This window comes from Azospirillum picis (genome assembly GCF_017876115.1).
Lineage (GTDB): Bacteria > Pseudomonadota > Alphaproteobacteria > Azospirillales > Azospirillaceae > Azospirillum > Azospirillum picis.
Genome location: NZ_JAGINO010000037.1, coordinates 1 through 50,799 on the forward strand (window position 1 = coordinate 1; position 50,799 = coordinate 50,799).

Genomic DNA, 50,799 nt, shown 5'->3' on the forward strand with positions numbered 1-50,799 from the left:
GCTTTTTAACCGCATCTTCATCGACGGATCACGGTCGGTGACATATACGCACGTCCTGATCGGGTGGCGCCTGCCTGATGACAGGCAGGCGCTCCTTTCATGCGTGGATGTATTTTAGGCGGTCAGGCGCGCACGCTCCACCGTTACGCCGGCGTCCAGAAGCACCCCGGCGCGGCTGAAGCGCAGAAGGTGCAGCGGGCAGCGGGCGACGCCGGATTGCTGATAGAGGATGGTGGGGCGAGGCTCCAGCCGGCGGCGTCCCGCGCCGGCGGCGTTCCAGACAGGCACGGTTTCCTCTTCAACGAGGCCGGCCCACCAATGCACGTCCCATAAGGACAGGCACGCCAGCCGCATCAATGTGGCCATGGGGTGGAACAGCCCCCGCCCCCGCCAATGGGGCGCAACCCATCCGGAAGTTACGAACGCCGTTCGCCCCCGCGTGTCGAATGCGGCTTCCGATGCGCAGAAGCACCATTCGTCCGGGGGTGCAGTCCCAAGGTCATGGAAGGCGGACAGGTCCCCCAGGCGCTCGCCAAAGCTCTTGGCGGTGCAGTCCAGAAGGATGGCGCCCTGTGTCGCCACGATGTCGCCGGAGCTGTCGACGGCACCGATCCAATGGGCAGGTGCGGAGTGCGGGTGGGGCAGCAACGGGAACCACGCATTGACATTCCTGGCGTTCACACGCTCCAGGCCGCCCCAATCGCTCGACAGGAACAGGCGCACCCCCTTGCTTTCCAGCCGGTTTTGCAGGGCAGCGAAGGCGTGCGGCACGCAAGCCGGCAGTGTGCCGGCGTTGATCCCGGCGTCGTCGGACAGCGCACGGGTGATAACAACGGTCATGAGATGCCTCTCGTTTTGAGTGCAAAAAGCCAATCGGCGCGGAGCGAATGCCCCGCGCCGATTGGCGTCTCATGATCGTCTGCGCGCGGTCATACCCTGCACAATACGCAGGGTGCAATCCGTCAATTCGACGGATTTAAGCATTTTCAATGCTTTACAGTGATTTCGAAGTGCTTGGTCCAGGTCCGCATAGCCCAAAACCTCCGCCACGTCCTTGCCGACGAACCACGGATCTCCGTCGATTTGGAACGCGCGGATGCCCTGCCCTTCAAACAGTGGCTGCACTCTGGAAGGGCCGTCATTCCATGAGCGGGCGGGGCTAGCATTAGCATTCCCAAACGTAACGAATCGCTACGATTGAGCTTTTTCAATGCCTTGCAGATCAAGGCTTTGCAAGAAAGCCTCTCTCTTGAAGCCATTCGGTGAGGATCTTCTCGCACAGTGAGGAGACAGAACGCATGTCAGCCTTGGCGGCTTGTTCCAAGGCTTCCTTGACCTCGGGCTGAACACGAAAGCCGAGGGGGTGCGTCTTAGCCATGTAGGAAAACCTCATACAATGTTGTTGACGATCATCAACATCGTATGAGAACGTTGGAGAGTTGGCAACAACGAAGCGGCCCGGCGGGGAAGGTGGTGCTTTCCCGCCGGGCCTAACCTCAAGCGCCGGAGACACCCGATGCTCAAAGCTAAACGCTATCCTACCACATCCCTGCCTCGTCGCGCGCTGCTGACCGGCAGCGTCCAGGCCGCCGCTGGTGGCCTCCTCGCCGCTCTGGCCCTTTCAGTCAGCCGCTCGGGCGCCGCCAGCCCTGGCCCCATCGAGCGGTTGGAGGCTGTGCGCGAAGACTTGATGGCCCGTCTGAACCGAGAGCGCGACGAGGCCAGGTTCAACCGGCTGGTGGCCGACCTTGCCGCAACGAATGACCAGATCGCTGCCGAGCCGGCGACCGGCCCCGGCGACGTGGCGGCCAAGCTGCGGGTTCTGCGCGAAGAGATGCTGTCCGGCTCGGCCGACGGACTCGCGTTGCCGACGCTGGACACTTGCCTCGCCATCCTGGAAGGAGCCGCAGTATGACCGCCGCCACTCTGGAAACACGCCTCGCCGCTCTGGAGATTGATGCCGCTGTGGTCGCGTCGCAGGATGAGTACGACTCCGCATGCGTACTGGCGGTTGAGTTATCCGCCGGTCACAGATACATCATGCAGCCGATGGAAGCCGGAATGCAGATCGCCCGTTGGGCCTGAGAGGTAGGGTCATGACCGATATCATCCCCTTCGATTTTGATGGCTTGAACGTGCGCGTCCTCATGCGCGCCGAAGGCGAGGCATGGTTTGTTGCCGCCGATGTTGCAAAGGTTCTGGAAATCGGCCGCACTGACGATGCTGTGCGACGTTTGGACGAGGATGAGAGGGATGCGGATACTATCCGCACCCCCGGCGGCGACCAGAAAATGGTGATCATCAACGAGTCCGGCCTCTACAGCCTGATCCTGACCAGTCGGAAGCCGGCTGCGAAGCGCTTCAAGAAATGGGTCACTGCCGAAGTCCTGCCCTCTATCCGTCGCACCGGCCGGTACCAGATGCCGGCGGCGGATGAGGCGTTGGACGACGACGCGACGCCCGCCGTCGAAACCGACTATCCCGGCCGGGCCGAGCAGGAATACCGGATCTGGCTTGAAATGGTGCGTGAAGCCCGGCTGGTCGCCGGACGGGAAGCGGCTCGCCGCATGTGGGCACGGACGCCGCTGCCGCCGCTCGGCCTGGACGCGGTGGAGCCGGCAGCAACGGATGTTGAGGCGGCCGAGCGGGCGGCTGAGTGCCTGTCGCATCTGCTGCGGCGTTCTCCGGCCCCGCCGACGGGGTGGGACGGCCGGTGGCATGGCATGTTCCTGGCCACCCACGTGGCGACCGGCCGGCAGTGTCTGGTGATCGCCAACCAGCACTCGGCGTTGGAGCGGGTCTTTGCCGCCACGCCATGGGCCAATAGCGGGTGGCGGGCCGTGCTGGCGCGCTTGCCTGGGATCCTGCAAGACCAGCGGGTGGTGCGGTTCGGGCCGAGAAGCTCGCGGGCAAGCTGGGTGCCGGTCGAGCTTCTGCCCGACCAGCCGGCGGTGCCGTGATCCGTTGGAGGGTGGCGGCGCCGGCCCGCGCGTACGCCATCCTGCCGCCCGACCTGCCCAGCGGGTCGGGCGTCGTCTATGCGGTTCTGTTCTCGAACGATCTGGTGAAGGTGGGGTATTCGTCCAAGCCGCGGCGGCGCGTCGCTTCGGTCGTGTCCGAAATGGACCGTCACCACGGCGCCCGGCCACTGATGATCGGCTGCACCCCGCCCTTGCCCAACGCGGCGTCAGTCGAGGCGATCCTGCTCGCCCGTCTGGCGCCGCCTCTGCTTGGGCGGGAATGGTTCGGCGTGCCGGCCTTCGAACGCGTTCCCAAGCTCCTGGCGTCGGTCGAGGCGAACGCGCCGATCGGGCTCCCCATGCTGGACGCCGTCAGGCAGGTTGCCGCCGTGCGGCGGCAGAAGGGAAAGCGGGAGGCGCAGGCGGCGTGGCGGAGATTGGGTTTGCCTGCCCTTTAGGCAGGCAAACCGGCGATTGCGCTATCGGTGGCGGTACGGCCCGATCAGTAGCCACGTCGCCGGCGCGTCGTAATGGTAGTGCCGGCAGCTATCCGCCCCCGTCGGCCGGGGCGGCCGGCAGGTGGCCGGCGGATCGTCGAAGTTGGCGCGGTCGGGCGAGCGGCCGAGGTGGTGGAGACAGGACACTCGGGCCGGGCAGCCCCAATCGCCGCAGAGTGGGCGGGTCATGATCAGCCGGCGCCACAGCAGGGGCAGCATCCGTCGGTGTCGACCAGGAGGTGGGCGCCGCAGTCGCCGCAGCGATCTTCCGGGGCGAGCGACAGCATGTCAGGGGCAGGCGCGCGGCACCGGTCGCCGGCAGTGGCGGGATGATCACAGCCGGGGACGGCGCAGGGCATCGCGGCGATGGTCGTATCGGTCATGGAGGCGTCCTCAAAACGCAAAGCAGCCGCTGCCGGAAAGCTTGGCCAGCGATTCCCTGCAGCGGTTGCAGTGGCGATGGTGGGGGCCGTCGCTGGTGATGGTCTGATGGCACCGCATGCAGGGGCGCTGCCGCTTCGCCGGCGCTGTCGCATCCTCAACCCGGGGCAGGTCGAGGATGCGGGCGCCTGAGGTTGGATAGATGCGGTTGGCGCCCTTCTCGTGCCTGATCTCGACCAGGCCGCGGTCGGCAAGATGCCGGCTCCGGAGGCGGCCGCCCTCGGCCGACAGGTTCATGGCCTCGCCGAGCTGCACCGATGTCATCGGCCGGCCGGCGTCATGGTAGGCGATCACCAGGGCGAGGGCGCGCCGCAGGTCGCCCTCGGAGACGAAGGGGCCGGCCATTACGCCGCCTCCGCGCTGCAGGTGGTCAGGCTGGCGAGCCAATCCGTGATGATTTTTTCAACCTTGTCGGCCGGCATCGGCATCCCTTGGATGCTGGCCACGCCATCATGGAAATAGGTGATCCGATAGAGATCCGGATCACCATTCTCCTCATTGTCGACCGTGTCGCAGGTCAGGCCGAGGAGGGTGGGGCCGGCGCCGCGAATGGTAATCTTGGACTGGCCATAATCCGGGTGGCGGGGCAGGGCGTCGGCGAAGCTGTCAAGAAGCACGCCAGACAGGTCGGCATGCTCGGAGATCACGAAGGCGAAAGTCTGCAGCTTCACCGGCTCCTTCTCCTCCTCCTCCTCCTCGATCTGGCTGTCGTCGAACAGCTGGTCGATCGCCGCGTCGGCCTCGGCCGGCTGGTCGACAAGCGGCGCGGCCGGCGCCGGTGGGTGCCCGACGCTCTGCAGCCACCCGCGCATGACCGAGGCCATTTCGTCCGGAGTGGCATCGCCGTGCCGTCCCTCGATTCCGATGATCCAGTATTCGCCCGGGCAGGTCTTCGCCGCGTCGAGCAGCAGGCGGGCGCCATCGGCGGCGAGGTAAATCTCGGGCTTGCCGAAATCCGGATGCTGGGGCAGCTCCGCTGCTACGAAGTTCACCAGGTGCTGGAGCTCCAGAGTTTTCGCTTTGATCCACCGCACCGTTGCCGTTGTTGGCTTGCTCTTGGCGGCGTTGATCGCGTCGACGATGTCGAGCTGCTGCGGCTCCGCCGCCTTCGGCGCCAGGTGCGCGGCAGCGCGGAGGCTGGCCATGATCGTCTTTTCAGGCGCGAAGGTCATTTCCGCCGGCACAAGTCGCACATCCTGGTCGGCGACGTGGCGGGCGATGGTATCGCGCAAGTCGGCGACCTTGTAGCCGGCCATAGTCTCCTCGCCGATCGGCAGGCCATAGCGGCGGTTGGCCTTGCACCAGGCGTTGATCTGGCGGGCGAGGGCGAGGAGGTCCGCGCGCTGCAGCTTGGACAGATAGTCCGCGTCGATCCGCCAAGCTTCGGCCATGTCGACCTGATAGCGCCGGGCCGCCATGATCGCGAGGGGGCGGTCGCCCAGCGAGGGGCCGTCGGCCCCGTACTGCGCCCAAGATCCGCAGCGGGAAGCGACCAGGGCGTCGAACAGATTGGCGACCTCGACGTCGGATAGCTGGCCGATCGCCTCATAGATGCCGGCGCGCGGCTTAAGGTCGACCTCCTTGTATCCCGGCCTGAAAGACAAAAACTGTCCGTCTCTACGGTCCGGATCAAGCGTATCGAAGGCAGTGGGGCCGAGGCGGTCCCGCCAGGCTTGCAGGTGCATGGCCACTTCCGGAGCGACTGCGCGGCCTTCGGGCCCGGTGCTTTCCGTCCGGATCTTCGCGATCGTCCCATCGCCGAGCAAGGCGACGATGGCCATCTCAAGGGCGGCACGATGCCCGGTCCGCAGGATCGACGATTGCAGCGCCACCGTCTTGCACCGATGGGCATGCTCGCGCCAGCTGGTGCCGATCGCAGCGACGGCGTCGCCGGAGGCCTTCGCCTCGGCCTTCGTCGGCACCGGCGGCGCCTTGCCCCGGCACACGCCTTCGACGATTTCGACGGAGAGGTCGGCGCGGACGGCGATCACAGCCCCATGCACGGCAGGGTCGGCGCGGCCCCACATCCGGTCGAACCCGTAATCGGACGAGATGAAGTAATTGCCCTTCTGCTTGACCTGCTCGACGAAGGCCCATTGCCGGGCGAGCTCTTCCGCTTTCGCCCCGATCGCGGCGGTCTGCAGCTCGCGGAACTGCTCGACATCGGAAAAGCGCTTGGTCTGGCTGTGCTGGCCACCGACGGTGTATTCGCCCGTGTAGAGGTTGAGGTCGAAGATCGCCTTGGAGACCTCCGGCAGCCCTTCGGCGATGCGCCGCTTGATCTCCTCGCCGTTCTCATAGCCGACGTCGCCTTTCTCGATCGCCTTGACGATCCCCTTGCGCTCGGCCGGGGTCAGGCGCACCAGGATGCGGGCGGTCTCCATGTTGATCGTGCCGGCGGCGAACAGCGCGCGGGTCTCGTCGTCGAGGCCGGTGGCGATCTGGATGCGCAGCTCCACCCACCGCTTGGTTTTGCCGTAGGCGGCGGCGATCTCCTCGGTGCTTTTGTCGCGCTGCCGCAGCAGGGAAAAGGCGTCGCCTTCCTCGAGGGGATGCATGTCCTGGCGGTTGACGTTCTCGGCGACGGCGATCTGCAGCAGCTCCAAGTCGCCGACGTCGCGGCGGATCACCGGCACGCGATGGTCGGGCAGCCGGTCGAGCGGCCACCGGCCTTCGGCGAACAGCTTTTCCAGGGCGCGCAGGCGGCGGCCGCCGATGTAGACTTCGCGCGCCGACGGGATGTTCTCAAGGTAGTCGACGGCTTTGCGGGCGGTCAGAGGCTGCAGCAACCCGTTCACGGCGATGCTGTCGGCGAGCTCCGCGATCTCGTCCTCGGGGAAGCTCTTGCGAGGGTTAAGCGGGCTGGCGATCAGCGCTTTGATGTGGATGAGCTCGACCTCTCCGGCGGCCGGTGCCGGCGGGGCGACGGAGGGCTGCGCCGGGGCTGGCGGCGGTGCGTCGGGGAGGGGCGCGGATTTCCTGGCGCCGCGGGTGCGGGCAGCTGGCGCAGGGGTGCTTTCCGCCGTGAGGGCGGGCTCGGCATGCAGGGTCATGGCGGAGGCCTTTCGGATGCTCGCTTGCTGCGAACGGCGTTCGCGAGTAAACACAGTGTGAACTATCCGAAAGATTTGTCAACGCAGTGTTGACTTTTTACCGATGGGGTCGGTGGAAACTGACCCAACAGGGGATTGTCGGAAACGCACGGAATGCGTTTCCACGTATGCGGGTCTGGCGTAGATCGCCGGGAACACGAACGAATGTGAGCAGGATTTGCCGCCGCCAGTTGCCTTAGCTGACTGGATCGTCAGTCCGGCATAGCCGCGAGTTTCTCGGCGATCTGGTTGGTCAAAGTGTACGGCAGTTGCGCCGGGTTTCCCTTGTAAATCCAATCAAGGGAAATGTTGAAGCGATCGGAGAAAGCCAACATCGGCGTCAGGTCAGGGCGCCTGTTTCCGGCTTCGTACTGGGACCAAGCTTGCTTTGTTACACCAACCATCTCCGCCATTTCACCCTGTTTCGCGCCCAAAGCCTCTCGGGTCGCGCGCAAGCGGCGACCGATTTCTTGTCGGCTCTGGAGTGGGTGGCGGGGCTGGTAGTTCACGAACGCACTCTGCCCCAGCCCCTTTGGCGTGTCAGTCAACGCCGCGACCCTCTTGACGCAGTCAACGCAGTGTGAACTTTATTGAGCGAACGAGGTACCAACCCCGAGGCTCTATGTCGACGTCCCTCCTCAAAATCGCAAATCCGCAAGCCGTGAAGGGCGACCCTGCCGGCGGGGCGCTGGTCAAGGCCTTGGGTGTCAGCGTCGTCGCCGCCGGCCTTGGGGTGACCGTGCCCTGTGTCAGTAACTGGGTGCGCCGCGGAGTTCCCCGTGCGCACCGCTTCTTGGTGGCGCAGATCGCCGAACGCAGAGGTTTCGCGGTGCCGGACGGCTTCCTGCCCACCCTGGCGGGAGACAACGCATGCGCATGACCTCGCCGGCATTAGGGCGCCTTGGCGATCGGGCCGCCCACCTGTTCCGTCGGCAGCCCGGCGAGGACGTGCAGCTCCTGGATCATCGCCCAGAGGGCGAGCCCATCGTCGGGGAAGTCGTTGATCAAACCGGCCAGTCCGTCAATGACGAGACGGGCGCGATCCTGGCGGGAGAGGGTGAGGGGGGCGACCATGTCGGGGTGGCTCCGGCAGTTGACACGGAAACCGTGGATCAGCGCGGGCGCGAAAGCTTGTGGAAAGTCGGACTGCCTTTCCACAACAGGGTCGAGCTCGCCGGCGCCGTCGAGCGGGTGACCCGCCCGGCGGCCCGCCTGATCAACCGAAACAAGCCGGAAAGCCTGTCCTACGCCATGACGGCCGCGGTCAACGCGCTCGGCGTCAAGGAAGTCTCCGAAGTCACTGGCCTGTCGAAGTCGGCGGTCTATGCCGGCTGCGATGCCAGCGACAGCAGCCGCGGGTTCCCGGCCCTCCCCTTTGAAACCGTCCTCAAGCTTTCGGTGATGATGAATCGGGTTGGCGGCCGAGGCGAAGTCTTCGCCCTCCCGTTCCTGCTGCGCTCGGCCGAGGCGCGGGCACCGGTGGCGCACTCCGCGCACCTCCTCCATCAGGCCTCGCACGTCACGGCGCTGTACGGCCGGACGGCTGCCGCGCTCTGCAAGCTTTTTGACCGAGCCGAGAATGCCCACAGGCCGGTACCCCTCGACCCCCGGGAGCGGGACGAAGCGGTGGCGGCAATCGACGCGACGATCGAGGGGCTCACTGCCCTCAAGTCGCAGCTGCTGACCAGCACATGCCTCCCGCCCCTTTTCCCGCTGCCCATGCAAGCCGAGGAGACCGAGCCATGAATGCCCTTACCGTCGAACAGCGTTACAACCTGCTGTGCATCGCCGATGTTCGTGTCGCCACTTTCCGCAGCGTCGACGACCTGGTCGCCGCAGCACGGCAGTTGGAGGCTTTCGTTGTCAATGGCGCGGCCCCAGTGGCTTTCCTTCGCGGTCCGGGAGAGGTGGTGGCCGAGCGTGGCATCGACCTGGAGGACCTCGGCCTCGGCAATGAGGGTGCCGCGCGTGACTGGCTCCCCGAGCTCGAACCGGGTGAGCCGGGCCGGACCTATCGAGATCCACTAACCGAAGCGCGCGCACATCCTGTTTCTGCCGACGTGCCGGTGATGTCATCGCCGGATCAGGGGCAGGCTACTGATCCGCTGGAAGCGATATTCGCCCAATTGCAGGCGGCAGTCGAAAAGGGACTGCCCTGTCCGCGAAATGTCGACCTTGGCGAGCCTATCGGCCTTTTCGGCGGTCCCATTGTCGCCTCGCTGGTCGGCAAGCTGCGCGACGACGGCCGCATCGAAGTCGAATCCCGCGGGTGCAAGCGCCGCGTTGCCATTGGCGGTCGCTGGACGTTGTGGACGGGTGAAACGCCCGTCTCGGCCGCGCCGGCGTCTGATCCGCTTGAAACCGCTGTCCTTTTCCTGCGGTCGCGCGGCTTCACGGTGGTCAAGGTTTTCAACGATTGGCTGCTCAATGACCGCGACGTGACCCCGGCGGAGCTAATCGCAAAGGCCGAGCAGGTCCGGACGCGCTCGCCGAATTCCAAAACGGTATAGGAACACAGTTGCGTAATACGCGCATATGTACCCAATTTAGGACATACAGCCTATTTCAGGGAGGGTGCGGGATGGCTGGGTTTGTTCGGGATGCGGCCATGGTGGCAGCCGATGGCTTGGAGCGGATGCCGAATCTGCGAATGATCGATTATCTCGCCGGTTATGCCGCCGGCTCGGATGCCATGGCCTCGGGTGTCGTCGATCTGCCGAACAACGCGCCGCGGTCGCGGTGGTGGCGGTTCGGCTGGCTGGTCGGTCGCCTCGCCGCACGCGAACGGCGTTCGCCCGCCGACCTCGGCCGCTTCCTGCGGTCCTGCGGGCAACCCATCGAGGCGAATCCTTGGCTGCGCGACACGCCCTCGGGCATGGCCTTCGAGGAGGGGTGGCGGGCATGACCGACAGCGAGCGCGAGCTGATGATGGCTGTCAATGCGGTGCTGCTGTCCGGCAAGCGGCAGGTCGAGCTCGAGCGTGCGCGGCTGCAGGCCGCGGTCGACGCGCTGACCGGCGAGGGCCCCGCCACCCTGCGCGTGCTGCGCGAGCGGGCGGTCGACCTGCTGGCCGGCCGCGGCGACCTCGCGGCGCTGCGCGTGGCTTTGCTGGCCTATGCGCAGAGCGTGACTGAGACGATCCGGTCGCAGACGGCTTTCCGGCCGTCGCGGACCGTGGTGCCGACCAGCGCCGCCGTGATCGCTGGCCTGATCGAGGATTGAGCGATGGCGGCCGCGGGCTTCAGCGAGATCGATGCGCGGATCGCCGCCTTCGTCCTGATGGAGGCTTCGGGCCGTCCGGTGGCGCAGCTGTGGGCGGCGCTGCTGCCCTATCTGCCGCGCCGCGAGGCCCGGCGCCGGCGACCGACGTGGTCAACGGTCCATGACCGGCTAAGCGACCTGCTGCTGTCCGCATACCTGCTCGACCAGGCCGGCGAAGCCTCGCCCCGCCACGACACCACCCGCCTGCTGATCGTTTTCCAGGGAGCCCATTCATGCGCGCCTATGGCCTGACCCCGCGGCAGCGCGACTGCCTCTATGCCATTGCCGAAATGACCCGGGCGACGGGCGTTTGCCCGACCTATGCCGAGATCGGCGCCGAGCTCGGGCTGGTCAAATCCAACGTCCACCGCCTCGTGCATGGCTTGCGCGAGCGTGGGTGGGTCGAGGTCCTGCCCAACCGCAAGCGGTCGATCGCACTGCTGCGCGAGGTCAAGGTCGAGGATGACCATTTCGCGTCGTATGAATGGTCGCTTGCCCCCGACCTGCCGGCGGCCGGGTGACGCCATGAGCTACTCGCCCGCATTCCTGTCGGAGCTGCGCGCCCGGACGTCTCTGGCCGAGCTGGTGGCCAAGCGCCTGCCGCTGACGCGGGCCGGCCGCGAATATCTGGCCTGCTGTCCCTTCCACAATGAGAAGACGGGCAGCTTTACGGTGGTCGAGGAAAAGGGCTACTGGCATTGCTTCGGCTGCGGCGCCAACGGCGACGCGATCGCGTTTTTGATGCGTCATGACGGCCTGGATTTTCAGGTGGCCGTGCGGCAACTCGCCGAGGATGCCGGCATGATGGCCGGGCCGGGCGTCGAGCGGAAGCCGCTGCGCCCGATGGCGGCGCGGCCGACGGTCGAGGAACAGGCCGAAGAGAAACACAAGAAAATCCGCCGGGCCGTCAGGCACTGGCGCGCGACCAGCGAGGCCGCCGGCACCGCGGTCGAGACGTACCTGCGCGAGGCACGTGGGATTGCACTGGACCGCATCGGCGGTATCCCGCCCACGATCCGCGCCTCGCGGGAGCTTGCCTACCAGTATTCGACGCCCGGCGGCACCGACGGCAAGCCCCGGCCAACCCGCGTCCTCGGCACATGGCCGGCAATGGTCGCGGCCATGTGCCTGCCGAGCAAGCGGATCGTCGGCGTGCATGTGACCTGGCTGGCGCCCGACGGGTCGGGCAAGGCGCGGATCCCCAATCCGGAGGCGCCCGGCGAATTCCTGCCGGCCAAGAAGATGTTCGGGTTGTCGGCCGGCGCCTCGATCTGGCTGGCGCCGGTGTCCGGCCCGGCGCTGGGGTGGGCCGAGGGAATCGAGACCGGGCTGTCTGTCCGCGTCGCCTGCCCCGAGCTGCCGGTGCATGCCTGCGGCAGCCTCGGCAACATCAGCGGCCGGGGCGACCCGACCCGCCGCGGCGCCCCGCATCCGGACCTGCCCGGGCGCTACCTGCCGACCCCATACCCCGATCTCGGCGATGCTGGCCTGCTGCCGCCGGAGGGCGTGCGCCGGATCGTCCTGTTGGAGGATGCCGACGGCAAGGATCCGGCCGCTACGGAGGTGCGCTATGAGCGCGCCGCCCGGCGCCTGGTCGCGCGGGACTATGAGGCCCTGCGCGCTACGCCGCCGACCGGCATGGACTTCAACGATTTGCTGATGCACGGGGAAGCGGCGTGAGGCGCTTCCGGCCGATCGACCTGCGGACCTCGGGCGCCGTCGCCGGCGCCATCCTGCACATTCGACCGGACGTCGAGCCGCGGGCGCTGCTGCTGCTGTGCGCACGGCTTGCCTTGTACCATCGGGACGTGCCACGTGCGCGCCGGCGCCTGCTCGACGCGGCGATCGACGCGACGGCCGAGGACCTGCGGCGCGCCGAGCAGCTGCTCTACACCTTCCTGCTGCGCGGCTGCGACGTCACCCTGCCCGGGTGGGCGGCGGCCGCTTTCTCCGCCTTCCTGGCGCGCTCGCCCTTCGGACCCGCCCTGCCCCCTCCTCACCCCTGGCTTGCCGAGGAACGTGCCCGTCGGGCGCGTGTCGCGGCCAATCGCTCCACCCATGGAAGGAAACGCGCATGACGCCCACCGCCTCCACCGCCCGGGCCGACATTGTGGCCGAGCGGATGCGCCAGCAAAGCCACGAAGGCTTCACGCCGTCCGAGGACGACCAGTATGTCCGCGGCGAACTGGAGCTGGCCGCCCTTACCTACATCCATCAGGCGGAGACCCATTTCCGGCTTCCGGAGGCGGCCTATCGCGCCACCAAGTCCGGGGCGCTGTGGCCATGGGCGGAGTCCCGGTGGAGGCCGCACTCCGTCCGGCACGACCTGGTGCGCGCCGGCGCCCTGCTGCTGGCCGAGCTGGACCGCCGGTTCCGGGCCGGGCAGACGGACGGCTGCTTGCTGCTCGCCGATGCCATCGATCGGGTGGTCGTGCGCATCGACCGGTTCGAATATGGCGGGCCGCCGATCCCCTGGACCTCGCCGCATGAGTGCCTGTTGCTGCTGGTGCTGGCCGGGCCGGTCGACCTGACCGAGGCGGACGTCGCGGCCTGGACGCAGGGGCAGCGGGAAGAGGCCGCCGACTGGTCGGCCAAGGTCTACGCTGTCGGCGGCGATCTGGCGGCCGCGCCTCCCATGCCGGCCTATGTGCGCATGAAGACGCCGGACGAAAGCCGGGTGATCTGCGCGAACTGCGGCCATGTGGGTCCGAACCCGCCGGCGCCCGCCCTGAGTTGCTGTCCGGAGCGCAGGCCGGTGCCGATCGACAGCGATGCCGGCCGGGTGGCCGCCTACACGTTCGAGCCGGCCGCGGTCGACCTGGTGGGCGAGCTGCGCCTCGGCATGACCCGCCTCGCCGCGATCAAGGCCAAGGCCGAGGCGCAGCGCCGTCATCGACTGCCGTTGTGAGGAGTGGTGATGCCCGAGTTTTTCCTACGCAGGAATGACCCGCTACAGCCGATCTATGCGCTCGACGTCGCTGCCGGCCGGTGGTGGATGGTCGCTTCGCGCATTGGCGTGATGCCGGAGCTGGGTGGCGCCCTGCCCGATGGAGGCGCCCGGTTCCGATCCTCCGCTTTCGAGCAGGTCTGGCCGAAGGCGGAGGCGGATGGGGTGGTCACCTACACCCGCGCCAAGCCCACGGAAGCGGCCGACGCATGACCGGCCGCGCCCCCTCCGACCCCCGCGAGCATTGGTGTGCCGCAGGCTGTGGCCGGTGGGGCGCGTGGGGGATCGGGCCGACCTGGTGGTGTGCCACCCATCGGCCGAAGGCCGAGGAAGCGCCCGCCGAGGCGGTCACCAAGCGAACGACGTTCGCAGAAATTCGAAAGCAAGGGAGCTTGTTTTGAGCGTCAATCCGCAAGCATCGCCGTCCGCCGGCCCCGCCTTGCGCGTCGTCTCCGGCGGCTTGGACGCTGTGCGCGCCGTCGTCGAGACGGCGCAGCCGGCGGTCTTTGAGGATGATGAGGATGATGAGGGTGGCGGTGGTGGCGGTGGTGGCGAACCGCCGTCCCGCCGGGCCGATCTGGCCGATTGCCCGGTCAAGCCGCTCGGTCACCACGATGGGACCTATTACTTTCTTTCGCCGACGGGCGAGTTGCGGTCGATGAAGGTCCGAGACTTCTCGGCTAACGGGCTGCTGTCCCTGTTCAGCGGCGATCAGAGCTGGATGGTCACCAACTTCCAGCGGCTGGACAAGGACGGCAACCCGATCAACGATTTCATCGTGCGGGGCGTCGTCGGGCATCTGATCCGCATCTGCGAAGCTGTCGGGCTTTTCGATCCTGGTTTGCGCCTGCGCGGTCGCGGGGTGTGGCCTGGAGGTGCCGGGGAGGATGGCCGGCCGGTGTGCGTCCTACACGCCGGCGACCGCGTCGCCCGCATCGCCGGCGGCGTCATGGAGTGGCACAGGGCGGGCTATTGGGAAGGGCGATCGGTCTACCCGGCGCGGCCGCGCGTCGACGTGCCGGACTTCAACGATCCGGCCTCGGCCGCGGACGGCGGGCGGATCGAGGAGCTGCTCGGCCTCTGGCGCTGGGAAGGCGCTGCCGATGCGATGCTGCTAACCGGGATCATCGGTGCCGGTCTCTTGGGGGGCTTTCCGGACTGGCGCGCACATGGCCAGATCGCGGCCGCCCACGGGTCGGGCAAGTCCGAACTCTGCAAATTCATCGCCGGCGTGATGGGGCCGCAGGCCGAAGGCTTCAATTCGTATTCCGAGGCCGGCCTGCGCCAGGTGCTGGCCGACGAGGCGCGTGTCGCCATCCTCGACGAGGCGGAGAGTGACGGAGGCGGGGCGATGCAGGCAGTCGTCGGGCTGATCCGGCGGATGAGCGGCGGCGCCGGCGCGGACATCGTGCGCGGTTCGCCCTCGGGCGAGGTGAAGCGATACACCGTCACGGGTGTGGCGCTCATGGCGGGCATCAATCCCCCGCCCCTGGCGCCGCAGGATAGGAGCCGCATCTTGCGTTTCGACCTGGCCAAGGTCACCAGCGATCCCGAGGCCGCGGCGCGGGTCGACGCGGCCGTCGCCTGGGCACGAGCAAATTCCGCGCGCCTGCGCGCCCGGGCGCTGCTCGGCGCGCAGCGCTACTCCGCGAGCTGCAAAGTCTTCCGTGCCGCGCTGATCGGGGCGGGCTGCGACGGGCGCCAGGCCGACCTTTTCGCCGCGGCGCTTGCAGGGCGGGACCTCCTCCTCCATGATCACCCACCCGACACAGACAGCATTGCGGAGCTGCTCAGTCCCCTGCGACCCCGAATAAACGATCTTCGCGCAGCCGATGCCGAGGACAGCGATGGCCAACAGTGTTGGCACCATTTGCTGGGTCACATCCCCGACCATTGGCGATCAGGCACGCGAACAACCATCGGCGAGTTGATCGCCGGCGCCCGCGAGGAGCCCGGCGGACAAGGCGAAAACGACATCGCCTTGCGCACCTACGGCATGCGGATGATCCAGCTTGAGGGCGGAGGATCGGCGCTGCTGGTCGCCAACAAACATCCGGGGCTGACGCGCATCTTCCACGGCACGCCCTGGGCTGGCGGCGGGCATGCCGGCGCCCTCAAGCGCCTCGGCGAGGGGGTGGCCGCTCACGACAAGACGGAGCGGTTCGCCGGCCCGTCGGTGCGCTGCATGCGCGTCCCCGCTGACCTCCTTCCAGAGCGCGACTGGGGTGTAGGCGTGACAGCGACACAAAAGCGTGACAGCGACGTGTCACGCCTATCTGACTGATATTCCATCGAATTTCGCAGGCGTGACGGCGTGACAGCCCCTGCGACCCCCTAATAAGAGTGCCGCGTGCGTGCAAGCGCACCCGTGAATTATGGAGGGGTTTTTGCCTGTCACGCTGTCACGGTTAGAGAGGTTTACAATGCAATCAATGGGTTAGACGTGACAAAGGGCGTGACAGAAAGCGTGACAGCGTGACAAGGGCTTGGCAAAGGGAGTGCGGGTGATGGAAACGGGGCGGAAGGCTGGTGGCGTGCTGGTGGTGGAGCGGGGCGACGGGTCGGCCTTCGCCCGGGCGTTCCTGCCGGCGATCGTGGAACTGGCTGACCACGGGCTGCGCGGCGACCGGGCCGCGGTGCTGGAAAGTCTGCGCCGCATCCGGACGGACCTGCGGCTTGAGCGAACGGCGTTCGACGCCGCGGACATCGGCGACGTGGTCGAAAAGCTCGACCTCGTGATGCAGCGCGCGGTCGCCGAGGCCGAGGCCGAGCGGGCCGGCCGGCCGGCGAAGATCGATATCCTGCAATGCCTGCGCACCGCCGGGACGATCAGCCACGCCGAGTATCTCGCCGGGCTGGAGCTGCGGGCGGTCGGCGAGGCGATCGACTGCGCCATCGGCGGGGCGCCGGCGATCGATTACACCCGCGAGCGGGTCGACGGCGGCAAGGGCTGGTCCGAGCCCGAGCTCGCGGGCGGCGGCGTTCATCACCCGGCGGCCAAGCGCGTGCTGGAATGGGCGCGGTACGTCGACGCGAATTCGCCGCCGGTCGGCGGGCGGAGCAAGCGGACCCCGCTGCAGGTGATCTGGACGGCGGTCGGCCGGAACGTCCCGCTGCGCGACATCGACCGCACCAGCGGCTGCCGGAAGGGTACGACCGCCAAGGTGGTCAAGGCCGGCCTCGGCCTCTACGTTGCGATGGGCGGCGCCAGTTGCCAAAATGTTCTTGACACTCGGGGGTAACCCCGAATAGGGATTAGACAGTCGTGGAAATGCGCCCGGCGGTGGAAACACCGGCCGGGCTTTTTCATGGCCGCTTCTCCCAATCACCGGATCACTCGGCCGGCTGAAGGCTGCCGCCCTCGGCCGGCCACCCCTTTGCGTTTGGGTCCTTCCGGGAGATGGGACAATAGGGCCATCAAAGGACCGCGGTCTGGCCAGTGCGCATGTTGCCGACAGATGCAACACCCCGTTGCGCGCAACGCCGCCCGCAACACACGGCAACAGCAGACACAACAGGGGCCGCCATGGAGACCACGGAGGGCGAGCAGTACCTTGGCGTGCGCGAGTTCGCCGCCGCGTACTCCAGCGTCGTTGGCCGCAAGGTGCACCCGAGCACCATCACCAGGGCGGTCCAGGCCGGCCGCATCCAGAAGCGGGACGATGGGAAAATCCCGCTGACCGCCGGGCTGCGGGCGATGGAGGTCAACACCGATCCCGTCGCACAACTCGGCTTCCAGGTGCGCGACAGTCTGCCGTTCGACGAAGCGCCGACGCACACCCCGTCGACCCTGACAGCTTCCCCGGGGGGCGCGGGGGCCGCGCCGACGGGCAGCATCAACGCCATCAAGACGGCCGAGGCCGCGATCCGGCTGCAGCAGGCGCAGCTTGATCTCGCCGAGCGGCAGGGGGCGGTGGCGCTGGTCGATCCGCTGAAAGCCGCCTTCGCTCGTCAGCTCGCCGGCATGGTCGGGCAGATCGAGGTGGCTCTGCCCGACCTGGCGCAGCAGCTGGGCGACCAGCTCGGCTGCGAGCGGCACGAGGTCCTGGTCGAGCTGCGCCGCTGGTGGCGCGACATGCGGGTGTCGATGGCCAGCACGGCGCGGGCGCAGGGCGAGGCCCTGCCCGACCTGGTGGTCGATGCCTCGGCCGATCCGGCCGACGATGACGCCGCGGACGATGACGAGACGACGGAGACCGCGGAATGAGCGCTCTGCTTCCCGCCACCGCCAATCCGGACAAGGTGGCGCGGCTGACCTTCGCGGCGGTGATGGAGCCGCCACCGCCGATTGATCTCCACAGCTGGGCTTGTGGCAACGTCGTGTTCGGCAGCGACAGCCCGTCGCCCGGCGCCTACAACCCGGCCGCTTACCCTTGGAACGAGCCGATCCTGCACGCGCTGGGCCCGGACGATCCCTGCCAGGAAGTGGGGTTGAAGAAAAGCATTCAGCTCGGCGGCACGGTGCTGGCGCAGATCTTCATCGCTGCCAGCCTCGACCAGGATCCCGGGCCCTGCATGTTCGTCCACCCGGTCGACGCCAATGCCAAGCGGTTCGTGAGAACGAAATGGCGGCCGTTCATCCGGAACATCAAGCGGCTGTCGCGCCTGCTGCCGGAGCGCAGCCGCGACGCCGGCGCGAGCCTGGACTACCAGGAACGGGCCGACGGCCGCGGCTTCGTCCAGCACTCGGCGGCGACCTCGTCGTCGGCGCTGTCGCAGGTGTCGATCAAGCGCCAGGTGCAGGACGACCTCGACAAGTGGCAGTCTGACGGCACCACCGGCGATCCGGAGCACAACGCCACCGGCCGCTGCGAGGCGTATCTGCGCGCCGGCACCGCGAAGATCTTCAAGGTCGGGAACCCGGTCTTGAAGCACAATAGCCGGATCCTGCGCGGCTGGAAAAGCGGCTCGCAGGAACGCTGGCATTGGGAATGCCCGCACTGCCAGATCGTCCACCCCCATCTGGAATGGGAGCCGATGCGCGACGCCGCCGAGGCCGACCGTCAGCGGTTCTGCGACGAGGGGATGAGCGAGGAGGACGCGCGGGAGGCCGCGGCGGCCAACGCGCATATTCCGTGCGCCGGCTGCGAGAAGCCGATCCGCTTCGCCGACTGGCTGCGGCTGAAGGGGACCGGCTGTTTCGTCGCCGAGAACCCCCGAGCCCTGCGGCGAAAGCGCTGGTTCTACGTGTGGTCGGCCTTCGTCGATTCCTGGTCGACCATCGTCCGGAAATACTGGGATGCCAAAGGCAACCCTGAAGCGGAGCAGACTTTCCTGAACGAGGTGGTCGGCGAGGGGTTCGAGGCCGCCGGCGAGGCGCCGCCTTGGGAAGCGATCCGGGATCGGGCCCACAAGATCGGCCATGATCTCGGCACCATCCCGGAGGGCGGCTTGATCCTGGTGATCTCGGTCGACTGCCAGGGCGACCGCGTCGAATGCCACGTCAAGGCGTTCGGCGCCGGTCTGCGGCGATGGACGGTGTTCTATAAGGTCATTCCCGGCCATATCCGCGAGGAGACGACCCGGGCCGGGCTGGACGCGCTGTTGGAGCAGACCTGGCCCAACGCCTTCGGCCACCGTCGCAAGGCGGAGCTGCTGGTGATCGACGCCGGCGCCTACAAGGCCGACGTCGAGGGCTGGGTGCAGCGCCACAGCCCGAAACGGGTGTGGATGGTCCGCGGCTCGAAAGACCAATTCGCCCCCGACCTGGTCATGCTCCAAAGCCGCAACCAGCGCCGGGCCGCCCGGGCCGTCACCGGCCGGGCCGCCCATACCATCCAGTTCGTCGGCGCTGCCGTCATCAAGGGACAGCTTTACGGGTGCCTGCTGAAGGACGACCCCCTGGCGCCGGGCTACTGCGGCTATCCGCGCGGCCTCGACGACGAGTTTTACCGGCAGCTCTGCTCGGAAAAGCGGGCGAAGCGCAAGGGGACCGAAAACTGGTTTTGGGATCGCGTCTACACCGCCAACGAGGTCCTTGATACCGAGGTCTACGCGCAGGCGGCCGCGGTTGCCCTCGGCTGGAAGCGCAACACCGACCAGCGCTGGGAGGAGCTGCGCCAGCGTTGGGAGACGCCGGCGGACCCGACCGGCCAAGCCGACCTGTTCGCCGCCCCGGCCGCCGATCCGGATGAGGGTGCGCCCACCCTGCCGGAGGCGGAGGCTGCGAACGCCGTTCGCCCCCCTGCCCCGCCCGCGCCGCCGGCCGTGCTTACGCTGGCCGACCGCTTCGCGGCGCTCAACAACGACGACGAGGATTGACATGGCCCTGATCCCCGAGGACGAGGAGCGGCTGCGCCGCTACCTGAGCGAGGCTCGCGACGCCCTGCACCGTGTCAGCATCGGCCGCCAGAAGGTGCAGGTGCGGGCGGATACCGGCGAAACCGTGCAGTACAGCCCGGCGACCGTGAGCGATCTGCGCGCCTACATCGCGGATCTGGAAACCCGGCTCGGCATCCGCTCCGGGCGCGGCCCGATCCAATTGGCGTTCTGATCATGCGGCATTTCCTGGGGGTGGACGGCGCGCCGATGGTGGCGGCGCCGCGCACCATGCGTGCGGCGGCCGCGGCCTATGCCGGCGCCGACCGCCAGTCACCGGAGCTGCAGGACTACCGCCCGTCCTATGGGTCGGCCGACGGCGATCTGCTGCCCGAGCGGCGCGACTTGGTCGCCGGCGCCCGCGACCACGGCCGCAACGACGGCTGGATCACTGGCGGCGTGCAGCGCCTGGTCGACTCCGTGCTGGGGGCGGCGATCCGCGTCCAGTCGCGGCCAGACCACCGGGCGCTGGGCATCAGCGTCGAGGAGGCGCACGAGCTCGGCCGGCAGATCGAAACCGCATACAAGCGTTACGCCAACCATCCCGGCCGCTGGGCCGACGCCACCCGGCAGACCAACCTCGCCGGCGTCTTCGGCCGCGCGTTCCGCCACCGCGTGGTGGATGGGGACTCGCTGGGGGTGGTGCAGTGGCGCGAGGGCGGGTCGCGCTATTCGACCTGCCTGCACGTCATCGATCCCGACCGGCTGTGCAACACCAACGACGGGCCGGACACCGACATCCTGCGCGCCGGCGTCGAGCTCGACGCCGACGGGGCGGCGGCGCACTACCATGTTCGCCGGGCCCATCCCGGCGACGCGCTGTTCGCCAGCACGGCGCTCGATGCCTGGACCTGGGACCGCCTGCCACGGGAAACACCGTGGGGGCGCCCCATCGTCATCCACGACTATGCGGTCGAGCGGGCCGGTCAGCACCGGGGCAAGCCACCGCTGGCGGCGGTGATCGACAAGCTGCGGATGATCGGCAAGGCCTCGAACCTGGAGCTGCAGACGGCGGTGCGCGATGCCCTGATGGGGGCGTTCATCACCTCGCCTTACGATCCGGAGATGGTTGAAAGCCGGCTCGGCGACCAGCTGTCGCAGTACCAGACCGACCGCTTGAGCTTCCACGAGCGGTCGCGGATCAAGATGAACGGCCTGAATGTGCCGGTGCTGTTCCCGGGCGAGCAGCCGGTCCTGCTGGCGCCCACCCGGCCGAACTCGGGCTTTCCCGGCTTCCTGCAGGCCTTCTTGCGCAACATCGCGACGGCGCTCGGGCTCAGTTACGAGCAGCTGTCGCAGGACTGGTCGGGGGTCAACTACAGCTCGGCGCGCGCGGCGCTGCTCGAGGTGTGGCGGGGATTTGCCGCCCGGCGGGAGGAGTTCGTGCAGGGGTTCATCTTGCCGTTCTTTTCGGCCTGGCTGGAAGAGGCCTTGGACATCGGCGACGTGGTGCCGCCGCGCGGCTGCGCCTCCTTCTGGGACGAGCCCGCCGGATGGCTCAACAGCACCTGGATCGGGCCCGGCCGAGGCTGGGTCGATCCGGAGAAGGAAGCGAAGGCGGCTGTCCTGCGCCTGCAGGCCGGTCTCTCGACACTGGAACGCGAATGCGCCGAGCAGGGGCTCGACTATGAGGAGGTCCTGTATCAGCGCAAGCGCGAGCTCGACCTTTTCAAATCGCTCGGGCTGCCGGTGCCGAGCTGGGGCGAGGTCAGCCAATTGATGGGCGCCGCGTCCTACCCCTCCTCTTCCGCTCCGGCCGAAACCGCCGACTGATCCCATCGGAGCCCGCATGTCTTTTTCCCTGTCGCCGTCGACGGGCTTGCCCCCGCTCGGCCAAAGCGCGGCGCTTGTGGCGCCCGGCCTCTGGCGCAAATTCGAAGCGGCCTGCGCCATCCGCGACGATCCCGCCTTCGCCGAAAAGGCCGCGGCGTTCGAGGCCGCGGTCATGAAGCGCCGGCGCACCGCTTTCGAGGAGTATGAGGGGATCGCCATCATCCGGATTCAGGGGATGCTGGTGAACGGCCTCGGCTGCCTGGACCCCTATTGGGGCATGACGGGATACGACGGTATCCAGGCCAAGCTGGCGGCTGCGGTCGCCGATCCGGAGGTGCGGGGCGTCGTCCTGCTGATCAACTCCGGGGGCGGCGAGGTGTCGGGCTGTGCGGATACGGCCGACGCCGTGTTCCGCGCCCGCGCTGCCAAGCCGATTGTGGCGATCCTGAACGAAGAGGCATACTCGGCCGCCTATTGGCTGGCGGCGGCGACACAGTCGATTGCGGTGCCGCGAACCGGTGGCGTCGGGTCGATCGGCGCTGTCGGCCTGCACATAGACGTTACCGAGGCGCTTGATAAGGGCGGCCTGACGGTCAGCGTCCTTCGCGCCGGCGCCCGCAAGGCCGAGACGATGCCCTATGAGCCCCTGAGCGATGCCGCCCGCGCGTCCTGGCTCGATTGGCTGGAGGCGATCCGCAAGCTTTTCGTCGCCGACGTTGCCCGGTTCCGCGGCCTGTCGGTCGCCGACCTGATGGCGACCGAGGCACGCACCTTTCCCGCCCTCACCGGCGAGGCGCTGTCCACGCGCCTCGCCGATGCCGTCGCCTCGCCCATCGAGGCGTGGCAGGCCTTCGCCGGTCGCGTCTGACCGGCTCACCCCTAGGAGACCCCATGGCAAAGCCGTTCAACTTCTCCGCCATCTTCGGCGGCGGAAACAAGCGCGTTCGTGCTGATGGCACCAGGCGCGCCCGCGCCGAGGAGCAGCAGGACGAGACCGTCGTCGAGGAGCAGCAGGACGACACCACTGCCGAGGATCAGCAGGACGATACCACGGCGGAAGACGAGACGCAGGACGACACCACGGCAGAGGATGGTCAGCAGGACGACACCACCGTCGAGGACGAGCCGACGAAGGAGACCCCGGCCGAGGCGCGGGCCCGGGCCCGCGAGCGGACCCGCATCGGCACCATCATGACCTCGGCCGCCGCCCGCGGCCGCGTCGAGGCGGCACTGTCGATGGCGATCAACACCAGCATGTCGGCCAAGGCAGTGATCCAGCTGCTCGGCACTCTGCCGGCCGGCGCCTCGGCCTCCGCCGGTGGCGGAAACCCGTCCGGCGACCGCGGCGGACTGGCCTCCCGGATGGCCGGCCTGGGCACCGGCGCCGTTCCGCCCGATCGCGGCGCCGGCAATGGCCGGGCGGAGCGTTCCACCCCCCTCACCTTCAAGGAAATCCAGGCCAATCGCGCCGCTCGGGCCGCAGGGCGGTCGGGCGGTGCCGCGGTGCCCGGCCTGCCCCGGCGCTGACCCTCCTCCTCCCATCCTTTGAGGACCATCCATGACCATCATTAGGGAAGGGCGCTATCCCGGCGAGTTCATCAAGTCGGAAGGCGCCGACGGCATCAGCCGCGACGTTGTCACTCTGGCCAGGCACAGCGAGATCTACCAGTCGGGCACCGTGCTCGGCCGTCTCGATGTGTCGCGCAAATTCACCCACCTCGACCCTGCCGCCGACGACGGCTCGCAGACGGCCGTCGCCGTCCTCTACCAGGACCGCGACGCCACGGCGGCCGACGTCAAAGGCGTGGTTATCGCCCGCGTCGCGCAGGTGAAGGACGCAAGGCTGGTCTGGCCGGACGGCATCACCGACACCCAAAAGAAAGAGGCGATCGACGATCTCGACGCCCGTGCCATCGTCGTCCGGAGCTGACCGCCATGGGCAACACCGTCATCAATCTGTTCAAGAACAAGCTTTTCTCGACGGTGGCGCTGACCGACGAGATCAACGACCGGGATTTGGTGCCCGATCAGATCTCGTCGCTGGTGCCGTTCGAGGAAAAGTCGATCATCACCACCTCGTTCATGGTGGTGCGCAAGGGGCATAGCCTGTCCCTGGTGCCCTTTTCCGAGCGCGGTGCGCCCGGCAAAGAGTATGTGAGCGACAAGCGGGACGGCATCCTGTTCGACAGCCGCCAGCTCCGCCAGGAGTTCACGGTGACCGCCGACGAGCTGCAGGACGTCCTGCTGTTCGGCTCGATGGGCGAGCGGCTGGAAGCGCTGCAGGACAAGGTCCGCGAGCACCTCGACGATGTGCTCGATGACGAGCGCAACACGATGGAGTACCACAAGCTCGGCGTCATCAAGGGCCAGCTGATGGACGTCGACGGCGTCACCGTCCTGGAAGACCTGTTCGACAAATTCGGCGTCGACCGGCCGGATGACATCAGCTTCACGGCCGCCGAGGGCAAGCTGCGCGAGCACTGCACCAACGTCATCCGCGCAATTCGGGCGGGCGCGCAGGCGAAGGTCGACGAGGTCCATGCCTTTTGCGGCAAGAATTTCATGGACTACCTGTACAGCCACCCGGACGTGGTGAAGGGGTACCAGTATTACCGGGACAACGAGCGCCTGCGCGACCGGGCGGCCTATGTGCCGCTCGACTTCGGCGGCATCCAGTTCGAGGAATACACCGGCTACACCGAGGACGTCGAGTTCGTCGCCGACGGCGATGCCCACTTCTTCCCGCTGGGGTTGAGTGGCGCTAACCCGGCCAGCGGTGCCACGCCGGCGTCCCGCCTGTTTCAGCAGCGTTGGTCGCCGGCGCCGTTCTTCTCGCGGATCAACAGCCCCGGCATCCCGCACTATGTCCGGGTGTTCTTCGAAAGCGGCGACGATCCGAGCTGGGTCAAGTTCGAGATCTCCAGCTATCCGACCTTTTTCTGCCGCAAGCCCCGGGTTCTGGTGCGCGGCAGGAAGGCTTGAGCCATGTCGACGGCGAACGAGGTCGTCGACGAGGTCTATGACGAGTTCGGCGAAGATGCCGCGTTGACGACGGCGGACGGAACGACGGTCCCCGTCGTTCGCGTGCGGCGCGTGGCGGCCGAGCATGGGCAGCAGCCGTTCGCGCGAACGACGTTCGCTCTGTCGGCAAGTCGCGCAAGCCGGGCGCTCGCGGTGCAGGTCCGGCGCCGCGACCTTGCCGGCCACGACCTGGCGGGGGCGGTGTTGGTGCTGGCCGACGGCTCCTATGACGTCGGGACTGCAGAGCCGGTCGGCATCCATGGGATCGAGATTCGTCTCCCCCTCACAGCGTTGGCGGGGTAGGCGATGCCGGACGATCCCCTGCCCTGCAGCGAGCGCCTCCTCGCCGCCGTCGAGGCGGCGCTCGCCGGCCTCACGCTGGCCGGCCAGCCGGTGCCGGTCGAGCGTGACCGCGTCCTGCCGGTCACCGAGGAGGATATGCCGCGCCTGGTGATCTACCAGGACGCGGCCTCGACCGATCAGACGGTGCTGACCGACACCGATACCTGCCTGCTGACCCTGGCGGTTGCCGGCTATGTCAGCTTCCCGCCGGCGGCGCAGGCCGATCGCCAGGGCGCCCGCCAGGCGGCCGAGGCGGTGGCCCGGCGGGCAGCGGCGACGCTGCAGGCCCTGGTCCATCAGCGGCTGTGCGGCGGCGATCGCCCCGGCGACCTCGCCTTTGCCGTCGAGATCCGGCCGGCCGGCACGCCGCCGCCCGACCGGCTGATGGTCTGGCAGGCCGACCCCGGCCGCGCCTTCACCAGCCTGTTCGAAATCGAGTTCGACACGCCGACCGGCGACCCCTTCACCTTTTTCTGACGGAGCAGCTCCATGAGTTTCCGCACCCGGTCGCAGGTGCTGTTCGGGGCGGTGCAAACCGCGCCCTACACCGCCGCCGCGATCACCGCCGCCGATGCCGTGCGCGTTTCCAACCTGACCACCGAAACGCCGTTCGACGTCAACGAGACCAACTATCACCAGGACTCGACCAACACCGCCGCGCCCGATGCCGGCGGCGGTTATGCGTCGTGGAAGTGGGGCCGCAACCTCACCGGTTCCGGCGTCGTCGGCACCGCCCCGCGCGAGGACTGGATGCTGCGCGGCGCCGGCCTGGAGTGCCGGCAGGTCTCGGCCCTGGCGGAGACGGCCGCCAGTTACAGCACCGTCGGCGGCTTGCCGACCCTGGCGTTCGCGGATGCGGCAACGCCGCTGACCAGCAACCCGACCGGCGTGGTGATCGAGATCACCGCGGGCAAGGGCGCCGGGCAGCGCCGCGTCGTCGTCGACTATGACGAGGACACCGATACGGCAACGCTGTCGGCGCCGTTCGGCCTCGATCGCCGCGGCAACGCCGACGCCAGCCTCGTGCCCGACGCGACGTCGCGCTATGCCATCCCGGCCGGGTGGCTCTATACGCCGCGCCTCGATGGCTATGAGCGGGTCACCGCCCATGCCTACAAGCGCAACGCCGCCGATTCCACCAAGTCGCGGCGCAAGCGGATGACCGACGCGGTGTTCAGCTTCTCGATGACACTGGAGCCCGGCAAGCCGGTGTCGGTGTCTTACCAAGCGCGCGGCGTGCTGGCCGGCAAGCCCGAACCCGCCGCCCTGCCCGACGACATCGAGTATGGCCCGGAGGCCGGCACCGCTCCGCCGCTGCTCGGCGCCGACGTCGCCCTCGGCGGCCGGCCGAGCGGTCGCTTCTCGCAAATGACCTTCGACCTCGCCGCGACCCTCGACCAGTTCGGCGACGCCTCGGCGGCTCTGGGCTACGACGAGGGCGACATCACCGAGCACAAGACGGGCGGCAAGATCACCCTGGAAATGCTGGCGCTCGACGAGGTCGATCACCTGGCCGACTTCCTGACCGGCACACCGCGCCACTTCCATGCGATCTGGGGCAGCGCCGGCAACGGCTTCGGCTTCTGGTCGGAGATCAAGAAGCAGGGACCGACCGATGAGGACGTGCGCGGCCGTCAGGCCGAGGGCGTGGCCTTCCGTTCCCACCGCCCGCAGCGGTGGTTCACCCTCCACGCCTTCTGAGGGCTGCCATCATGAAAGTCTTGCGCAAGGCGGGGGAGCCGATCCTGGTCCCCTCCGCCGATTTCCCCGGCCGCGTCTACAAGCTGCATGTGCCGAATGCCTTCGAGCGAACGCAGCTGCGGGTCAAGACGCTGTCGCTCGGCGCCCGCTCGGCCGGGCCGCTGGAGCTCGCCCGGCTGATGAAGGAGGCGATCGGCTCGATCGGCCTGCAGCCGGAGAGCGAGGCGGCCCTGGTCGAGCGGGTCGACGCGCAGGTCGCGCGCATCACCGCCTTTTGGGAGCTCGGCACCACCCTGACGGTCGGGGTCACTCCGGAGCAGACGGAGGCCTTCGTGCGGGCGCATGAGGAGATGCAGCGCGGCGAGGTCGACCTCGCCGAGATCGCCGGCGTCCTCACCCGGGCCGACACCCCGGCCTGCCGCCGCTTTGCCGCCTCCTACGCCGCCGAGCAGGTGTTCGTGGCGCTCTGGGGGTTGGCGAGCTGGCAGCTGCTCGCCGACGGCTGGGACAACGGGCCGTTCGCCTTCCCGGCCCGGCCGGCCGGCACCGACCTGCTGCAGAGTGCGGTCGACGCGCTGTCCGACCGTGATTTCGAGCGGGTGGGATGGGCGGTTCGCGCGGCGATCCAGCCGTCGGAGGACACCGCAAAAAACTCCGTCTCGCCGTCGTCTGGGCCCTCCGGCCCCGACTCTTCGACGGCGGCGAGTGCGCCACCCCCGACGACCCCCTAGAGGCCGATCCCTGGCGCCTCCCCTTCATCGGCCTCCCCGAGCTCCGGGTGCACCCGGCGCATCTGGTGGGGCCGGAGGAGGAGGCATTGCTTGAGCTATGGATGGCCTGGCGCGGCCGCCGCGGCGTCGTCGCCGGCATGGGCAGCGTCGCCGACCTGCCCGGCCACCCGACGCTGCCGTTCGCCGGCGGGCTCTACGACCAGCCGGCGATCGTCCTGGCAGCCCTCGACATCATGGATGCCGCCGAGCGCTCGATTCCCTCGGGGGACCTCGGCGAGTTCTGAGGAGACCCGCAATGGGCGACGGCGATTTCCGTGAATGGGTGGGCGAGGTCAAGCAGGACCTCGCCGCCGGGGTGACGGCCAGTGTGCACGAGCTGGTCGACGGGGCGGCCGAGCGGCTGCGGGCGCAGCTGTCGGCCGCCTTCCCCGGCACCAATGCCGCCTCGATGGTCGGCAGCGTCTATTACCCCCGCGTCGGCATCAGCCTCGATCCGGCGGGCATGGTGATCGCCCGCGGCGCCCGGGCCCATGCGGCGATTTCGGCCTGGGCCGAGGGCGTGACGATCCGCAGCGCCGACGGCTTCTGGCTGGCGATCCCCACCCCCAGCGTCCCACGCTCCGGCCGGGGCGGGCACCGCCGCATGACCCCGGGCGAAGTCGAAGCAATGTATGGCCGGGCCCTGCGCCTGGTGCCGAGCCGCGATGGGCGCAGCGGCCTCCTCTACATGGATTTCCTGACGCCGGCCCTGTCCGGCAAGGGCTACCGCAGCGCCACCAGCCGCCGCGTCGCCGCCGGCCGGGCGGCGCAGGGGGTGCTGATGTTCGTGCTGACGCCACAGGCGCGCCTGCCGCGGCGGCTCGATCTCGATGCCGCGTTCGCCGGCGGGGATGACCAGTTTTCCGAGGGATAGGCGATGCGTGAGTATCTGTTTCAGGTCCGTGGCCAGGGCGTTGACGAGCTGCGCCAGCAGCTGGAGCGCATGGCGGCCGACGGCCAGACCGCGCTCGATCGCCTGTCGTCGGCCGCCAAGGTGCTCGACGGCGTCGCCGAGGGCGGCGCGCGCGTGGCCTCGGCCTCGGCCTCGGTCGCGAACGGCGTTCGCACCATGGCGGCCGAGACCTCGACCGCGCTCAACACCCTGGCCGGCACCGCGCCGGCGGTCTCCGCCACCGCGGCGCAGATCAAGGCGGTCGATACCGGCGCGCGCGCCGCCGGCGGCGGTCTGCTGGCGCTGTCGGCCGGAGCACAGGCGGCGACCGGCGACGCCGCGGCCCTCGGGCAGGCCATGGGATCGCTCGACCGGCTGGTGGTGGTGCAGGCCGGCAATGTGCAGCTGCTGACCGACCAGGCCGGCAAGGCCTCGACCGCGCTTGTCGCCGTCGGCCAGGCCGGGACGACGGCCGGCACCGGCCTGGCCACCGTCGGCGAGGGCATGGCCGTGGTGGCGCAGGGTGCCTCGGGCGTGGCGCGCGCCGCCGACAGCCTGGATATCCTGGCAGAATCGGCCGGTTCGACCGCGGCGGCCGTCGACAACAGCGTGTCGATGGTCAAGCTGTTCGGCTATGCCCTGGTGACCTGGGCCGGTGGCGCCGTCATCGACAATGTCTTGACCCATATGGAGCGCCTGCGCGGCGCCACCGAGGATTACCGGGCCGAGCTGGAACAGACCGCCGAGGCGCAGAACTCGGCCAGCCAAGCCCTTGTCGGCTTTGCCGAGCATCAGGCCAAGATCTCGATCGCGCGCTACGCCCTGGAAGGGCTTGGCCTGGGCATGGCAAGCGGGATTCTCACGCTGGCCACCCGCATCAACCTCTATGTTGCCGCGGTCGCCGGCCTGATCGAGATTGCCGGCAAGTCGGTGCATGCGGCCGACGAGCTGGAGCAGGCCAACGCCAGTCTCGCCGATCGGCTGACCCGCACCGGCTACACCGCCGGCCTGACCGCGACGCAGATCCAGGCGCTTGCGCTCGCGCAGGAAGGCCTCACCCGCCAATCGGCGATCCAGATCACCGGCATGGCCGAAAGCCTGACCGGCGTGCGCAGCCTGACCGCGGAGACATTCCAGCCTGCGCTCAAGGCCCTGCAGAACCTGACCAGCTACATGAAGGGCGATGCGGCCGCCGCGTCCAAAGCCCTCGCCACCGCACTCGACGCCCCGCTCACGGCGACGTCGGCGCTCGAGGCGGCCGACATCCGTCTCGACTATCAGCAGCGCGAGGCGATCCGCTCGTTCGAGGCGCTGAATGACCGGGTGGGCGCGCACGGCGTCATCCTCGCCGCGGTCAACGACCAGACGCACCACGCCGCCGAGGCGATGGACGAGACCGAGCGGGCGAACAAGCGCCTGTCCGATAGCTGGACGCACTTGAAGGAGGCGATCGGCGCCGGTCTCGGCGAGCTCGGCATCAAGGCGCGCGAAGTCGGCTCGATCATTTCCAGCCTGATCCCATCGATTCCGTTCGGGGATTGGGTTGCCGATTTCAATGAGAATCTCGTCGGCCACCTCGGCACGCTGCCGTTGGAGACGCAGCTTGAGCGGGCGACCAAGCGGCTCGAAAAGGCGCAGGCCGACCTTGCCACCGCCACCAAGTCGTACGAGACCGACGGCGGCATGATGGCATTCGACATGCTGCAGGCGGCCGAGAACAGCGTCGCTGTCATGACGCAGCGTGTCGAGGCGATCCGCGCGAAGATCGCCGAGGCGCCGCCGGCGGACAAGCCGGCGGCCGACGATGGCGCCGGCCGGGCCGAGCGCGATCGCAACGCCGAGCTGCTCGCCGGCATCACCCGTGACCAGTCGCAGGCCTTCGAACAGCTGGTACCGCCGTCGGCGGTGGAGCGGCTCAAGCGCATCAACAGCGAGCTTGAGACCACCCGGACCAAGATCGGCAACCTGCGCAACAAGGACGGCTCCAACGCCGACGCCGTCGCCGCGCAGGTGGCGCAGGCCGAGGCGATCGCGGCGCAGCGTGCGGCCAAGCTGCTCGAAATGCCGAGCAAGGGGGATGAGGCCGAGCGGATCAAGGCGGTGCGCGATGAAGCAAGCCGCCTGGTCACCGCCACCCGGCAGCTTGCCCGTGAGGACGGCTCGAACGCCGGCGTCATCACCCAGACGGTGCAGGCGATCGAGAAGGAGCGCGACGCCAAGGTCGCGCTGATCCGCGAGGAGAACCAGGGAAAGGCGAGCAAAAAGGACCTGGTCGCCGTCTCCGATGCCGAGGCGCGCGGTGCGCTTGCTCTGGCTGCGGCGACGCTGGAAGGCGTTGACGCGGCGATGCAGCAGGCGGCGGCGAACGAGGCGCACAAGAAGGCGCTCAGCGACAGCACGGTCGCCGAGGATGCCCTGCGCCGTGCCCTGCTCGAACGCAAGGCGGCCGAGACCCTGCAGGGCGGGGCGCAGGAAGTGGCGTCGCTGACCAAGCGGGCCGACGGCCTGGCGCAGGTGGCGGCGGCGGCCCGTGATGGCGCGGCCGCCGAGGCCGACGTCGAGCTGCAGGTCAAGGCGGCCGCCTTCGCCGAGGAGAAGCTCGCCGCCGCCCGGGTCGCCGGCGGCGGCGTCTTCCTCGATCTCGCCGAACGCGAGATCCTCGCCTATGACGACCTGCTCAAGCGCGAGCAGGACCTCACCCGGCAGCGCGAGGTCAACCGGACGATCGCCGCCCGCCAGGATGCGCTTGATCTGGCCCGTCAGGAGCTGGCGCTGCAGGACCTGTCGACGGAGGCCAAAGCGGTGGAAATCGCCCGGCTGACGGCGATCAACGACCTCAAGAAGTACGGCAACAGCTTGTCCGCCGAGCAGCGGCAGCTCTACGTCGACACCGCGGTCGCGCAGGCGCAGCAGCAGCAGGCGGCGCAGGCGATGCAGCGGATTGCCGAGACCGCCAAGGGCTATTGGAACGACGTTCGCGGTTACATTGTCGACGGCCTGACCGAGGCGACCAAGAGCGGCGGAAAGGCCTTCGACGACCTGTGGGACGCGGCGCGAAAGGGGCTCCGGCGTTTCCTGATCAATGCCGCCCTCGACATGGCCGGGCAGAAACTGGTGTTGCCGGTGATCACGCCGTTGGTCGGAGCGGTGTCCGGCGCCGGTGGTGGCCAATCGCCGCCGGTCACCATCGGCGGGCAGAGCTATGTCCCCGTGGGGCAAAGCGGCTCCGGGCTGATGGGGCAGGGCAGCGGCGGGCTCACCGTCGGCAACGTCTTCAGTCAGGCCTCCGGCGGCTGGCTCGACCGCCAGCTCGGCGGCGGCATCACCAGCGCGTCCAATTGGCTCAACACCACCGCCTATGGCGGCAGCGCGCCGACGGCGGAAATGATGGCCGGGATCGACGACGTCGGGCAGCTGGGCTATGCGGCCGATGCCGGCGGGGTCACTTACGGCGACATGCTGGGCGGTGCCGGCTACGGCATCGGCGCCATCATGAATTTCGCCAACGGCAACACGGTTGCCGGCATCGGTCAGACCGCCGCCGCGGTGATGAGCTTCATCCCGGGGCTGCAGGTCGCGGCCCCATTCGTGGCCATCGCTGGCCAATTGTTGGGCGGGTTGTTCGGAAAGGATCGGGGTCCGCCCGCGGCTGCGGCCGCCGTGCAGTACAACAATTCCGACCAGACCTATGCCGCCTCGGCGACCGACAACGAGGGGGATGAGCAGCAGGCGAAAGAGCTGTTGTCGTCGATCGACGCGGCGACCAGACAGTTCGTGACGATCCTTGGCGGCAGGACGGCCGGCGAATTCGGGGTCGCCGTCGAGGCCAAGGATGACCGATACCGCGTGCGCGAAGGCGGCGCCGGTGGGCAGCTCGCCGGCTCTTACGACACCCTCGATGAGGCGGTGATCGCCGGCTTCCGCTACAACGTTAGCCAAGGGCTAATCGAGGCCTCGGATGAGGTCCTGAAGGCTGTTCAGAACTCGACGTCGAAAGACATCAACGAGTTCATGAAGGACGTCGCGCTCGGCAAGAGCATCGCCGACGCGACTGCCGGCCTGAAGGATCTCGACCAGTCGCTCGCCGGTGTCGCCGCCCGGGCGAAGGAGGCGCAGGCCTCGCAATACAAGGCGGTCGACGCCGAGCTCGAACGGGCGCAGGGGCTCGGGCTCGGCGACAATTACCGCTCGATCCTGGAGCACCAGCTGCGCTCGACCTTCCTGTCGGCCGGGCAGAGCTTCACCAGCGTCGAAATCGCCGAGGCGCAGTATGCGGCGCAGACCGAGGCGACGGTCGAGGCGGTCAAGCGCTGGAACCTCTCGATCACCGAGGCCGAGGTGCGGGCAGACGCCGCGGCGAAGGCCGAGCAGCGGCGCACGGCGGCGCTGCAGAGCTATCAGGAGCAGCTCAACAGCGCCAAGGGGATGGATTGGCTGAACAGTCTCACCACCATCGCCGACAGCGAGGAGACGGTGCGCCGCAACCTCGCCGCCGTCGGCGTGGCGGACGCCGCCGCCAAGGCGACGGAGCTGATCACCGAGCAGGCCAAGTCGGTGCTACGCGGACTCGATTCCGATGAGCTCAAAACGGCTGCCGGGCTGCTGACCGGCAGCTTCGGCGAGCTCGCCCGCTCGATGCAGGCGACACAGGAGGCGGCCGACAAGACGAAGGAGGAGCAGACCGCCAGGATCGAGGCGCTCAAAACCGAGGCCGACGCCTTGCGAACGGCGGCGCAGCGGGCGCGTGAGGTCAGTCAAGCGCTGACCGAACGGCGTTCGCAGAGCCTGATCTCGGGGCCGGGGGTCGATGCCGGCACCGGGTTGACGGAGGCCGAGGCGCAATGGGCCGACCTGCTCACCCGCTACAATGGTGCCACCGGTGCGGAGCAGGCCGACCTGGCGCAAAAGATCGGCGAGCTCGGGCAGACATTGATGGAGCTGTCGGCGCGGGCGAACGGCGGCAATGACGCCTATTACGCCGAGCGGGCGCAAATCCTCGCCGTCTGGCAGCGGGTGGCGGCCGAGCAGGCCACCGCCGCCGATACCGGCGACCGGCAGTATCAGGAGATGGTCAAGCAGACCGAGATCCTGACGCAGATCCGGGACGGCAAGGCGGGGGCGAGCGTCCCGGCCAGCAACGCCGGGCCCGGGGAGTACCGTGGCGAGGCTGGGCATCAATACAAGTGGGTGCAGCACCCCGACGGCAACTGGTCGATTGAGACCTACGAGACCGGCGGCGTGATCGGCAACGGCGTGTATGGGCGGGATTCGGTGCTCGCCTATTACGCCAACGGCCGGCCGGTCAAGCTGGCCGGCGGCGAGGGCGTGCTGACCGCGGCGGCAACCGCCGGGCTCGGCGGCGCCGATGGCATCCGGGCGCTCAACCGCGGCCTGCGGCCGTCGGTCTGGGGTGAGGGCCGGATGGCGACGTCCACCACGGCCGACGATGGCGGCGGCGTCGCCCGCATCGTCGATGCCATCGGCAGCGGCCACCGCGCCCTTGCCGATCGCTTTGAGGAGATGATCGACGTGATGCAAAACGTGTGGACGGCCCTGCAGCAGGGCAACCGGCAGCAGGCGCGCGCGGCGGCGTACGGCCGCTTCGAGGCGGTGATCAAACGGTGAGCGGCGCCGTGGTGTGGCTGGTGGAGGCGGAGCCGGAGGCCCGCCTGACCGGCGATCCCGTGCCGCTGCGCCTCGGCACCCGGACCATCACCTTCCCGGCCGACGATCCGGACGCGCCGAACCGCCGCTATGACGGTCGGCTCGACATCGCTTACCGGATGAGCTGGCAGGCCTACGGCGACACCCTGCTCGGCGGGGTGTCTCTCGCCGTCGCCGGCGGCTTCAGCTTCAAGGTGGACGACGACCTGCACCGCTCCGGCCGCTTTGCGCTGTGGCGCCGGTGCCTGTGGGACGGCCGGGCGGTGCGGACGCTGCGCGGCCGCGACGGCGACCCGTACGCCGCCTACCAGCTGCTGCAGAGCGGCCAGCTGCGCGGCGACAACAGCTGGGGCAGCAGTCAGGTCACGGTGCCGACCGCCGACCCGCAGCAGCTGCTGACCGCGCGCTTCGCCACCCCGACCTATGCCGGCACCGGCGGGCTGGAGGGGCCGGCCACGGCCAAGGGCAAGGTGAAGCCGCAGTTCATCGGCGTGGTGCGCTGGATGGAGCCATACCGTCCTGATCCGAATGTGACGTGCTGGCACCTCGACCCGGTCAACGGTGTCGCCGAGGTGCTGGAGGTCCTCGACGGCTGCAACCCGATCTCGGCCGCCACGGCCTATCCGCCGGCTCAGGGCAAATGGTGGGTCGACAAGGCGGCCGGCGTGCTGTGGTACGGCGGCGAGCCGATCCATCAGCTGCGGGTGAGTGCCCGCAGCGGCTTCGCCGGCGGCGCCAGCACCGCCGGCCCGCTGTTGGCGGCGGTACTGGCGCGGGCCGGGGTGGAAGGCCTCGATCACGCCGCGTTCGCCACCCTCGGCGCCACGGCGGTGATGGGCTGGCCGGTCGATGAGTCGACCACCTGCCGCGATCTCTGCGACCGCATCTGCGCCAGCTTCATGGGCGGGGTCCGAACCCGGCGTAACGGGGTGGTCACCCCCTACAAGCTGGCGCGCCCGGCGGCGACGGTGGCGACCGATCCGGCGATCGGCGCGCGCATCCTGGCCGCCGCCGTCGACCCTGAGAACGGACCGACCTGGAAACCGGATGCAGTGCCGCCGAGCGAGATCGTTGTGCGCTATCGGCTCAATGCCGGCGGAGCCATCACCCCCGACCGCATGGCGGCAAATGCCCCGGCGGACAACAAGGCGTTCGGGGCCGAGCTGTGGCGCAGCGTGCGCCAGGCGACGCCGTCGGCCGACCGCCACCCGCTGGCCGAGCCGCTGGAGATCGACAGCGGCCTCGACGATCGCGCGGCGGCCGAGGCTTTGGCGGCCGCGATGGCGAATTTCTACGGTGTAGAGACGGAGGATATCGACGTGCCGACCACGGCCGACCTTTCGACAGCCGACATCGCCGGTCAGGCGTGGCTGTCCCTGCCCGCCCACGGCATCGATGCCGGCGCCGGGCTGATCCTGCGCTTGGAAGAGGACAGCGAGGGGCGGCAGACCGTGACGCTCCGTCGCTGGTTGTGACCGATGGCGCGCGCTGATCATTGCCTGTTCCTGTTCGACAACCTGGTCGACAAGGCGACCGTCACCGCGTCGAGATCGGCGGTGTCCGATGAGGGGGTGGCGCTCGACCCGTCCTGTGTGCAGTCGCTCCGGCCGTCGGAGTTCTGGCGCGGGGCGGGCCCGATCGAGCATTTGCAGGCCGATTTCGGCAGTCCTGTACCGCTCAGTCACGTCATGGTCCTGGCGCACAATCTCGGGGTCTCGGACGGGCTGCGGATCCGCGTCGGCAACGACGAGGGCCTCACCGACCCGATCGACGATCGGACCGTACCGCCCTGGGAGACCAACACGCCGTTCGGCTTCGGCCCGTTTGGCATCAATCTCGGCGGGGCACCGCAGCAGGCCTCGGCCGGCGCGCCGGGCAACGCGTTGGTCACCCTGCCGGCGCCGCGCGCCGCCCGGTACCTGCGCGTCGATCTCGACCGCCAGGCCGGCGGCACGGTGCAGGTTGGCCGGCTATTCGCCGGCCTCGGTCGCCAACCGGAACGTAACTTCGCACTCGACTACGAATGGGAGTGGGTGGACGCGGCCGAGCACCTGCAGCCGAACGGCGATCTCTTCATCAACAGCCGCTCCCGGGTCAAATACCGCCTCTGGCGGCTGACCCTGCCCGGGCTGGCGGAGAGCGAGGCGTTCAGCTGGTGGGATGACCTGGCGCGCGACGTCGCCCGGTCGGCCGACCTGGTCGTCGTCCTTTTCCCCGGCCGCGCCGACAAGCCGCAGGCGCGGACCATCATTCACGGCGTGCCGACCACGAACATCCGCACGCGCGGCAGCCGCGGTCGGCGGCTGTCGTCGGCCATCGAAATTCAGGAGCTGGTGGGATGGCAACAACCCCTGTGAGGGCGGCGCTGCAGGCGCTGCTCGCCAAGTATGGCAAGTATGAGGACTATCGCACCCCATTCGAGGACCTGTTCGGCGCTGTCGCCGACGAGATCGAGGCAGTGCCTGCGGTGGCCGCTGAAACGGCACAAGCGGCAATGGAGGATGGATCTGGCTTGCTGCAGCAGTTTCTGGCTGCGGCGCAGCAGGCGCTAGCTGATGGGCAGTCAGCAGCTGCGGCAGCGGCGGCTAGTGCCTCTGCCGCAGCAGGGGATAGGGGGGCGGCGCAGACGGCGTTAGCCGGAACCGAAGCTGCTCGTAGCGCGGCCGCCGGCTATGCGACGCAGGCGCAGCAGTGGGTGGGCTCGGCCTCGAATGTCGTCATCGCGGCCCTGTCCAAGCAGGTGCTGGCCGCCACGACGCTCGTGGACTGCTGTGTCTACGACACCCGGCAGGACACCGATGGCGGCGCCTGGATTGACCGCTGCGGCTGGACCAGCTGGGAAAACGAGCTGCTGAACACGGCGAACAGGGGCGCCCGGCGGAAATTCCCGGTAGTTGCGCTGATCGTCGCGGAGCAGACCAAGCTCACGATCTACGATGCGCTTGACCTTGATGCCAACGGCGCGCCGCGGATGTGGATGGTGGTCGGCAATAGCTCCGGTCTGAATTTCGGCCCAGGAAGCTACCCGGCATCCTGCGTCACCGCGAAAAACGGGCACATTTACATCGGCACCGCAGGGACGGCCGGCGCGGGTCTATACGACGTTTGCTTTACAGCCGACCTGATTACCCGAAGGTTTGCGAGCGGGGCATCGCTCCGCCAAGCCGGGCAGGGCATCGGCACGCGTAACGTCTCGGTGGCCGAAACAATCGTAACCGGCGCTCAAGGCATTGTGAACGCCAACGTCAACGGCCTCGACTGCCGCGTCCTCCCAGGCGCCCCGCTGGATGCTGCCGGTCTCCCTGTGCCGACTGTCGCGGTGGCAACTGCCGGCGGTGTGTCGGTGATCCGGCACGATGGGAACGTCTGGGACATCACCTACGCAAGTGGATACTCGAAGGTAGCGTTTATCTCCGACAACCGCATAGCCTGCTCTCGCACTTCTCAGGGAGCTGTGTTTTACGGTCCAGTTCCGACCTCCGACATGACTGAGTCGGCATGGCGGCAATACTACATTGACGGTGGAACTAGTTCTATCCGAAACATCGCTAACTCCTTCGTTAGTACAGTTTCTCCTGGCGCCCTTGGTCAAACGTCTGGCCTAACCTTCCTATCCGAAGACATCACCACTCCGGCCAACGGCATGGTGGCCTATGCCACCACCTCCTACGCCACAGGCTGGATGCCGGGCGACATTCGCGGGGCGTGGCTCTGCGATGGCGCGACGGGCGCGATCACCGGCTCGACGGAGCTGGTCAGCAATGGCACGTTTACGACGGACACCAGTGGGTGGACCGCAGAAAACGCCATCATTGCATCTGTTGGCGGGAAGCTGGAGGTTACAGCAACCGCGAGCAGTGGTGCTCCGGCAGCCGTCACGACCATCGCAGTTTCCTCCGGTTTGACGTACACGGTCAGCGTAGAACTGGAAAAGGTCAGCGGCAGATCATCTCCTGTGCTGCAAATAGCCGGAGCGCCTGTATCCAGCGTCACTTCACTGACGCAATCCACTACCGGGACTGTAATGGTTTCGACAACCTTTACCACTATTTCTTCTGGCTCCGTAAGTTTACGGTTCTACGAGGGCAACGCATCTGCGCCCGCCGGGCTATCGTTCCGAGCGGATAACGTGTCTGTCAAGTCGGGCGAGCTTATCGCGAATGGTGGTTTTGACACTGACACCAGCGGATGGACGGCCCGCAACGGAGCGGCGCTTTCTGTGGTATCGGGGCGCCTGCGCGTAACGTCACCGGGTACCTCCGGGGCGGGGGCTTACCGCACCTTCAGCACCACGCCCGGCCAAACCTACACGCTTTCGTTCGATTACGTGGCTGGGAACGTCAATTACTACTATGTCGACGTGACCAACGCGGATCAGTCTGCGCAGCTTGCCCCTGCGGCAACCGGTACATCTACCTCGGCATCGAGCGCCATTACCTTCCAAGCCACCACAACACAGTCGGTGGTGCGGCTGTTCACGACGACAGTCTCGGGCCAGTACACCGACTATGACAACGTGTCCTGCCGCCTCGCCACCCCTGACCGCAGCTATCGCGGTAAAGGGCTGATCGTCAACGGCACCTTGCAGCGCAATGCCGTCAACGGCGGTGACGTGGTCGCGTGGTCCGGCTTTAACGCCAACAACTCCCTGGAGCAGCCGGCAGGTAACCCGGATCTGAACTTCGGGACGGGAGATTTCTATGTCCGGGCTTGGGTGAGTGCCGGCGGGCTTGTGGACCGCTTCCTCTCGATCCTTGATCCGAATGGTAAGGGCTTTGCAGTCGGTACGGATGGCGCGGGCAATTTTGCAGCCGTCGTCACCCCGGTGTCCGGCGGAACGCTCGCTTTTGTGTCCACTGCTCCGCTGAACGGCGCCAACTTCCGACAGGCGATCCTCTGCCGGCGTGCCGGCGTGCTGGAGCTATGGGCGGACGGCACCCCGGTCTACTCGGCCCCCAACAGCACGGACCTGTCTATTCCGGGCGCAGTCTTGAGAGTTGGCTGCCTGACGCCGGGATCTGGTGATTGGGACGGCAAAATCGCCATGGTAGGCATTGGTGCCTACGCTCCCAGCCCGGCGCAGATCGCCAAGATGTACGCCGACGAGCGGGGGTATTTCGACCAGGGCGCCAAAGCCTTCCTGGGAGGCACGTCCAACGCCGTGCAGTCCCTGTCTTTCGACGATGCCACCGGCAAACTGGCTGTGGCGACCGGCGACGGCGTGAGCGTGTTCGCCGGGCTGCGGCGGATCGATTACAAGGACGCGGCGGGTGTGGCGGTTGGATCGGAACTGGTCACTAATGGCAGATTTGACACCACCTCGTCCGGATGGTCTGTCGGTTCGGCAGGCGCAGGTTCATATTCCGCGGTCAGTGGTGAATTGCGGAGTGTGTCTAGCGGCGTTGCCGGATATCCAATGTTCCAAACAATTTCGGTTACTCCTGGGAAGACGTACCTCTTTTGTGGTCAACATCGTGTCGGCACCGCTCCGGTTTCGCGGCTGCGAGTACGAGACGGAGCTACTGCCACAGTCCTGATTTCTGTTGATACCTCTTCAACTTCCATGGTGGACGTGATTGCGGCAATTACGCCAACACAGTCCTCCATTACCGTTGAGCAAGGCTTCGTCGGCACGCCGGCGAGCGGTCAGACGATGTTCTTGGACAACGTGTCCGTTCGTGAACTCGGCGCCATCTCCAACGACAACATCAAAGCCGTTTCCCTGCACGGCGACACGCTGCTGATCGGCACGTCGGCCGAGGCCGGCATCATCACGCAACAGATCAACGGTCGTGAGCAGCTCGCGGCGCCCCGGGCCCTGCCTCCCCCCAACAACGACCCCACTGCTGGCCTCTCCTACCGCCTGGATCAACTCGCCCGCATGGCCGCGCTCGGCCAAGTCGGCAACAAGCTCTGAGGATTTCGTCCTATGTCCAGCATCCTGAATACCCCTCTGGAATATGGCTTCCCCACGGAAAACCTGACCGCCGGCAATGGCACGGCCGCGAAGATCGTGGTGGATTGCCTGCCGGCTGGCGTTGCCGCGGCGATTGCCGGAGAGGTGGCTCTGCCCGGCGAAAACGCCGTCCGACAGCGCATCCGCCAGGGTGGCGGGCGTGTCATTGGCGGCAGCGTGTCCAGCTCGGACAGCGTGGCCAAGTCGCTGCTGATCTACATCGGCGAGCGCCTGACCACACAGGACTTGAGCAATACCGGCACGATGGCGCTGACCGCCAGCACCGTCACCCGGCAGACCGGCAGCTTCATCGCCGATGGATGGACAGTAGGCAATGCCTTCATGCTGTTCGGCCCGCCTGCCGCTCGTAACGTGGGATCGGCGACGCAAGCCAACACGGGCCTGCTGACCGTCATCACCGCTGTCACCGCCACGACGCTGACGGTTAATGGCGCGCCCTTCACGTCCGACGCCGCACTGCCAGCCGGCGCTCGCCTGTTCCGGGTCTCCCAGCGCACCCGCCGGGCCATCGCTCCCTCGGCTGGCAATGCCGACGCCACCCCGGCTGTCCCGCTCATGGGCGGGACGCAGGACCCGGCGACAGCCAGCCTGCCAGATACGGGTTGGGAATTGGGGCAAAACAGCGCGTTGATCGTCGCCCTGGTGGCTGCGCTGTCGGCTTTGCCGGCGCGATTGGACATCATGGCCGAAGTGGCGCTCCGCTGATGGCGCAGGACTTTCTGACCGGGCTACCGCGAGCCCCGCAATTGGTCGGGCTTCCGGCAGCCAGCAAGCAGGATGGGGGCGCCAAGCCCCCTGTAGGCATGTTGTTCTTCCTGCTTGGCGTGGGCACGTGGTCCCCGCCCACGGCAGGCATCTACGAATTCTTCGGCTGCGGCCAGACTGGCCTCGATCAACAAGCCGGTTCGAGCTACGGCAGAGGCGGCATCGCGGGACTTGGCATAAGGAGGTTGGCATGTGTCACTTCCGATCAGATCAATTACGACACCACCAGCGTTTCCCGCACTGTTACTGTAGCCGGCTTCACCGCAACAGGTGGCACAGACGCATATTTTAACGGGAACATGAATAACGGCACCAGCGGCACAGTAACGGGAATATTCACGGAAAACTGGTCCGGTTATGACGCGGCCAGCATCCCGTCCAGTAAGTGGTGGTGGGGTCTCAGCGGTGTGCGCACGGTGACCCCCTTCGCCGCGGTCCGGTATTTTGGCCCAACATGACGGAGGCCCCCATGTACCTACAAATCACCTTGCCCGAGCGGACGCCGCGCATCGGATCGCCGGTCCCGCTGCCCGACTGGCTGACCGCACTCAACCTGTCGCCAGCCGAGCTGGCTGACCTGACCGACCGAGGCTATCCCGACACCGGCTATCTGCTGGTGGTCGATGCCGCCGCTCCGGAATCTCCTGCTGGGCATGTGGTAGAGCGGGCCGGCTGGATTTTGGAGGCGACAGAGGCGCGGCCGAGGTGGCAGGAACGGCGGCTTTCGGCAAGCGAGCTTGCCGCTCGTGCCGACCAGGCCGCGGCGGCGGCTGTCGAGCGGATCAACAGCGAGGCCGGCGCCGAGCGGGCGAAATACATCACTGTCACCACCGGCCAGGAAGGAACCTACCTCGCCAAACAGGCCGAGGCTGACCGCTTCATCGCCGGCGGTGACGGGCCGTTTCCCTACCTCGATTCCGAGGCCGCGGCGCTTGGCGTGCCCGTCGATCAGGTCGCCGGCGACGTCGCCGCGACGGCGGCGCAATGGACAGCAATCAATGCCAGGATCGAGGGCGCGCGACGCGGTGCCTTGGTGCGGGTGGAGCGGGCGCGGGTCGCCGGCGACGCTCTGGCGATTGACGCAGTTTTCCCGGTGGCTTGGCCCGCCCAATAGCCGGCGAGACAACACTCCAACTCTGACCGATCAGGCGCCCATAAGGCGCCTTTGTCATATCCGGAGGCATTATGATCTTTGATCTCTGGCCGGCGCTCGCCGGCTGGCTGACCGCGCTTGCCGTTCCGGCGGCTGCGGTCGTCCGTGTCCTGGTCGACAACGCGATCGCCGCGACCGCCGTGTCGATCGTCCTGCTGTTCGCCTGCCGGGAGCGCGGTACCGAGCATTCGTGGCTCGGTACCCAAGGAGCGCGGGCGCTCCTATGGGGTGTGCCTGTCGCCGGCGTCGCCTGGTGGCTGGCGCCGGCGCTGCCGATCGAGGTGCTCGCCCGGGTGTGGGCGGCCGCCACCCTCGGCATGGTGCTGCTGCCACAAAGCGCCGGGCAGAACCTGGAGGAGACGTCCGCGGCCTACCCGGCCAGCTGGACCGCTAAGATCCCGCGGCCACAGAAGCTCGGGTACCTGTGGCTGGCCGGCATGGGGCGCTTGGCCTTCCTGTCGATTGCCCTGCAACCGTCGCAACTGCTGCCGCCGCTGTGGGTGGTGCTGGGTGGCTTGGCCATGCCTGCCGGCTACCTGGTGGCCATGGTGATGCCGGCGCTGCCCTGGCGCTTCCGGACGGCGCAGGAATGGGGTGAGGGGCTCTACGGCCTGCTCCTCGGCCCTGTCCTCACCGTCGCCTTACGCACATGACCTCTTAGATGGAGACCATCAACATGCCGGTCGACGATCTGAGCCGCTCGCTCGGCCGGCTCGACGCGAGCGTCGAGGAGCTGGTGCGCCAGTCGCGCGCCCTCTTCACGAGGACCGATGAAACCACCGCGCAAATGCACACCGTCGCGGCCACGGTCGAGCAGCTGCTCACCGCAGTGGGCGAGCTGAAGAAAGACGTCAAGGAGCTCCGCGGCGCCCGCGACCGCGGCCGCGGGTTCCTGGCGGCCGTGACCCTGATGGGCGGCGCCGCCGGCGCGGCCGCGACCAAGCTGCTGGCGCTGCTCACGGCGCATTGACGCTGCGAACGCCGTTCGCAGTCCCTCCCCTCCCCTTCAAACTGGAGCAATCGTATGTCTGAGACGACGATCGCGGCGCCGGCGCGCGCCGAGGCCGACCTGGCGGATCTGGTCCGCCACTTCGAAGGCCTGCACCTGAGTGCCTACCGCTGCCCCGCCGGCGTGCCGACCATCGGTTATGGCCACACCAAGGGCGTGCGCATCGGGCAGGTGATCACCGCGGCCAAGGCCGAGGAGTACCTGCAGGCCGACCTTGCCGAGGCGCGGGCGCAGGTCGACCGCCTGGTCACGGTGCCGCTGGCGCCGCACCAGGCGGTCGCCCTGACCAGCTTCGTTTTCAACCTCGGTGCCGGCAACTTCACGAGCTCGACCCTGCTCAAGAGGCTGAACGTTGGTGACGCCGCCGGCGCCGCCGAGCAATTCGGCCGCTGGGTCTATGCGACGGTCAACGGCAAGAAGACGCAGCTGCCCGGGCTGGTCTCCCGCCGTGCGGCCGAAGTGGCGATGTTCCAGGGCGCTCCCTGGCGGACGGCCCTGGCGGCGCCGATGGCGCAGGCGGTCGAGGAGGCGCCGGCGATGAAGCCGCTCGCAAAGTCGCGCACGGTGCAGGCCGGTGGCGTCGGCCTGACGATCGCCGGCGTCACCGCGGCCGCGCAGCAGGCACGGGAGGCGAGCGGGGCCGTGCGTGATCTGGTCGACTGCCTGCCCGACCTCGGCCTCAACCTGTCGGCGGGATGGGTCGCGGCGGCCGTCCTGGCGGCCGTGGTGGGCTACATGCTCTGGCGCCGGCGGGATGATGCCCGAAAGGCGGTGCTGTGATGCTGGGGGCGCTGTGGGCGCGCTGTGCGCCTTACGTCCTGGGGGCGGCCGCCGGCCTGGTCGCCCTCGCCTCGCTGCTCGGCGCGCAGCGCCGGGCCGGCCGGGCCGAGGCGGTGGCCGAGATCAACGCCAAGACCTTGGAGGTGCTGCATGCACAGGATCAGGCAGCGGCTGCCGCTCCTCGCGGCCGCGACGCTGTCGCTCGCCGGCTGCGCGATAGCGGGTTCTGACACCGGCGTCTGCCCGGTGCCTGTGGTCTACAACCGCGAACAGCAAGCCCGGGCGGCTGACGAGCTGGACAGCCTGCCTGTCGGCTCGGTGCTGGCCCTGATGATCGAGGACTATGGCCGCGAGCGGGCGAGGCTGCGCGCGTGCGGTCGGTAGATTCCCAATCAGTAACGGCCGAGCCGCTCGGCGGGCTTGGCAATCGGCGGGCGGCTGGGGTGGAGGAGTAGACCGCCCTCCTCCACCTCAACCCGGGCATCAGGATAGGCGGCAAGGGCATCGCGCAGGGCGTCGGAAAAGCTCGGCTTGAAATGCTTCTGCAGGGCAAAGCCGGCGCCGAATTGCCCGAACAGGGCGGGCCATGAAACGGCCGTCGGCTTGGTCAGCACATGGAGGCGGTAGGCCAACCAGATATAGACGTCGATCGCCAAGCTCTTGCTGCCGATGTGCTGCAGGGCGGTTTCCGATACCGGTACGGGATGGTCGACCAGCGAGCGGTAAAAGGCCTCGTTCAGGACAACGGTTTCCTGCCAAAGCATCGGCTGCGCCTCGTTTAGCGCGCCGGCAAGGCTGAATTCGCTTTCGACGAAAGACCCGTTGGTGCGCAGCTCGCCGCCGGCGGTGTCCGTGAAAAACGTAAGGCGGCAGGCGCCGATGCGTCGTGCCTGTTCGGCCACCAGGCGATAGGTGGCACCGCCGGTGTTGGCCATGCCCATGGCCGTCAGCCACGCCCGCATGGAGCGGCCAAGCTCCACCTCGCGGGACTGTTGGCGGACCGCCTGCGTCTGCAGATAGATCAAGATCATCCGGGCTTTTGAGCCGTACGGAATGCCGATCGCCGAGCCGTCACGCTCCCGGCCGCTCTCGACATGGAGCGTGACGCGGTGACCGTCCCGGCGCCAAAGCGTCTCCTTGGTCTCTTTGTGCGGCAGGGCCGTCAAGGCAAAGCCCGCATGGCAAATACCGAGGGTATCCGCTGTCTCGGCGAGCATGGCCGCAGCAATATCCAGTCGCTGGCGGTCGCGCTTGTCGGTGACGAGCAGCTTTGCAGCGTCGAGGCCGTGGGTCTGGATCAGGGCGCGAGCATCGATCATCGGTGGATTTAGCCTGCCGGTTTGGCAACTGGTCAATTGGGAATCTACCGACTATGGGAATCTACCGACCAACCTATTTGTAACTATTAGTCTTCTTATTTGCTTGGTCGGTAGATTCCCTGGGATAACCCCGGTTTTGGCGAGTCGTGGTCGGTAGACTCCCAACCCTGGTCGGTAGATTCCCAACTCGTAAGATGGGGTGGCGGGACTTATCCCGAGGAATCTACCGACCGAAACCGCCGGCTGTTCGGGTCTGTTGGCCGAATCGACGGCGTGGTGCGAAGTTGGGAATCTACCGACCAGCACGTCGTAACGCCTGCGTTAAAGCGTGCTGGCGTGCTGTCACGCCTTGCGCTTGCGGTCTACGCGGCTGGTGACTTCGGCCGCAAGGCGATCGTCATCAAGGTACAGGTCGACCATCGCCTCAAGCAGGTCGACGTTGTCGACCTCCAGATCAAAGGCGCGGCGGCCGAAGCGGCGTGCGAGGTCCTTTTCGACGCGGAAGTTGAACGGAGTGTCACGCTTGCGCTTTGGCTCGACTGGCGCGGCGGCCGGCGCCGGAGCGGCGGGTTCCTCGAACAGGGCGCGGGGCACGTCGGTCTCTGCAGGCGGCGAGCCCTTGCGGTTGCGAGGCGGGGGCTTGGGGATGCTCATGCTTCGTCCTTCGTGTTCTCGGTGATGTGCTCGGCCATTTCGTCGGCAAGGTTCTTGGCAGCGATCCGTAGGGTGAAGTGGGTCGCCTCGCCCGCCGATCGCCCGGCATCGTGAGCAAGCCGGTACCCTTGGCGCTCCGACAGGGTGCGGGACAAGACCTTGTAGCCGGCTTGGCTGATGTAATCCCGGGCGTCGTCGATCTCGCGGGCGCTGTCTCCTGTGCGTGCCAGCACGACAGCAAGCTTGCGTGCTGGCACGCCTGCTTTCTTCAGTTCATGTGCGAGGCGTACCGTTGGGGCAAGGTCATCGTTGGCCAGCCCGGACGGTAGGAAGATCGCGTGCGAGGCCTGCGCGAGCTCCAAGGTCAGGGTGTCGGCGAAGCCGCGACCGTCGCAGACCAGCATGTCGTAGTGCGCCGCCTGGGAGAGTGCTTGCGGGACGCCGGCGAACCCCTGCACCTCGATCTCGGGCTTTCGCCCGTTCTCCATGCGACGGGCGCCCCATTCGGTGGCGGTCTTCTGTTTGAGGTCGAAGTCGCAGATCTTCACCCGCCACCCTGCCGAGGCGTAGGCGTGGGCGAGCAGCCGTGCCATGGTGGTCTTGGTGACGCCGCCCTTCTGTGAGAGACAGCTAACGATGATGGCCATTGGACCCTCTGCGGTGCGTTACCGCGTGCTGGCACGCCATCATGACAGCACGCCAGCACGCCAGCGTTATGGCGTGCTGGCGTTATAAGCCTGACCTTGGGCTTTGCGCAACGGGAAACAGCGTGCGGTAACGCTGGCGTTCTGGCGTGCTGGCGTTACAGCGTTATAGCGTTCCGTCGTCGGGTTCGGCGGCGGCGCGGTAGTAGGCGGCGACATAGACGCGGACGACGCTGGTGAGGTTGACCGGCGGCTTCCCATCCGGGCCGCGGGCGATCTGGTCGAGGTGGGAGAGCAGGGCGGCGACGCTGTCGAGGCCTTCGCGGGCGGCGATGGCCTCCAGCCCCTCCCACATGACGGGCTCCAGGGCGACGCTGGTGCGGCGGCCGTTGAGGCGCACGACGCGGCGGACCGGGGCGGCGGTGAGGTCGACGGCGAGGCGGACGGTCCTGGCGGCCTTGGTGTCATCGGTCATGGGCACAAGAGATAGCGCGCCCGGGCGCCGCGGCGCGCCTGGGGGAATCCCGCACCCTCGCCTTGTCCGCGCCGGCCCCACCCCCCTCGCTTGCGGTTGTATGGCTTGGTTTTCCATATCGTCCCTTCGGTGCCCCGGTTGTGCCATACGGATCAAGGGCTTAGCCGGGGTGGGGATTTATCGCCTGTCGCCGGCAGGGTGGGGCGGTCCTGGAGAAGGAATCGTCTCCCCTTGACTCAACATCTAGGGCCCCGAGGCCGCGAACGCCGTTCGCCAAAGGACGAGTCGCGCCGACGGGCGCCCGCCCCCCTACGAGAGAATATCATCCACAGGGAACCACCTGTTACGGAGCCACCCGCGTCTCATTGCAACCATGCTCCGAAGGGGTTAATTGATGGTCCGGGTGTAACGCCTTTTGGAGCGCGTCGTGAGCGAAGACATCAAGCTTGTTGAAGAAGTAGAGGTCACCCAAACTGTAAAGCGCGATGGCCGTGATACGTGGTGGGTGCCGGCTGCAAAATTCTCGGTCGCTTTCACGGGTGCGGTGTCCCACCCCCCGGTGATCCTGGATTGGGATACCAAAGAGTCCCTCAGCGAGGCCGAGGTGGTGACGATTGCTCGGGCGGCCCGCTGGGCCCTGGCCCGGCGCCTGCACCCCGCCTTGCGCGTGGAGCCGGCCGAGATCAAGGTCGTGAAGGTCGAAGATGGCTGGAAATCGACCGTCCGCTGGTCTCTGCCCAACGGGCCGAGCCTGACGGTCACCGTTCCCAGCTTCGGGTCCCTTGAGGATGTCAAGGACGCCGCCCGCAAGCTCCTGGGAGAAGCCATTCACAGCCTGTCCCCCGAGGCGCACGATCGGTTGCGCAGCGGGGAGCAGTCGGCGCCGGTGCCGGTCAAGCGGCCGCTTTGGATGACGGAGCTGCTCCTCAATCCCTCGGCCGTGCCATAAGCCGGCCACGCGACCGCCGGATCCGGACCGCGCCCTCGCCGCCGGCCTCCGCCTGGAGGTCGTCCACATCGGCGGGGCGCTCCCCACCGAAGGCGTCCTGTATGAGGGGCCCTGGCCCTGGCCGAACCGGGCGGAGTGAGCCGTAGCCGCGGAAGGGCGGTCAGGCAATATGCGCGGTAAAAATTCGGAATTTACGGCGAGATTTCAAACTAAGTGTCTGGAGTTACAGGAATATTATCTTTTCCTCGCTCTCGGAAAAGCGAGAATAGGGCTTGCCACTGCCAACATGTTGAACATATTGTGCAGGGACCACGGTGGCGTGGGGTACCAGCCCACGCCACCCGGTCCGGTCCTTACTGCATCAGATCAAGGATTGCCTTGATCAGCTGCAGCGTGAGGACCAGGAGTTTGAGGATTTGCTCAATCATCCTCAGTCTCCTTCTCAGCTGTGGTACGGGCGGCGGCCTATCCGCCGCCCCGCCCCACCCGATGTTTATAGCCGAAAAAGCGGCGCCGAAAAAACGCTAAATTTGCCCCTTTACCACATGTTGTGCGTTTTTCCGCGCAACACGCTACATCTTGTGTCCCATCTTGCCGCTACCGCGATGGCTCTCCACAACATGTAGGCGACACCCACAAGGTACCGCCTACATGTTGATTTGAATGCGCACAAGATGTGGAATCAATGCACCCAGGGCTGCTTTTTGCGAACGCCGTTCGCGCCCTCGACGGGGCGCAAACGGCGTTCTATTGTTGTTCTCATGCCGGAGCCGAGCCCCAAAGCCCAACCGCCCATCCTCTACGGGCCGGACTGCATCGAGACCCTGCGCCGGGCCGGCGCCGAGTTCATTGAATTTTGGTGTGTCGGCGGGCGCGCCGACGGCCGCAAATGCGAGCACCGCAAGGCGGTTCGGATCTCCGACATCATCGCCAAGCTCGGGCCGGAGATCTCGCTGATCATGCTCGCGCGCAGGGCTCGGTGCGAGCGCTGCGGCAAGCGCGGCTGCCACGTCCAGCCCTCCGCGCCGATCAGCCGCGTCTCCTACGGCTACCGCGACTGGCTGCGCGGCGAAATGGAGCGCTGCCAGCAATTTTTGATATGGGCCCGCGAGCAGCTCTAGCGGGGCAGGGACAAGTCGAACCCGAACCACTTGCGGGACAGTGCAGCCGTCGTGCCGTCGTGCCCGGCCGCCTCGATCGCCGCGCTCAAGCGCCCGGCCAGTGGGTCGCCCTTGCGCACCGCGGCCGCCGCGCCCTGGCCGAGCGGCCCGCCCGCCATCAGCGGACCGGCCGCCGCGATCGGCTGGCCGGCCTTGACCATCGCCTCGACGCTGCTGCGCGCGGTCAGCACCGCATCAAGCCGGCCGGCCGCCAGATCCAGAGCGGCGTGGTCGGCGGTGTCGTAGCTCCGCACCGTCGCCGACCGGAAAAGCTCCGCCAGCACCCGGGCATGCGTCGTCGAGATCTGGACTCCCACCCGCTTGCCGGCGAGCAGGCGGTCGATCGCCGCGAGCGCCTCGGCCGCCGCCGGCGTCGGTGCCGCCAGGTCGATCCGGTCGAGCTGGGGCAGGGCGGCCGCCAGGGGTGATCCGGACCGGACCGCGAAGGTGCCGAGATCCGCGGCATAGGCCGTGCTGAAGTCAACCACCCGGGCACGCTCGGCCGTGATAGAGACCGCCGCCATCACCGCATCGTACCTGCCCTGCTGCAGCCCGGGCAGGATGCCGTCCCAATCCTGCGCCACGACGTCGCAGTCGGCTTCCATTCGCCGGCACAGGTCGCGGGCGAGGTCGATCTCGAACCCCTGCAGCTGCCCGCCGGCGTCGACGGCATTCCACGGCGGGAAAGCGCCTTCGGTGGCGATGCGCAGGGTGTCGGCTGTCGCCGGTGCGGCGGTCAGCAGGGCGAGGGCGAGCAGGGCGGGGCGCACCATCATGAGCATGCTTGGTTGCAGTCCTGTAACAAGAGGCGGGAATCTCGATGCGAGACAAACCCGCCGCCTGTTCTTAAGGTAGCAAAAGGCAGAAGGAAATAGCCCGCATAAGTATTTATGTCGGGGGCAGGATGCGAGGAAGCGAATGGATGGCGGGTGCGACATGACCGGGGGCGAGTGCAGGGGCGGGGCGGCGTTCGGGGCGGCGCTGCGACGCTTGGTGTGCGGGCTGCGCGCAGGCGCCGCCACCGATGATCTGGTCGCCGCCTGCGAGGCCTCCATGGCGGCGCTGCCGGTGCGGACCCTTGCCGATGCCGCCGGCGTGCTCGCCGTCGAGCTCGCGGCACTGGAGGCCGAGGGCCCGGGCAAGGTCTGGCGCATCGCGGCCGTCGGCTCGGTGCGCGACCTCCTGGCGGATCTGGCGCAGGCCGGCGCCGCCGCGGCGCTGCTGCCTGCCGGCGCCGACCAGGACCTGCAGCAGCTGCAGGCCGGCTGGCTCGCCCTGGTCGCCGACGTCGACGCTGCCGGCGGCGAGGACCTCGCGGCAACCCGGGCGGCCTGGTCGGCCCTGCTCGATCTCGCCGACGCGGCGCCGGCCGGCCTGTCCGGGATCCTGGTCAAGCTGCAGGTCCTGCTCCGCCTACTCGATGACACAGCGGCCGATCCGGAGGCGCCGGAGCGCCGGCTGCTGACCAGCACGATCGCCGCGGTCGAGCAGTTGGAGGTTCGGGCGAGGGCGGTGGCCGGTCATCAGGTTGACAACCTTTTGATGGAACTGGCCGGAAAGACCGTGGTCGACGACGAACCCGCTCCATCCGCTGTGGCCGCCGGAGCAAAGGCAGCCGGCATTTCGCTCGATGCGGCCACGATGGTGTATCGCTCGATGGTGTCATTTTACCGCCAGATGCGGGGGGTCGGATGACTGCGGTGTTATCGGATTCCGGCGCCCGCTCGCCGTCCATCCTTCGCCTTGGTCGCGATCTTGTCTCGGCCCCGGCGATCGTCACCGGGTTGGGCGATCCGGAAAGGCGCCCGGACGATGATGCGAACGTCGAAATCCATCGGCAACCCTTGCGCTTCGCCGCAGACTGGCAGTTGGAAATCATCAGGAAGTGCGAGCAGGAAGGGGTTACGCCGTCGCTTGTGGCGTGGCTCAACTCGACAGGGCTGCTGAAGCGATGCGTCTATCTATCGTCGGCGGAGCCCACCGGTGATCTTCTGTTCCGCTACATCGGGGAACCGACACAGCGGTATCTCGGTAGAAAGTGGGCAGCGGAGCAGATCGGAAAGCCCGACAACGCACCGAACCGGAATCTTGAAGAGGGTGTCGGCCCGCAATACCGCGAAGCCATTGATGGCCAAGCTCCGCTTTTTAACCGCATCTTCATCGACGGATCACGGTCGGTGACATATACGCACGTCCTGATCGGGTGGCGCCTGCCTGATGACAGGCAGGCGCTCC

Annotated in this window: 59 protein-coding genes; 47 read left to right on the forward strand and 12 right to left on the reverse strand. The window is 67.8% G+C overall.

The features are described from left to right. Positions 1–114 precede the first annotated feature (114 nt). The 3 genes from J2850_RS29855 to J2850_RS29865 form a co-directional block, all read right to left on the reverse strand. Positions 115–840, reverse strand: a complete 726-nt coding sequence (locus J2850_RS29855) for a hypothetical protein (RefSeq protein WP_209990769.1) — start codon at positions 838–840, stop codon at positions 115–117. Positions 841–909: 69 nt separating this feature from the next. Next, positions 910–1,125, reverse strand: coding sequence for a BRO-N domain-containing protein (locus J2850_RS29860; RefSeq protein WP_209990771.1), 216 nt, complete (start codon positions 1,123–1,125; stop codon positions 910–912). 97 nt (positions 1,126–1,222) lie between these two features. Beyond that, positions 1,223–1,378, reverse strand: a complete 156-nt coding sequence (locus tag J2850_RS29865) for a type II toxin-antitoxin system antitoxin (protein ID WP_209990773.1) — start codon at positions 1,376–1,378, stop codon at positions 1,223–1,225. Between the two features lie 138 nt (positions 1,379–1,516). Here J2850_RS29865 and J2850_RS29870 point away from each other — a divergent pair, with 138 nt between their 5' ends. From J2850_RS29870 to J2850_RS29885, 4 genes are read left to right on the forward strand one after another with little or no spacing between them, the layout of a single operon-like run. Then, positions 1,517–1,915 carry a hypothetical protein gene (locus J2850_RS29870; RefSeq protein ID WP_209990775.1) on the forward strand — a complete coding sequence of 133 codons (399 nt, stop codon included), beginning with the start codon at positions 1,517–1,519 and terminating at the stop codon, positions 1,913–1,915. Then, the gene (locus J2850_RS29875) at positions 1,912–2,085 is read left to right on the forward strand and encodes a hypothetical protein (RefSeq protein WP_209990777.1); all 174 of its coding nucleotides are present in this window, start codon (positions 1,912–1,914) and stop codon (positions 2,083–2,085) included. Before J2850_RS29870 ends, J2850_RS29875 begins: the two co-directional genes overlap by 4 nt. Before the next feature lie 11 nt (positions 2,086–2,096). After that, positions 2,097–2,960: a BRO-N domain-containing protein gene (locus J2850_RS29880; RefSeq protein ID WP_209990779.1), complete on the forward strand. Its 864-nt coding sequence runs from the start codon at positions 2,097–2,099 to the stop codon at positions 2,958–2,960. Beyond that, a complete protein-coding gene (locus tag J2850_RS29885) occupies positions 2,957–3,418 on the forward strand; it encodes a GIY-YIG nuclease family protein (RefSeq protein WP_209990781.1) in 462 nt (153 codons plus the stop codon). The genes J2850_RS29880 and J2850_RS29885 overlap by 4 nt, the downstream gene beginning before the upstream one ends. 230 nt (positions 3,419–3,648) lie before the next feature. Here the strand turns inward: J2850_RS29885 and J2850_RS29890 are convergent, their stop codons facing one another. The 4 genes from J2850_RS29890 to J2850_RS32170 all read right to left on the reverse strand — a co-directional run bounded on the left by J2850_RS29890 (position 3,649) and on the right by J2850_RS32170 (position 7,499). Beyond that, a complete protein-coding gene (locus J2850_RS29890) occupies positions 3,649–3,840 on the reverse strand; it encodes a hypothetical protein (protein WP_209990783.1) in 192 nt (63 codons plus the stop codon). Positions 3,841–3,850: 10 nt separating this feature from the next. Further along, on the reverse strand, positions 3,851–4,243 hold the full coding sequence (locus J2850_RS29895) for a hypothetical protein (protein WP_209990785.1): 393 nt from the start codon (positions 4,241–4,243) through the stop codon (positions 3,851–3,853). Beyond that, complete coding sequence (locus J2850_RS29900) at positions 4,243–6,951, reverse strand: ParB/RepB/Spo0J family partition protein (protein ID WP_209990786.1); 2,709 nt, start codon at positions 6,949–6,951, stop codon at positions 4,243–4,245. Before J2850_RS29900 ends, J2850_RS29895 begins: the two co-directional genes overlap by 1 nt. A gap of 251 nt (positions 6,952–7,202) precedes the next feature. Continuing rightward, positions 7,203–7,499 carry a helix-turn-helix domain-containing protein gene (locus tag J2850_RS32170; RefSeq protein WP_209990788.1) on the reverse strand — a complete coding sequence of 99 codons (297 nt, stop codon included), beginning with the start codon at positions 7,497–7,499 and terminating at the stop codon, positions 7,203–7,205. A gap of 113 nt (positions 7,500–7,612) precedes the next feature. Between J2850_RS32170 and J2850_RS29910 the strand changes: the two genes are divergently transcribed. The 39 genes from J2850_RS29910 to J2850_RS30100 all read left to right on the forward strand — a co-directional run bounded on the left by J2850_RS29910 (position 7,613) and on the right by J2850_RS30100 (position 43,747). Next, positions 7,613–7,870, forward strand: a complete 258-nt coding sequence (locus J2850_RS29910) for a hypothetical protein (RefSeq protein WP_209990790.1) — start codon at positions 7,613–7,615, stop codon at positions 7,868–7,870. Further along, the gene (locus tag J2850_RS29915) at positions 7,861–8,736 is read left to right on the forward strand and encodes a hypothetical protein (RefSeq protein ID WP_209990792.1); all 876 of its coding nucleotides are present in this window, start codon (positions 7,861–7,863) and stop codon (positions 8,734–8,736) included. The genes J2850_RS29910 and J2850_RS29915 overlap by 10 nt, the downstream gene beginning before the upstream one ends. Beyond that, positions 8,733–9,500, forward strand: a complete 768-nt coding sequence (locus J2850_RS29920) for a hypothetical protein (RefSeq protein WP_209990795.1) — start codon at positions 8,733–8,735, stop codon at positions 9,498–9,500. The genes J2850_RS29915 and J2850_RS29920 overlap by 4 nt, the downstream gene beginning before the upstream one ends. A 98-nt stretch (positions 9,501–9,598) precedes the next feature. Further along, positions 9,599–9,895, forward strand: a complete 297-nt coding sequence (locus J2850_RS29925) for a hypothetical protein (protein WP_209990796.1) — start codon at positions 9,599–9,601, stop codon at positions 9,893–9,895. After that, positions 9,892–10,212 (forward strand): hypothetical protein, encoded by a 321-nt coding sequence (locus J2850_RS29930; RefSeq protein ID WP_209990799.1) that lies wholly within the window; start codon positions 9,892–9,894, stop codon positions 10,210–10,212. The genes J2850_RS29925 and J2850_RS29930 overlap by 4 nt, the downstream gene beginning before the upstream one ends. 3 nt (positions 10,213–10,215) lie before the next feature. Beyond that, positions 10,216–10,503 carry a hypothetical protein gene (locus tag J2850_RS29935; protein WP_209990801.1) on the forward strand — a complete coding sequence of 96 codons (288 nt, stop codon included), beginning with the start codon at positions 10,216–10,218 and terminating at the stop codon, positions 10,501–10,503. After that, positions 10,485–10,772 (forward strand): LexA family protein, encoded by a 288-nt coding sequence (locus J2850_RS29940; protein ID WP_209990803.1) that lies wholly within the window; start codon positions 10,485–10,487, stop codon positions 10,770–10,772. Before J2850_RS29935 ends, J2850_RS29940 begins: the two co-directional genes overlap by 19 nt. 4 nt (positions 10,773–10,776) lie before the next feature. After that, positions 10,777–11,931 (forward strand): CHC2 zinc finger domain-containing protein, encoded by a 1,155-nt coding sequence (locus J2850_RS29945; protein ID WP_209990805.1) that lies wholly within the window; start codon positions 10,777–10,779, stop codon positions 11,929–11,931. Next, on the forward strand, positions 11,928–12,329 hold the full coding sequence (locus J2850_RS29950; protein ID WP_209990807.1) for a hypothetical protein: 402 nt from the start codon (positions 11,928–11,930) through the stop codon (positions 12,327–12,329). The genes J2850_RS29945 and J2850_RS29950 overlap by 4 nt, the downstream gene beginning before the upstream one ends. Beyond that, positions 12,326–13,159 carry a hypothetical protein gene (locus J2850_RS29955; RefSeq protein ID WP_209990809.1) on the forward strand — a complete coding sequence of 278 codons (834 nt, stop codon included), beginning with the start codon at positions 12,326–12,328 and terminating at the stop codon, positions 13,157–13,159. Before J2850_RS29950 ends, J2850_RS29955 begins: the two co-directional genes overlap by 4 nt. Before the next feature lie 9 nt (positions 13,160–13,168). Next, positions 13,169–13,411: a hypothetical protein gene (locus tag J2850_RS29960; RefSeq protein WP_209990811.1), complete on the forward strand. Its 243-nt coding sequence runs from the start codon at positions 13,169–13,171 to the stop codon at positions 13,409–13,411. 184 nt (positions 13,412–13,595) lie between these two features. Then, entirely contained in the window at positions 13,596–15,482 is a 1,887-nt protein-coding gene (locus tag J2850_RS29965) for a hypothetical protein (protein WP_209990813.1), read from the forward strand. A gap of 223 nt (positions 15,483–15,705) precedes the next feature. Then, positions 15,706–16,440, forward strand: coding sequence for a hypothetical protein (locus J2850_RS29970; RefSeq protein ID WP_209990814.1), 735 nt, complete (start codon positions 15,706–15,708; stop codon positions 16,438–16,440). Between the two features lie 284 nt (positions 16,441–16,724). Next, positions 16,725–17,405 carry a hypothetical protein gene (locus tag J2850_RS29975; protein WP_209990815.1) on the forward strand — a complete coding sequence of 227 codons (681 nt, stop codon included), beginning with the start codon at positions 16,725–16,727 and terminating at the stop codon, positions 17,403–17,405. After that, a complete protein-coding gene (locus J2850_RS29980; protein WP_209990816.1) occupies positions 17,402–19,459 on the forward strand; it encodes a terminase gpA endonuclease subunit in 2,058 nt (685 codons plus the stop codon). Before J2850_RS29975 ends, J2850_RS29980 begins: the two co-directional genes overlap by 4 nt. Position 19,460: 1 nt before the next feature. Next, positions 19,461–19,691 (forward strand): gpW family head-tail joining protein, encoded by a 231-nt coding sequence (gene gpW / locus J2850_RS29985; protein ID WP_209990818.1) that lies wholly within the window; start codon positions 19,461–19,463, stop codon positions 19,689–19,691. 2 nt (positions 19,692–19,693) lie between these two features. Further along, positions 19,694–21,289, forward strand: a complete 1,596-nt coding sequence (locus J2850_RS29990; RefSeq protein WP_209990820.1) for a phage portal protein — start codon at positions 19,694–19,696, stop codon at positions 21,287–21,289. Between the two features lie 16 nt (positions 21,290–21,305). Then, a complete protein-coding gene (locus tag J2850_RS29995; RefSeq protein WP_209990822.1) occupies positions 21,306–22,157 on the forward strand; it encodes a S49 family peptidase in 852 nt (283 codons plus the stop codon). 23 nt (positions 22,158–22,180) lie between these two features. Further along, entirely contained in the window at positions 22,181–22,816 is a 636-nt protein-coding gene (locus tag J2850_RS30000) for a hypothetical protein (protein ID WP_209990824.1), read from the forward strand. A gap of 31 nt (positions 22,817–22,847) precedes the next feature. Continuing rightward, entirely contained in the window at positions 22,848–23,219 is a 372-nt protein-coding gene (locus J2850_RS30005) for a head decoration protein (protein ID WP_209990827.1), read from the forward strand. A 5-nt stretch (positions 23,220–23,224) separates the two neighbouring features. Further along, the gene (locus J2850_RS30010; protein ID WP_209990828.1) at positions 23,225–24,271 is read left to right on the forward strand and encodes a major capsid protein; all 1,047 of its coding nucleotides are present in this window, start codon (positions 23,225–23,227) and stop codon (positions 24,269–24,271) included. Between the two features lie 3 nt (positions 24,272–24,274). After that, the gene (locus J2850_RS30015; RefSeq protein WP_209990831.1) at positions 24,275–24,613 is read left to right on the forward strand and encodes a hypothetical protein; all 339 of its coding nucleotides are present in this window, start codon (positions 24,275–24,277) and stop codon (positions 24,611–24,613) included. A gap of 3 nt (positions 24,614–24,616) precedes the next feature. Then, positions 24,617–25,129, forward strand: coding sequence for a hypothetical protein (locus J2850_RS30020; protein ID WP_209990832.1), 513 nt, complete (start codon positions 24,617–24,619; stop codon positions 25,127–25,129). 12 nt (positions 25,130–25,141) lie between these two features. Next, entirely contained in the window at positions 25,142–26,353 is a 1,212-nt protein-coding gene (locus tag J2850_RS30025; RefSeq protein ID WP_209990835.1) for a hypothetical protein, read from the forward strand. Between the two features lie 11 nt (positions 26,354–26,364). After that, entirely contained in the window at positions 26,365–27,084 is a 720-nt protein-coding gene (locus tag J2850_RS30030) for a hypothetical protein (protein ID WP_209990838.1), read from the forward strand. 47 nt (positions 27,085–27,131) lie between these two features. Further along, positions 27,132–27,368: a hypothetical protein gene (locus J2850_RS30035; protein ID WP_209990840.1), complete on the forward strand. Its 237-nt coding sequence runs from the start codon at positions 27,132–27,134 to the stop codon at positions 27,366–27,368. Between the two features lie 11 nt (positions 27,369–27,379). Next, positions 27,380–27,997 carry a DUF6441 family protein gene (locus tag J2850_RS30040; protein ID WP_209990842.1) on the forward strand — a complete coding sequence of 206 codons (618 nt, stop codon included), beginning with the start codon at positions 27,380–27,382 and terminating at the stop codon, positions 27,995–27,997. Positions 27,998–28,000: 3 nt separating this feature from the next. After that, on the forward strand, positions 28,001–33,640 hold the full coding sequence (locus J2850_RS30045) for a hypothetical protein (protein WP_209990844.1): 5,640 nt from the start codon (positions 28,001–28,003) through the stop codon (positions 33,638–33,640). Continuing rightward, complete coding sequence (locus J2850_RS30050) at positions 33,637–35,154, forward strand: hypothetical protein (RefSeq protein WP_209990846.1); 1,518 nt, start codon at positions 33,637–33,639, stop codon at positions 35,152–35,154. The genes J2850_RS30045 and J2850_RS30050 overlap by 4 nt, the downstream gene beginning before the upstream one ends. 3 nt (positions 35,155–35,157) lie before the next feature. Continuing rightward, a complete protein-coding gene (locus tag J2850_RS30055; protein ID WP_209990847.1) occupies positions 35,158–36,036 on the forward strand; it encodes a hypothetical protein in 879 nt (292 codons plus the stop codon). Further along, positions 36,018–39,596, forward strand: coding sequence for a LamG-like jellyroll fold domain-containing protein (locus J2850_RS30060; protein ID WP_209990849.1), 3,579 nt, complete (start codon positions 36,018–36,020; stop codon positions 39,594–39,596). Before J2850_RS30055 ends, J2850_RS30060 begins: the two co-directional genes overlap by 19 nt. 12 nt (positions 39,597–39,608) lie before the next feature. Further along, positions 39,609–40,361, forward strand: coding sequence for a hypothetical protein (locus J2850_RS30065; RefSeq protein WP_209990851.1), 753 nt, complete (start codon positions 39,609–39,611; stop codon positions 40,359–40,361). Further along, on the forward strand, positions 40,361–40,879 hold the full coding sequence (locus J2850_RS30070; protein WP_209990853.1) for a hypothetical protein: 519 nt from the start codon (positions 40,361–40,363) through the stop codon (positions 40,877–40,879). The genes J2850_RS30065 and J2850_RS30070 overlap by 1 nt, the downstream gene beginning before the upstream one ends. A gap of 11 nt (positions 40,880–40,890) precedes the next feature. Continuing rightward, the gene (locus J2850_RS30075) at positions 40,891–41,535 is read left to right on the forward strand and encodes a hypothetical protein (RefSeq protein ID WP_209990855.1); all 645 of its coding nucleotides are present in this window, start codon (positions 40,891–40,893) and stop codon (positions 41,533–41,535) included. Between the two features lie 71 nt (positions 41,536–41,606). After that, positions 41,607–42,227 (forward strand): hypothetical protein, encoded by a 621-nt coding sequence (locus tag J2850_RS30080; RefSeq protein WP_209990857.1) that lies wholly within the window; start codon positions 41,607–41,609, stop codon positions 42,225–42,227. Between the two features lie 8 nt (positions 42,228–42,235). Then, a complete protein-coding gene (locus tag J2850_RS30085; RefSeq protein ID WP_209990860.1) occupies positions 42,236–42,544 on the forward strand; it encodes a hypothetical protein in 309 nt (102 codons plus the stop codon). Positions 42,545–42,598: 54 nt separating this feature from the next. Next, entirely contained in the window at positions 42,599–43,363 is a 765-nt protein-coding gene (locus tag J2850_RS32285; protein WP_209990861.1) for a lysozyme, read from the forward strand. After that, complete coding sequence (locus J2850_RS30095) at positions 43,363–43,593, forward strand: hypothetical protein (RefSeq protein ID WP_209990863.1); 231 nt, start codon at positions 43,363–43,365, stop codon at positions 43,591–43,593. Before J2850_RS32285 ends, J2850_RS30095 begins: the two co-directional genes overlap by 1 nt. A gap of 16 nt (positions 43,594–43,609) precedes the next feature. Continuing rightward, the gene (locus tag J2850_RS30100) at positions 43,610–43,747 is read left to right on the forward strand and encodes a hypothetical protein (RefSeq protein WP_209990865.1); all 138 of its coding nucleotides are present in this window, start codon (positions 43,610–43,612) and stop codon (positions 43,745–43,747) included. A gap of 8 nt (positions 43,748–43,755) precedes the next feature. Here the strand turns inward: J2850_RS30100 and J2850_RS30105 are convergent, their stop codons facing one another. The 4 genes from J2850_RS30105 to J2850_RS30120 all read right to left on the reverse strand — a co-directional run bounded on the left by J2850_RS30105 (position 43,756) and on the right by J2850_RS30120 (position 46,455). After that, positions 43,756–44,682, reverse strand: coding sequence for a replication protein RepA (locus tag J2850_RS30105; RefSeq protein WP_209990867.1), 927 nt, complete (start codon positions 44,680–44,682; stop codon positions 43,756–43,758). A gap of 342 nt (positions 44,683–45,024) precedes the next feature. Next, positions 45,025–45,336, reverse strand: coding sequence for a hypothetical protein (locus J2850_RS30110; RefSeq protein ID WP_209990869.1), 312 nt, complete (start codon positions 45,334–45,336; stop codon positions 45,025–45,027). After that, entirely contained in the window at positions 45,333–45,983 is a 651-nt protein-coding gene (locus J2850_RS30115; protein ID WP_209990872.1) for a ParA family protein, read from the reverse strand. Before J2850_RS30115 ends, J2850_RS30110 begins: the two co-directional genes overlap by 4 nt. A gap of 163 nt (positions 45,984–46,146) precedes the next feature. Further along, entirely contained in the window at positions 46,147–46,455 is a 309-nt protein-coding gene (locus tag J2850_RS30120; RefSeq protein ID WP_209990874.1) for a ribbon-helix-helix domain-containing protein, read from the reverse strand. Positions 46,456–46,882: 427 nt separating this feature from the next. Here J2850_RS30120 and J2850_RS30125 point away from each other — a divergent pair, with 427 nt between their 5' ends. Both J2850_RS30125 and J2850_RS30130 read left to right on the forward strand, forming a co-directional pair. Continuing rightward, positions 46,883–47,404 carry a hypothetical protein gene (locus J2850_RS30125; protein ID WP_209990876.1) on the forward strand — a complete coding sequence of 174 codons (522 nt, stop codon included), beginning with the start codon at positions 46,883–46,885 and terminating at the stop codon, positions 47,402–47,404. 761 nt (positions 47,405–48,165) lie between these two features. Further along, complete coding sequence (locus J2850_RS30130) at positions 48,166–48,525, forward strand: hypothetical protein (protein WP_209990877.1); 360 nt, start codon at positions 48,166–48,168, stop codon at positions 48,523–48,525. Here J2850_RS30130 and J2850_RS30135 read toward each other — a convergent pair. After that, complete coding sequence (locus J2850_RS30135; protein ID WP_209990880.1) at positions 48,522–49,346, reverse strand: transporter substrate-binding domain-containing protein; 825 nt, start codon at positions 49,344–49,346, stop codon at positions 48,522–48,524. The genes J2850_RS30130 and J2850_RS30135 overlap by 4 nt on opposite strands. 154 nt (positions 49,347–49,500) lie before the next feature. Between J2850_RS30135 and J2850_RS30140 the strand changes: the two genes are divergently transcribed. Together J2850_RS30140 and J2850_RS30145 are read left to right on the forward strand one after the other, a co-directional pair. Then, on the forward strand, positions 49,501–50,259 hold the full coding sequence (locus tag J2850_RS30140; protein WP_209990882.1) for a hypothetical protein: 759 nt from the start codon (positions 49,501–49,503) through the stop codon (positions 50,257–50,259). After that, a partial coding sequence (locus J2850_RS30145) for a hypothetical protein (RefSeq protein ID WP_209990884.1) occupies positions 50,256–50,799 on the forward strand: 544 nt, incomplete at its 3' end. The genes J2850_RS30140 and J2850_RS30145, both read left to right, overlap by 4 nt.

Coding starts and splice junctions, on each gene's coding strand:
- J2850_RS29855 (WP_209990769.1), bottom strand. CDS start 840: ATGACCGTTGTTATCACCCGTGCGCTGTCCGACGACGCCGGGATCAAC.
- J2850_RS29865 (WP_209990773.1), bottom strand. CDS start 1,378: ATGGCTAAGACGCACCCCCTCGGCTTTCGTGTTCAGCCCGAGGTCAAG.
- J2850_RS29870 (WP_209990775.1), top strand. CDS start 1,517: ATGCTCAAAGCTAAACGCTATCCTACCACATCCCTGCCTCGTCGCGCG.
- J2850_RS29875 (WP_209990777.1), top strand. CDS start 1,912: ATGACCGCCGCCACTCTGGAAACACGCCTCGCCGCTCTGGAGATTGAT.
- J2850_RS29880 (WP_209990779.1), top strand. CDS start 2,097: ATGACCGATATCATCCCCTTCGATTTTGATGGCTTGAACGTGCGCGTC.
- J2850_RS29890 (WP_209990783.1), bottom strand. CDS start 3,840: ATGACCGATACGACCATCGCCGCGATGCCCTGCGCCGTCCCCGGCTGT.
- J2850_RS29895 (WP_209990785.1), bottom strand. CDS start 4,243: ATGGCCGGCCCCTTCGTCTCCGAGGGCGACCTGCGGCGCGCCCTCGCC.
- J2850_RS29900 (WP_209990786.1), bottom strand. CDS start 6,951: ATGACCCTGCATGCCGAGCCCGCCCTCACGGCGGAAAGCACCCCTGCG.
- J2850_RS29910 (WP_209990790.1), top strand. CDS start 7,613: ATGTCGACGTCCCTCCTCAAAATCGCAAATCCGCAAGCCGTGAAGGGC.
- J2850_RS29915 (WP_209990792.1), top strand. CDS start 7,861: ATGCGCATGACCTCGCCGGCATTAGGGCGCCTTGGCGATCGGGCCGCC.
- J2850_RS29920 (WP_209990795.1), top strand. CDS start 8,733: ATGAATGCCCTTACCGTCGAACAGCGTTACAACCTGCTGTGCATCGCC.
- J2850_RS29925 (WP_209990796.1), top strand. CDS start 9,599: ATGGTGGCAGCCGATGGCTTGGAGCGGATGCCGAATCTGCGAATGATC.
- J2850_RS29930 (WP_209990799.1), top strand. CDS start 9,892: ATGACCGACAGCGAGCGCGAGCTGATGATGGCTGTCAATGCGGTGCTG.
- J2850_RS29935 (WP_209990801.1), top strand. CDS start 10,216: ATGGCGGCCGCGGGCTTCAGCGAGATCGATGCGCGGATCGCCGCCTTC.
- J2850_RS29940 (WP_209990803.1), top strand. CDS start 10,485: ATGCGCGCCTATGGCCTGACCCCGCGGCAGCGCGACTGCCTCTATGCC.
- J2850_RS29945 (WP_209990805.1), top strand. CDS start 10,777: ATGAGCTACTCGCCCGCATTCCTGTCGGAGCTGCGCGCCCGGACGTCT.
- J2850_RS29955 (WP_209990809.1), top strand. CDS start 12,326: ATGACGCCCACCGCCTCCACCGCCCGGGCCGACATTGTGGCCGAGCGG.
- J2850_RS29960 (WP_209990811.1), top strand. CDS start 13,169: ATGCCCGAGTTTTTCCTACGCAGGAATGACCCGCTACAGCCGATCTAT.
- J2850_RS29970 (WP_209990814.1), top strand. CDS start 15,706: ATGGAAACGGGGCGGAAGGCTGGTGGCGTGCTGGTGGTGGAGCGGGGC.
- J2850_RS29975 (WP_209990815.1), top strand. CDS start 16,725: ATGGAGACCACGGAGGGCGAGCAGTACCTTGGCGTGCGCGAGTTCGCC.
- J2850_RS29980 (WP_209990816.1), top strand. CDS start 17,402: ATGAGCGCTCTGCTTCCCGCCACCGCCAATCCGGACAAGGTGGCGCGG.
- gpW (WP_209990818.1), top strand. CDS start 19,461: ATGGCCCTGATCCCCGAGGACGAGGAGCGGCTGCGCCGCTACCTGAGC.
- J2850_RS29990 (WP_209990820.1), top strand. CDS start 19,694: ATGCGGCATTTCCTGGGGGTGGACGGCGCGCCGATGGTGGCGGCGCCG.
- J2850_RS29995 (WP_209990822.1), top strand. CDS start 21,306: ATGTCTTTTTCCCTGTCGCCGTCGACGGGCTTGCCCCCGCTCGGCCAA.
- J2850_RS30000 (WP_209990824.1), top strand. CDS start 22,181: ATGGCAAAGCCGTTCAACTTCTCCGCCATCTTCGGCGGCGGAAACAAG.
- J2850_RS30005 (WP_209990827.1), top strand. CDS start 22,848: ATGACCATCATTAGGGAAGGGCGCTATCCCGGCGAGTTCATCAAGTCG.
- J2850_RS30010 (WP_209990828.1), top strand. CDS start 23,225: ATGGGCAACACCGTCATCAATCTGTTCAAGAACAAGCTTTTCTCGACG.
- J2850_RS30015 (WP_209990831.1), top strand. CDS start 24,275: ATGTCGACGGCGAACGAGGTCGTCGACGAGGTCTATGACGAGTTCGGC.
- J2850_RS30020 (WP_209990832.1), top strand. CDS start 24,617: ATGCCGGACGATCCCCTGCCCTGCAGCGAGCGCCTCCTCGCCGCCGTC.
- J2850_RS30025 (WP_209990835.1), top strand. CDS start 25,142: ATGAGTTTCCGCACCCGGTCGCAGGTGCTGTTCGGGGCGGTGCAAACC.
- J2850_RS30030 (WP_209990838.1), top strand. CDS start 26,365: ATGAAAGTCTTGCGCAAGGCGGGGGAGCCGATCCTGGTCCCCTCCGCC.
- J2850_RS30040 (WP_209990842.1), top strand. CDS start 27,380: ATGGGCGACGGCGATTTCCGTGAATGGGTGGGCGAGGTCAAGCAGGAC.
- J2850_RS30045 (WP_209990844.1), top strand. CDS start 28,001: ATGCGTGAGTATCTGTTTCAGGTCCGTGGCCAGGGCGTTGACGAGCTG.
- J2850_RS30055 (WP_209990847.1), top strand. CDS start 35,158: ATGGCGCGCGCTGATCATTGCCTGTTCCTGTTCGACAACCTGGTCGAC.
- J2850_RS30060 (WP_209990849.1), top strand. CDS start 36,018: ATGGCAACAACCCCTGTGAGGGCGGCGCTGCAGGCGCTGCTCGCCAAG.
- J2850_RS30065 (WP_209990851.1), top strand. CDS start 39,609: ATGTCCAGCATCCTGAATACCCCTCTGGAATATGGCTTCCCCACGGAA.
- J2850_RS30070 (WP_209990853.1), top strand. CDS start 40,361: ATGGCGCAGGACTTTCTGACCGGGCTACCGCGAGCCCCGCAATTGGTC.
- J2850_RS30075 (WP_209990855.1), top strand. CDS start 40,891: ATGTACCTACAAATCACCTTGCCCGAGCGGACGCCGCGCATCGGATCG.
- J2850_RS30080 (WP_209990857.1), top strand. CDS start 41,607: ATGATCTTTGATCTCTGGCCGGCGCTCGCCGGCTGGCTGACCGCGCTT.
- J2850_RS30085 (WP_209990860.1), top strand. CDS start 42,236: ATGGAGACCATCAACATGCCGGTCGACGATCTGAGCCGCTCGCTCGGC.
- J2850_RS32285 (WP_209990861.1), top strand. CDS start 42,599: ATGTCTGAGACGACGATCGCGGCGCCGGCGCGCGCCGAGGCCGACCTG.
- J2850_RS30095 (WP_209990863.1), top strand. CDS start 43,363: ATGCTGGGGGCGCTGTGGGCGCGCTGTGCGCCTTACGTCCTGGGGGCG.
- J2850_RS30105 (WP_209990867.1), bottom strand. CDS start 44,682: ATGATCGATGCTCGCGCCCTGATCCAGACCCACGGCCTCGACGCTGCA.
- J2850_RS30110 (WP_209990869.1), bottom strand. CDS start 45,336: ATGAGCATCCCCAAGCCCCCGCCTCGCAACCGCAAGGGCTCGCCGCCT.
- J2850_RS30115 (WP_209990872.1), bottom strand. CDS start 45,983: ATGGCCATCATCGTTAGCTGTCTCTCACAGAAGGGCGGCGTCACCAAG.
- J2850_RS30120 (WP_209990874.1), bottom strand. CDS start 46,455: ATGACCGATGACACCAAGGCCGCCAGGACCGTCCGCCTCGCCGTCGAC.
- J2850_RS30130 (WP_209990877.1), top strand. CDS start 48,166: ATGCCGGAGCCGAGCCCCAAAGCCCAACCGCCCATCCTCTACGGGCCG.
- J2850_RS30135 (WP_209990880.1), bottom strand. CDS start 49,346: ATGCTCATGATGGTGCGCCCCGCCCTGCTCGCCCTCGCCCTGCTGACC.
- J2850_RS30140 (WP_209990882.1), top strand. CDS start 49,501: ATGACCGGGGGCGAGTGCAGGGGCGGGGCGGCGTTCGGGGCGGCGCTG.